Source organism: Desulfuromusa ferrireducens, from assembly GCF_055389805.1.
The window spans coordinates 4,374,314-4,431,060 of the sequence record NZ_AP042415.1 but is presented as its reverse complement, the minus strand read 5'-3'; the positions used below and the strand labels follow the sequence as shown (position 1 = coordinate 4,431,060).

Below are 56,747 nucleotides of genomic sequence, written 5' to 3'. Positions count from 1 at the left end.
TGCTGATTCTTTTTTCGCCTTCAATAATTTCCAATGGTTTGCGGATGGCGATGAACTTGCGGCTGACGCTAAGGGACTTGACACCGGCCTGCTGGATTTCGCGTATAAATGGCGCTGAGCTGCCATCTAATACCGGGACCTCGGGGCCATCGATGTCGATATGCAGATTGTCTATACCGAAAGCTGCCAGAGCAGCCATGAAATGTTCAATTGTGGAGACGGTCGATCCATGGCAGCCAATAACTGTCGCCATGCGAGTATCAACAACATTTTCCGGGCAGGCTTTAATGTCAATAGTTTGGTCGCCGTCGGTGCGATGAAAAATAATACCGCTATTTGCTGCCGCTGGGCGGAGTTTAAGGCTTATTCGTGCACCAGAGTGTAGACCGATTCCCGAAATTGTGGTGCTGTTTTCGAGGGTTCGTTGAAGAATCATCTATCTATCCAATCAGTTTATAAAAGATACTTCTTGTTTTGATGCAATAATCCTGCCAGTGCGAGTCATTTTTTAACTGACTGTATTTCAAACGTTTTATATTTGAGGTCAATGAGAAAGGCGGGGGTTGTTGCAATGATGCACAGATATGGATGTTGCGGTTGTGCCGCTGCTGCAACAGGTCTGTTAGCTACATCCGACCCGAACGAAGGATGGCAATGGCTAAGCCGAAGCCCAGAAACCCGGCAACGGTATATCCGAGTAAGCCAAGGATTGGGAAGCCGAACAGTATCGGTCCCTTGTCGGTCTGCATGATCAGAGAAGAGCCGATAATCAGTGCTGCGATGACCATGCTGAAGGAGATTCGATTGGTTGATTTATCGATATCGGTAATCAATCTTTCAAGGCCACGGTGTTCCAGGTCAATTTTGAATTTGTTTCGATTGACCCGGTTGATAAATTCTTTGATATCCCTTGGCAGGCTTTTCCCGAGGGCATGGTATGAATGCAGTGTTTTGGTCAATTCTTTGGACACATTGGTCGGGGAGTAACGCTCTTTGACGATTTTCTCGGTGAAGGGTTTTAGTTGCTCGACCATGTTGAAATCGGGGTCCAATTGTCTGCCGATCCCTTCCATGGCAATCAGCGCCCGAGAAAGGAGCATCATGTTCGACGGGAACTTGATTCGGTATTCGGTGAGTATTTCGATAAAATCGAGGAGCAGTCTGCCGACCTTTAAGTCTTGAAGCAGGATGTCATAGTAGTCGTCTATGAATTCATTGAGGTCCCGCTTGAGGTTTTTTAGGTTGGATTCGTCGTGCAATTCACCGGAATACAAAAGTTGCGAAATAATGTGGTCTACATCTCGCTGTAGCACCGAAAGCAGCAACTCGGTCAACTGTAGTTTAAGCTCATCATCCAGACGGCCAACCATACCAAAGTCAAAGATGCAAATGACATTATTCGGCAGGATATGCAGGTTGCCGGGATGCGGATCGGCATGGAAATAGCCATGCTCGAAAACCTGCGTGAGAAAAATCTCGGCACCGCTATGTGCAATCTTCTTAAGATCGTACCCCGCTGCTTGCAGTTCTTCTACTTGGGAAATCTTGATTCCGGAGAGGTATTCTAGAGTCAGTACGCTGCGGCCGGAAAATTGCCAGAAAACGTTAGGGATGCGAACCGTCTCGTCGTCAGCAAAATTGGCAGAGAAGCGTTCAATCGTGCGACCTTCACGGGAAAAGTCGAGTTCACGGTTGATTGTTCGGCGAAATTCTTTCACCAGGCCGATCGGGTCGTACATGTCTCCGCCCGGCAGGTGTTTGTCAACGAGGTAGGCAAGGCCCATCAGGATATCGATATCCGTTTCAATGACACCTTCGATCGCCGGTCGGCGGATTTTAAAAACAACCTGCTCGCCGGTTTTAAGTGTGCCGCAGTGGACTTGGGCAATACTGGCTGTGGCTAGCGGTGTTGGCTCGAAATGACTGAAAAGCTCCTCGACCGGTCGACCTAACTCGAGGTGCATCTGCATCAGAATCTCTTCTGTTGCAACGGGAGGAACACGGTCCTGAAGTTTTTTCAGTTCCTCCAGGTATTCACTGGGGATGATGTCAGGACGAGTAGAGAGCAGTTGCCCCAGTTTGATGAAGGTCGGGCCAAGTTCTTCCAGTGCCAACCGTAAGCGTTCCGCCTGCGAGAGACGTTCCAGCGCTCGAGAGGCGGTACCGAGCGAGACAATCCGCTTGCCCAACTCGAGATAGTAATCGATGTTGAGCTGCTCTACAATGTGCCCGAATCCGTACTTGATAAGAATACCAAGGACTTGACGGTATCTCTTGAGAGATCTGATGTTCCGGTTGATCCGGGTAAAAGGTAGCATAGGTATGTTGTCGGCTGATTTATTTGTTGTGTGCTTTTAGCTGTTTTTCCAGGTCTGTAACTTTTTTCTTCAGGCCGATAAAGTCCTCTTCGGTGACGACGCCAATCCGTTCGCAGGCCTTTTTGACCTCTTCTCGGGCCAGGTCTTCGAGACGCTGTTGGTTTTCTTTGGCGGCATCCTGTAGTTTCTCCAGCAACTTTTTGCCTTCATCCTCAGTTAGATTGAGCTTCTCTTTTAGATCATCTATGAGTTCTTCGGCTTTTTTTTGCGTTAAAGATACGACCCCGATTCCCGCAAGTAGAGTTTTCTCGATAATTTCAAGCATGCTCGGCTCCCCTGAATGCTGCAAGTGAAATTGAAAAACCTGTAAAAATTATAGCAGCTTCTGCAACTTGTTCAATTGATATAAAGTGCGTCAAAAAAAGTTTCTTAAAAATCAATTGGCTGTTTTTTTAGGAGCGTAGCGATCTTTTTCAGAGTAGATGCAACCGCAGTACTGCTGGCGATAGAGTCCCATCTCCTTGGAGATCCGAATGCCTTCATTCCAGCCGCTACGGAAATCCTCATAGTGAAAGTACAGGTCGTACTCCTCGCCAAGCTGACGGCCAAAATCAACGATATCCTGATGTTTTTGATAGCGCGAGTAGAGCAGGGTCGTGGTAAAGCCCTCGAAGCCTAACCGATGTGCCTCTTTGGCCGTCGCCTGGAGTCGTGAACGGTAGCAAAATTCACAGCGATTTTTCGGGTCGAGAGCAACTGCAGCAAGGAACTCTTCAAGACGATACTCTTCGTTATAGATGACAGGCAGTTCAACATTGTCAGCATATTCACGGGTGGTTGCCAGGCGTCGGCTGAATTCCTGATAAGGGTGGATATTGTGATTGTAGAAAAAACCGGTCAGCTCATGATTTTGCTCGCGCAAAACTTTCACTGGATAGATGGCACAGTTGCCACAGCAGATATGCAAGAGAATCCGCATAAGAAAAGGCTCCAGGGTGAGTGTGAGCGATATTGGGAATTGGCAGCATGGCGCAAAGAGCAGCGGCTGTCAATTGCCCTCTGGTGTATACATGGAGATAATCTTATGGAAGTTTCGGCAGGTTCAGCTTTTTCCATACTTTTTTGGTTAGTTTGTTGGCTGCCTTGGAGCTTTTCAGGCGATTATGGCAACGGTTGTTAAGTTGCTTGTGTAACGACAGCATGTCTTTCCAGTAGTGTTGTTGCAGCATGAGCAGTTGCTGGCGGTCAGTCGGTAGTTCAACCTCGGGCTTTCCAAGCTCTGAACAGAGCAGCAGGGCGTTGGCCAACTCTTCGCCATAAATCAGCATCCTTTGCCCGGCGGCATCCTCAAGTTCGATTTCACCGAGGAGTTCGCTTGTTTTGATTAATGGCGGTGTGAAGTGGTAATTTGCCATCTCGGGCTGCTCCAGAAAATAGAGGTACTTATCGGGAAACGTTGGGACCCCTTCTCTTTGTAGTTGCTGGGCAAGCTCGTCCAGAAGGTCCTTGTCCGAGTTTCTGGGGTTTGCCGCGCTTCTGGTGCGCGTTTGTTCTGCCATCTCAAGCGTTGCAAGCGTCGGCACTTGCAGCAGTTCGGCCAGCAATTGATCGGGATCGATCGCCTGCTTCTTGGTTACGGTTGTTTGTTCTCTGGCCAGCTCATTCAGATGCAGGATGTCAGGGCGAGGCCATGCTGCATCTTGCCGGTCGTCTTCCTGGGGCGTCGCAGGGTTGCTGTTTAGAATTTGCTCAAATCGTTTCCACAGGCGGCTTTGCGTGAAAAACTGCAGCCCTGACAGTGCCGTTTCGTCTAGCACTTCATCGTTTGGCCAGACCAGTTTGCTGCCCAGCAACTGGAAGATTTCAGTGGGTAGTTGTAGGGCCAGCAGCAGTTGGTTGCGTAAAAAGGATGTCTCTGTCGTGACGACCAGGGTTCTCGTTTCGTTAGCCAGGACCACGCTGGGCGGAGTTTCCAGTCCGGCCTCAGGGATCAGCTCGAGAATGATGAGCTGGTCTCCCAGGTCAGTCACTTTTTGTAGCGAATAACTTTCTAACAGTAGCGACCAGAAAGCCTCATCAACTGCGCTTGTTATGACTGTGCGGGGCAGGGTCAGGTGCAGTGTTTTCTGATCTTTGCTTAAGCCGAGCAGGTGGATGAGTTCCCAGAACCAGAGAGGTTTGTCCCCGGCAATGCGAAACCTCCGGTTGGGCCATGAGGTGCGAAATAAAGTTGTAAACTGGTGACGTTCTTCGCGCGACAAAAGTCGCGGGTTGTTCAGCAGTCCACAGATCGATCGGCGGACGAGAAGACCGAAGTCTAGCTTAAACAGGTTGCCGTGGACCAACTCTTTTTGTGGCTGCTGTGACAGGTCTTGCAAGAGACTTGCTGCCGCTAAAAGTGATGGGGAGTCGGAAAGAATCAGTTGTGTTGTTGGGCTGAGGACGGGGCTTTGTGGATAAAGATGCACATCTGCAGTTGCTTGCGGAGTCTGCTGCTCTGGGGCCCAGCCATTAATGAGTAACTGAATGCTGGTCATGGCACGCTGCTCCGATTGGCGCCATGACAGCTGCCGGAGGCGCAAAAGAAGATGGTGGAAGCAAACAGCTGTCTCGTATGGCAGCGCTGGTGGCGTGCTTGTTATGCTGAGGGTCAGCGTCTGTTTTAGCGTCTCTGGAAGTTGCGGTAACGAAAGTTGAATCGCGCGTTCAAGTTTTTCCGGCAGGATTGCTGACGGTAATTGCTGGTGCCAGGCAAGGCTAAGCAGCTGCAGTAACAGCAGGCGGTTGGCTTCGTTCGCCAGTTGGTCGGCGTCTTCGGCTGTGCTCAGCTCTTCATCTGCACGTTGGCTGCGATAGCTATTCACCTGTGCCGGCAACGCGAGGTCGAGAGCGGTTTGAAACAGGTTGTGGAGATAGTGGGGGGAAAGCTCGGTCGAGGGTACCAGCCCGATGACGGCCAGCAGTTTGAGTGCTTCCAGAACATCCCCCAGCAGGTGGCGAAAACTATCCGGGTGCTCGGCATGTTTAAAGCTGAACTGCTGATGCTGGTGAATGCCGTCACTGTCCTGTTGCCAGATCCGGACCTGATCGCTTTCCCAGGTGACAAAATGCTTTAAACCGAGGGCTTCACAGCAGCTGCGGCCATGCTCCAACTCAAGTTCGATATCTTGTTCTGGAAGCAACATGATAGCGCCGGCCATCATGCTTTGACGATTAATCCAGAAAACTAACGGAGGCTGCAGGACGCCCTGGTCTGTGTGGATTTTTGGGTAAAGGTCCACCCGACGAAACGGCGTGCGGCCATTTTCGATAATCAGTTCGGTCCAGACCGATAGTTGCTGGGCAAATTTTTGCAGCTCGGGATGCGTCATCAGTGTCATTCGGTCAGCCGAAAAGGCTGCCATTCGAACCTTTACTAGCGGGAGTTCTTTGGAAATGCCGGTAACAGAGTTCTGTGGCGACCCGTCCGCGTGGAGTCCGGTTGAGGAACCCCTGTTGGATCAGGTAGGGCTCGATGACGTCTTCGATGGTGTCACGCTCTTCGCCGATTGCCGCTGCCAGGGTGTCGAGTCCGACCGGGCCGCCGGAAAACTTGTCGATGATCGACAGCAACAGCAGGCGATCCATAAAATCGAGACCTTGATTGTCAACTTCAAGCCGTTTTAAGGAGTGGTCTGCCAGCTCATGGGTAATGACGCCATTGCCTTCGATCTCGGCAAAATCACGCACCCGCCGGAGAAGGCGGTTGACGATTCGTGGCGTTCCTCGGCTGCGGCGGGCGATCTCGCTGGCACCTTTGGCATCAATCGGGATGTTGAGGATGCCGGCACTGCGCTTGACGATCGTTGTCAGCTCCGCATTAGAGTAGAACTCGAGACGGCTGATGACGCCGAACCGGTCGCGGAACGGAGACGAAAGCAATCCTGCTCGGGTGGTCGCACCGACCAGGGTGAAATGTGGGATGTCGAGCTTGATGGTGCGGGCAGAGGGGCCCTGGCCGATCATAATGTCGAGCTGATAGTCCTCCATGGCCGGGTAGAGGATTTCTTCGATCACCGGGGAAAGGCGATGAATTTCATCGATGAACAACACATCCCCCTCTTCGAGGTTGGTCAATACCGCGGCCAGATCGCCGGCTTTTTCGATCACCGGGCCGGAGGTGCTTTTTATGCTGACACCCATCTCCTGGGCGATGATATTGGCCAAGGTGGTCTTCCCCAACCCCGGGGGGCCGAAAAACAGGACGTGGTCGAGGGCTTCCTGCCGCTTGCGGGCGGCATCAATAAAGACCTGCAGGTTCAGTTTGGCCTTACTCTGGCCGACATACTCCTGCAGGGTGCGCGGGCGCAGACCTGTTTCGTAATGATCTTCTTCGGGTAAGGGGTCGGCAGCGATCAGTCGCTCGCTCATCAGTCTCTTCCTCTATTTGATAAGGATCTTCAGGGCTGCCTTGAGGGTCTCTTCCAGGGAAGCGCCTGCGGCAATGTTCAGATGACCTAAAGTTTTGCGTGCCAGTGATTCTTTGTAGCCCAGATTGACCAGGGCTGACAAGACATCTTGATGGCTGTCCTCGTTGCCGGCCAGTGGACTGTCAGTTGCTGGCAGTGTGCCTTCGAGGGCAAACTTTGTCGCCTTGTCTTTTAATTCGAGCACCAGTCGTTCGGCGCTTTTTTTGCCGATTCCTGGAATTGCCGTTAAACGCAATGCATCTCCCTGGCACAGGGCCATGGCGAGTTCGCCGGTAGGGATATGCGAGAGGATGGTAATGGCCAGTTTTGGTCCGACCCCGGAAACGGAAATAAGCAAGCCGAATAAAGCTTTTTCTGCATCACTTAAGAAGCCAAACAGGTTGATGGCGTCCTCTTTGACATGGGTATGGACACGTAACTGAACTTGGCCGCTTTCCGGCAGGGCATAAAAGGTCGAGAGTGGGATCTGAAGCCGATAGCCAACCCCGCCGACAACAAGAATAATCTGTTCCGGACTGCGTTGCGCCAGTTCCCCTGTGAGTAGTGCGATCATCGACGGATCCTTTGTTGTTGTGAACTGGACTGGTTAATCTGTTTGGCCAGGTGATGACTGTGGGCGTGGCAGATGGCGACGGCTAAAGCGTCGGCAGCATCCTCTTGAGCGATTTCCGGAAGATTCAGCAGCGTGCGGGTCATTTGTTGCACCTGACTTTTCCCGGCCCGACCATAACCGACCACGGCACTTTTGACTTGCAGCGCCGAGTATTCGGCCACCGGGAGATCGGCGTTGATACCGGCCAGTAAGGCGACCCCACGAGCATGCCCCAGCTTTAGGGCCGAGGCCGGATTGCGGGCCATGAAAATCTGTTCAACGGCGACGGCATCCGGACGATGTTGTTCGATCAGTTGGCACAGTTGCCTGTAGATCTGCTGCAGGCGCAAAGGGAGGGCATCATTGCTGCGGGTAAAAATAGCACCATTATCCAGATGAATCAGACGGTTGCCCTGCTGTTCGATGAAACCGTAGCCGGTCGCTTTGCTGCCTGGATCGATGCCGAGTATTCGCATAATGTGAGAGTGAGGAAAAAAGATAAAAGCTTGCCGTGGGTCTTTATCTTTTTCCTTCCGCTTCGTGGGCGTTAGCCCATGAGCTTTTCCATCTCCTCGTCGGAGATATCGAAGTTGGCGTGGACATTCTGGACATCATCGTTGTCCTCCAGAACCTCAATCATCTTCATCAGCGTTTCTGCTGATTTGCCCTCAACCATGGTCATGGTCTGCGGAATCATGGTCACTTCTGCCGATTGAGATTTCAAACCTTGATCTTCCAGGGTATTTTTGACGCTTTCAAAATCAGCCGGGTCGGTCACAACTTCAATGATGCCGTCTTCTTCTTTTACGTCTTCGGCACCGGCTTCGAGAGCCGCTTCAAAAATGACCTCAAAATCATTTTCAGCATCGAAGATGATTTGCCCCTTGCGGTCGAACATGAAGGCCACCGAGCCACTGACTCCGAGGCTGCCGCCGTACTTATTGAAGGCGTGGCGAACCTCGGCGACGGTACGGGTGCGATTGTCGGTCATGAATTCGACAATGACGGCAACGCCCGCTGTCCCGTAGCCTTCGAAGGATCCTTCTTCGTAGGTGACACCATCCAGATCGCCCGTTCCCTTTTTAATCGCCCGGTCGATATTGTCTTTTGGCATGTTGCCTTGTTTGGCTTTGTCGATGGCTAAGCGTAGTCGCGCATTTGTTTCCAGATCTCCACCGCCGATTCTCGCTGCCACGGTGATTTCCTTGATCATTTTGGTGAAGATTTTTCCGCGCTTGGCGTCCTGGGCCCCTTTGCGATGCTTGATGTTGGCCCATTTGCTGTGTCCTGCCATTATCCCGTTCTCCTTACTTATATTTGCTATGCAAAACGCCGGCAGTGGCCGGCGTTTTATTTACGCTTGTTTTTACCCGGACTTAATGATCCTGCGGGTTGTTGCGATAGCCAACAATTTTGAGGTTGTCTGTTATCCCGACAATTCCCTCAACCTGCTGTGCATCGTCTATTGCCGCTTGACGCTCAGCCTCACTGTAAACATGACCAGAAAGGGTGACGTGGCCGTCTTTTACGTCAATATTGAACCAGATGTCCTGGATCCGTTCATCTGCAAGGCGGGCAATCTGGATCTTTTTCTGGATGATCAGGTCTTTCAGCTTGAATTTTGCTGCACTCTTTTTTTCCACCAGATTCTGGTCCTGGACACCTTCGGCGATCAGTTTGACCGCAGTCTCGTTTGACAAGCGCGCAGTATTGATCACCATATCGTATTCGATCGGATTGCTCCAGTTACGGTCAAAGTAATATTTGATGAATCCGGCTCGCTGCTGGTCACTTTTACGCACCAGAGAGCGCGCCAGGTCGGGATCGATCCACTCGCGTTCAGCCCAGCGTTCCACCCGATCTTCAAACGGAGCGATGACCCGAACCCGGAAAACACTGCCAATGCCGGGAAGCAGGTCTTGGCCTCCGCGGCCATAGATAACGACATTCCCCTTGAGGGCTTTTTCAAGTACGATCAACTGGATGCGGCTCATATCTAATTCGATTTGCCGATCAAGTTGCTCAACGAAGGCGGGTGGTTTTTCGTCGACCTGCTGCAGGCTTTCAGCTGTCAGGCCGTATTTGGAGGCCACATCCTTGATAGCGTCACCATCAACGAGGGTGTAACCGAGTTCTTCTGCTATTTGATTTACTATTGGAATGCCGCCGCAACCCATTTCTCGGGAGATGGTAATGATCGCCATATTTTAATTCTCTCCAATTCGTACAGTGTTGTCGATCAGTTATGGACGTTATTTGCCAGCATTGAAGCCTGGTTTGTGATCGAAATAATGGATAGTTTCAAGAAACCGGACCGTACGGCTTTTGGAACGCATCACCACCGTGTGAGTTTTTGCGCCGCCGGAAAAATAGCGAACGCCGCGAACCAATTCACCGTTGGTAATTCCGGTTGCCGCAAAAAAAACCTCACCTTTGGCCATCTCTTCCGCCGTGTAGATCTTGTCGAAATCGGTAACGCCCATGCTCCGGGCTCGAATTCGTTCCTCTTCGGTCATGAAAACCAGTCGGCCCTGCATGAAACCGCCAAGGCATTTGATCGCTGCCGCCGTCAGAACTCCTTCAGGGGCTCCTCCGACGCCAAGCATCATGTCGACGCCACTGCCTTCGATGGCTGAGGCAACCGCTGGCGCAACATCACCGTCAGAGATCAGTTGGATGCGGGCACCGACCTTGCGAATCTCGGCAATTGCCTTGTCGTGGCGTGGCCTGTCGAGTAAGACCACCATCAGGTCCTGAGGCGAGCAGTTTTTAGCCTTAGCTAAGGCGATAACGTTTTCGCCCGCTGATTTTTGCATGTCGACCGCGCCGATGCCATCTGGGCCGGTGACTATTTTATCCATGTACATATCAGGGGCATGCAGAAAGCCGCCACGTGGTGCCAGGGCGATGGTGGCGATGGCACCGTTGGTGCCCTTGGAACAGATCGTGGTTCCTTCCAGGGGGTCGACGGCAATGTCCATCTCGCACTCGCCTTCAGCGCCACAACCGAGCTCCTCACCGATATAGAGCATCGGTGCTTCGTCCATTTCCCCTTCGCCGATGACGACAACCCCGTTGATTTTCATCGCCCCAAGGGTGCGCCGCATCGCTTCGGTTGCAGCAGCGTCAGCAGAAATTTTATCCCCTTTGCCGACCCAACGTCCAGAGTCCAGGGCTGCCGATTCTGTGACCCGAGCAAGCTCAAGGGCCAGATTTCGATCCATTACCATGTAAAGTAAGCCAATCTAAAGCGGTGAATAATTCCTCATCGTTTACAGCAGGTCATAATGGCATGATTTTCTGTCAAGTTCAAGAGTCGTGAGTTTGCCGTCGTATAAAGCCGATAATTTCCTGTACTTCCGGCGTTTTTGCCTCTCTGGTAAATGTGTTTGTTCTGTTTGCTGGTGGTTTGTCTTTGTTTGCCTTTGGGGCGGGATATCCTGCCACTAAAGGGCTCTTGTTTTTACTGGGGCAGCTGGCTATAATCGCGCCCTTAAACTTTAGACGAGCGAGTATGGAGATGATGACTGTGGTTGAGGAAAAATCAGAATTGGTCGAACTGCTGCGCAAGAAGATTGAAGCCGAAGGCGGGGTCAACTTTGCCACCTTTATGGAGCACTGTCTTTATCACCCTGACTATGGCTATTACACTACCTCTCGCACCCGGATCGGTAAAGACGGTGATTTCTTTACCTCGTCCAGCGTCCACTCGTTGTTCGGCCGACTCGTTGCGCGCCAACTCGAACAGATGTGGCAGTTGCTTGGACAGGGGGAATTCACGATTGCTGAACAGGGCGCGGGAGAAGGGCATCTGTGTCTTGATGTTCTTGACGCGCTGGCTGCCGACGCGCCAGAGTTTTATCAACAGCTGAATTACCGGATTGTCGAAATCAGTCCCGACCATCAACGTGGTCAGGCCGGAAATCTGCAGCGGCACGTTGATGCCGGTCGGGTGGGTTGGTGTTCTCTCGCTGACCTGCAGGGGATGCAGGGCTGTTTTCTCAGCAATGAATTGATCGATGCCTTTCCTGTTCATTTGCTCGATAAGCGCGATGGTGAATTTAAGGAGATCTTTATTGTTAACGGCGAAGAGGGTTTCGTCGAAGAGGTCCGGCCGTTGTCCAATCCTGCTATCGAAGATTATTTTTCGTTGGTTGGTAGCAGTTTGCTGGAGGGGAATCGTGGCGAAGTTAACCTGCAGGCTCTCGAGTGGATGCGTGGGGTCGCCGAGGTCATTGAGCGTGGATTCGTTTTGACTATCGACTACGGTTACCCGGCAGAGGAACTGTTTGCTCCGTTTCGCCGGAACGGGACACTGCTCTGCTACCATAAACACCAGTCGAACGAAAACCCATATCAACGCCTTGGCTGTCAGGATATTACTGCACATATCGATTTCACCGCTCTGCAAAAAATTGGTGAGCAGCACGGTTTGGAAACCCTATATTTCGGCGAACAATATCGGTTTCTGATGGGGCTCGGTTTTATTGAGGCGCTGATGGAACTGCAGGTGCAGGAAACCGATCCGCAAAAAGCGCAGGCCCTGCGGATGACATTGAAAAACCTGATCATGCCGGACGGTGGAATGGGAGAGAGCTTCAAGGTTTTGGTGCAGGGTAAGGGGGTTGAAGCTGCGGATCTGCTCTGCGCGCGTCGAATTCGAGATATCAGCATGCCGCCTGGGATGTTTTAATTCCCGCTGGCTTGCTTGCTCCAGTCTAGGGGCGCTATACTGCAAACACATAACCACATATTAAATGGAGGAACATCCGATGAAAGAACGTGTTCAAGAAGTCCTGAACCAGGTCCGTCCCGCATTGCAGGCCGATGGCGGCGATGTCGAGCTGGTTGATGTTAGCGAAGAAGGAATTGTCAGTGTTAAGCTGACAGGGGCATGTGGCTCCTGTCCGATGTCGACCATGACCCTGAAAATGGGAATTGAAAAAACTCTGATGGAAAACATTCCTGAAGTCAAAGAAGTGGTCCAGGTTCGCTAGGACTGCTTGATCAGGCAATAAATAATATTTATCGTTGTTGGAAGAGCCGACCTGTAAAGGTGTCGGCTCTTTTTTTTGTCCTTGTTGTTTCGATAACAAAAATACTGGCATTTATGTTTGTTTGGTGATACTTTCTCCCCGATCATCATGGCCGCGTTCCCCTTCTTGCTTTCTGCTGCGGCTTGAACTTCTTTTTTTGTTTTGTTAACAAGGCTGACTATGAAATCGACGGAACGACGTAAAGAGTTACTTATCTGGCTGGAAGAAGAGGGTACCTTGAGCCTGTCCGAAATGGTGACCCGTTTTGGTGTTTCAAAGATGACGATTCACCGTGACCTGGATCTGCTCGAACAGCGACAGGTGTTGAAGCGGATCCACGGCGGTGCGGCACGAATCGAGAAGCTGGTGCGTGATCGGGACGGTCGCTACGAAACGCGACTGGAGCAAGGGAGTTGCCTGATTTGTTATCGTCCGCCCAGCCAGCAACTGCTCTATACGTTGACGTTGAAAAACGGTGAGCAGAAGGTTGCCTGTTGTCCGCACTGTGGGATCTCCGCGCACTTGATGTTGGGCGACCGGGTGGCGATGGCTCTGACCGCCGACTATCTTACCGGCAAGCTGCATTCGGCGCAGCATTCCTTTTTTGTCATGGGGAGCGTTGCCAGCCCTTGTTGCCGCCCGTCGATGTTAACGTTTGAGGATGAAGAGATGGCGCAACGTTTTCAAACCGGTTTTGGCGGCAAGGTCGGAAGTTTGAATGATGCGTTAAGATATCTTGAAGAGGATATGACGTTGCACAGCGTTGATGGTTGCCCCCATTGTGCAGCAATGGGAGAGAAGGCCGATTGACGCAATTTACAGGAGGGGCGTTTTTTGTCGGGACGCCCGTTGTCGTTTTTTTTAGCGCACAGGTTACGACCTGTGCGCGTAACCCACCCATTCTTCAACTTAGTCTGGTAGCCCAGAAAGTTTCGAATCTTTTTCGCTAAGGCTCCCCGCGAAATAAACTGTGTAGCCGCAGCAGTAGTCCTTGTTTGGTCGATAGCGCCCCGTGCGGGCAAAGTTCCTGACAGCAGAAACAGCGGATGCAGCGTTCATAGTCGATCCGCAATTGACCGGCTTCGATCTTCATTGCTTCCGGTGGACAGTAGGTGACACAGTCGTTGCAGAGTTTGCAGCGGGTCGCATCGACAGCTGGCCGTGCAGTAATCGAGTGTTTCAGGTGTTTTTTCAGTGGGCCTGTGAGGCCAAAGGTGACGTCAGTCATCTTTGCCGGGTGGAAGTTGCTGATTTGCAGCTCTCGAAGTGGCGTGCCCAGCAGTTCCAGTTGTTCGAGACGGGTGTAGGGGCGGCCGGTGTCGAGCGCTTTTTGCTGTGTCCAAACCTGATGTGGCTGCATGCCGACCAGTTCAGTGGCGACCGTATCGATGGCCTGGGCGTTGCTGCCAGCCAGGAGCGCACCGATCAGTACCGGATCGCCGTTGCCGGGACCTTCCCCTTCCATACCAACCACCGCGTCAACGATATGCAGCGCCGGGGACAATTGCTCGCACAACTCCAGTAACATCAGGGCAAAAAAGCCCTTATCGGTTCCCGCCTGCAAGTGCAGACGGGGTTTGCGCAAGCCGACAACCGCACCGAACATATTTTTTACCGCGCAGGTCAGGCCCATCATCTGGTGGGTTTTTAGTTTCGGCAGGTTGATGATAACATCAGCGTTGAGGATTTCTTGTGCTACCTCCAGTTCGTGGAATGTTCCGCCTCCCGGACGGATCTTGACCGATTCTTCGAAGGTAGTAAAACGTGCTCCGGTCGCTTCGACAATCTCAAGAATGCCGCATTTGCGCGCTACATTTTCTGCCGTGCCGATGCCTGGAGAGTCACCGACACTGACAATCCCGCCCGCCTCCTGTGCCAGTTCAATCACCGCACGGACGATTTCCGGGTGGGTGGTGACAGCTTTTTCCGGGACTTTTCCTGAGAGCAAGTTGGGTTTGATCAGGACCCGTTGCCCCGGTTTGACAAACTGCCGCATGCCGCCGAGGGGTTCGAGCAGTAGCTCAATGCTGGTTTTGATGGCCGCTGGATCGTAATTGCTGCGTGCTTGCAGCGATACGCGGTGGGCAGCTGAGCTGGAATTTGTCGTCACAGGTTGTTAGCCTTCGATCAATTTGAGCTGTAGTTTTCGGCATCGGGGGCCATCAAATTCACAGAAATAGATTCCCTGCCAGGTGCCGAGTAAGAGTTTGCCGTTGCGGATGATGAGCTGTTCGCTGGCGCCGATCAGGCTGCTTTTGATGTGCGCGGCACTGTTCCCTTCCCGGTGTCGATATTGGTTGTGCATCGGAATCCATTGGCTGAGGCCATTGAGCATGTCTATCGCGACGTCGGGATCGGCGTTTTCATTGATGGTTACAGCTGCCGTTGTGTGCGGGACAAACAGCAGCGCCAGCCCCTCTTTGATGCCCGAAGCGGAGATCACTCGTTGTACTTCGGTGGTTACATCGCAGAGTTGAACCTGCATTTCTGTTGTCACTTGCAGTTCGTGAATCATTGTGTCGGCTGCTTTTGCAGGGCACCGCAGACTGCAGCCAGGGCCGCTTGGCGGTAGATCAGTGCCGTGTGCCCCATGTTGTCCAGTTCAACGGCATCACCCCAGGACAGTTGTGCATTGGCATTTGGCACGACCATATTGTCTTTGCGGGTGAAGATGTTGGTCATTTTGATGTTGTCCGGCACCGGGGCCTCATTGAGGCGGCGTAGAAAGTCGGAGCCTGGAACCAGGACCCTGCCGAGGGGGGATATTGCAAAGGGGATTAGTTTGGATCCCGAATGGGGCGAGCCAAGACAGACACATCTGTCGACTTTGTCCGCACCGCCACGCAGTTGAATGTAGTTGCGGGCAATAATGCCACCCATTGAGTGTCCGACCAGGTGGACTTTATCGACCCCGAGTCGGTGGCGTAACTCATCGACCTTTTTTGCCACCAGTTCGGTGAGGGCCTCCTCGTTGTGCCATGACGAGAGATTGATGGTGGCAATGTTTTTGAAGCCTTGTTTGCGCAGCGACCATTTAAACCAGAACCAACTGGCGCGATTATTAAACAGTCCGTGTAGAAGTAAGATCGGGGTTTCGCCTCGGGACTGGGCGTGCTTGCGTGGATTGAAAAGTCCGAAAGGGACGATCAGCAGGGTGAGAACATTGAAAAATGTTTCCTGGGCAACGAGTGAAAGGACCATGCGCGCCGTGCGGCAGCGAAATCTATTGTCGAGCAATTGCGGGTCAGCGTTGGCATACTCGTACCAGCACATGCTATAAGTCAAAATGACAACCAGCAGGTTGAGAAGGACGAAGGCGACAAATAAGCTCAGAATTAGGGTTGATAGGAAACACCACATAACTATGACTCTCTCCTGATGAATTTAAAAGCGGCCTTTTTTGGGGGGGGCTGGAGGGGGAATTTTTATAGCTCCCGGAAAGGCCTCAATATAGATGCCCGATTATGCCATGCTCCCTGATAAGCGTCAATCGATCCGCCATTGATCAGGTTGCTTTTGCCAGCAATTCCGCGAGGGGTGATGGAACAACTGCTGAAACGATTTAAAGAGCACCTGTCGGTCGAGCGGAACCTATCATCGCGGACCATAGAGGCCTACCTGCGTGATCTGCAACAGTTTCAACTTTTTTTGCAGCAGCAGCCCGAATTTTATGGGCCTGCCAGCGAGTGGTTGGGACGGATTGATTTGCTACTGCTTAGGCGTTATCTGGCTGACTTGCATCAAGGTTGTGGTCGCACCAGTATTGCCCGCAAATTTTCGTCGATCCGCGTTTTTTTTCGTTTTCTGGTCCGCGAAGGTTTGTTGTCGACGTCCCCTGCGGATGCCTTGTCAACGCCAAAACGTGAGCAGTATTTACCGAAAGTCTTGAGCGCCGAGCAAGCCGGACAGTTGCTGGATCGACCTTTGCCGGGGAAACGGTTATTGGTCTTGCGCGACCTGGCGATTTTCGAATTGACCTACTCGTGCGGATTGCGCGTTAGTGAGCTGACGGGGCTCGATATCGGTTCTGTTGATTTAGTCGAGTCTTCGGTCCTGGTGCTGGGTAAGGGTGGTAAGGAGCGGCTCCTGCCGGTTGGGCGCCAGGCATGCTCTGCGCTGCAGGCTTATCTTGACGAGTTGGGGCCAACTGCCGTCGCAGATCCCCTGTTTGTTAACCTGCGGGGCGGACGTTTAACGGCGCGCAGCATCCAGCGCAATCTGAAAAAACGTTTGTTGCTGTTCGGCTTGCCGACTGACGTCACCCCCCATGCCCTGCGGCATTCATTTGCCACCCACCTGCTTGATGCCGGCGCCGATTTGCGAGTCATTCAGGAATTGCTCGGTCACGCCTCCCTTTCAACCACGCAAAAGTATACCAAGGTTAGTTTTGCCCATCTGGCTGAAGTCTATGATCGGGCCCATCCGCGCAGTCGCAAAAAATGACCAAAACGGTCACCTTTTCCTTGACAGGCGTTGCTGAATAGATAGACTAGCGTCAATCAACGCAGCAAATATATTCCCCTGTCGATATGTAAAGGAGTTTGGCCAATGAGCGTTCTCGTCGGAAAAAAAGCCCCGGAATTTACCGCAGCTGCCGTTATGGCTGATGGATCGATTAACGAGAGTTTCAGTCTTGCCGAATTTCAGGGGAAATATATTGTTCTGTTTTTCTATCCCCTCGATTTTACCTTTGTCTGCCCCACGGAGTTGATTGCTTTCAGTCGTCGGATCACCGATTTTGAAGAGAAGGGCGTACAGGTTATAGGTTGTTCCATCGATTCCCAATATACGCACATCGCCTGGAGAAATACGCCGATTAATGAAGGTGGTATCGGTGAGGTGAAGTACCCGTTGGTTGCAGATGTTAAGCATGAAATCTGCCGGTCTTACGATGTCGAGTTTGATGCCGCCGGGGTAGCTTTTCGCGGTTCATTTCTGATCGATCAGAAGGGGGTTGTTCGTCATCAGGTGGTTAACGATTTGCCCTTGGGGCGCAATATCGATGAGATGTTGCGGATGGTCGATGCGTTGCAGTTTCATGAAAAACATGGCGAAGTTTGTCCTGCCGGGTGGAATAAAGGTGATCAGGCGATGGTTGCCGATGGTCAGGGAGTTGCTTCTTATCTGGCGGAGCAAGCGGAGAAACTTTGAAAAAATTCGACATCTTTCATATGGTTAGAAACTTTAGCTAAGAAAAGGGTGGCCCCGTGCCACCCTTTTTTTTATTGCTTATTAAGCTATAATAGATGTAACTTTTGTGTAATATTAGTATGCTCAAAAAAAGCAAAGGTTAGTGGAGGAAAAACTGGTTTTTTGGGCTAAAAAAAACAAGGGGAGTGGAGTGCTTGTCGGGGCCTGTCAGGAGCGCTCTGGGAGCAGTGTTGCCTGCGTTCTGCGCGCTAAGGGTGAGCAGCCGGTTTTGCAGTCGGTTAGTTGGGAGTCTTCTGAAGAGACAGAGTCCTCTCTTGAAGCACTCAAGCGTCTGGTTCGTCTGCGACAGCTGCAGGATTACAGCGTCGTTTCCGTTTTGGCTCCCGGATTTTACCAACTCATGCAAGTTGAGTTGCCCCAGCTCCCAGCCGGAGAGCGCCGTGAAGCTGCACGCTGGCCGATTCGTGAATTGCTTGAATTCCCGGTAGAAGAGGCCGTTGTTGATGTCTTTGATGTCGCACCTTTCGGTAGCGACAATAACCCGCTGACTTATGTTGTCGCCGCCAGGCAGAGCCTGTTGCGTGAACGGATCGATCTCCTGCAGGAAGCAGAGTTGCAGCCGCTGGCCATCGATACACCGGAGTTCGCGTTACGCAATCTTGCCGAACTGTTTGTCGCTGATGCCCGTGGTACGGCGATTTTGTATCTTCAGGCTGACGGTGGCATGCTGACCATCGTCCGCGAAGGCGTACACTATCTGACCCGCTATCTGACATCCGGGATGAACGACCTGATTCCTTATGCCGATGGCGACTATGAAGCGTTGACGGAACAACTAGACACTATTGTTCTGGAAGTTCAGCGCACCTTCGATTATTGCGAGAGTACTTTCCGTTTGCCGATGGTCTCGCGGTTGTTGATTGCTCAGACCGAACGTGAGATCACAGCGGTCAACAGCTACCTGAATGATTATCTCACAACTCAAGTTGAGCCGTTTAGCTTTGCGTCCGTGCTGACGGTGCCTGAGGACAGCGTGCAGTTGGACCTGAATCGTCATTTGTTGGCTATCGGTGGCGCGTTGCGCTGGGAGGGGAGTTGATGCGCCAGCAGGTCAATCTGTATCAAGCTGTTCTGATTGATAAACGGGAGCCGTTGCGCGCGCGGCAGGTTGGGCTGATTTTACTGTTGTTTATCGCTTTGTTGACTGTGCTGAGCCTGCTCGGTTATCGACAGACGGGTGGAGCCAGTCAGCGTCTGGCTGCCTTACAGAAACAGCAGACAGCGAAGATTGCGACTATTACTGCCCTAGAAGAACAATACCCGCAACGGCAGAAAAACGCTTTGCTTGAGGAAGAAATTCAGCGAAGCAGAGATCTGCTGGAAGAGCAAAAACAACTGCTCGGCTATTTCTCCGTTCGTGAAGAGGCGGGCAATGACGGCATTCTGCAGTTGCTTGACGGTCTGGCGCGCAATCAGCGGCAAGGGGTTTGGCTACGCAGGATTCAGCTTGCTGACGGTGGCCGTAATATCGCCCTAGATGGCAGTGCCGTACGCCCGGAATTGGTCCCACAGTATCTTGAATCGCTTGGCGAAAAAGGGGTTTTGGCGGGACAGGTTTTTTCCCGTTTGAAACTGGCCCGTTTGCAGGAGCAGCCGGGGCAGGTTGACTTTAGCCTCGAATCGTTGCCGGTGGGGCAGCCATGAAGCGGCTTGGGACATTGCAAGATCTGTTGCAGTGGTATGAGCAACGCCCTCTGCGTGAGCGGGTATTGTTGTTGGTTTGTCTGTTGGTTGTCCTGTTTTTCATCTGGGATACAGCGGTGATGAGCTCTCTTGGTCTGCGCAAGAAAAACGCCCGCAAGCAAGCCGCAGAAATCGACATCGCAATGATCGAACTTTCGACCCAGGAGATGTTGATTCAGGCGCGTAAGGATTTTGATCCCGATCGTGAGAATCGCCAGATCCTAGAGAAGCTGCAGACTGATATTGCGGATGTCCGTCGGCAGTTGGAAGGAAATGTCGTCAATCTGGTCTCGCCTAAGGATATGCCGCAGCTGCTAAAGGACCTTTTATTGCGACAGCAGAAGTTGCAGCTGCTCAGCTTGGAAAATCTACCGGCAGAAACCTTGCAAGTTAAGGAACCGGTAGGCGATGACTCTTTGTCCCCAGTTTTATACCGCCACCGGCTGCGGCTTGAATTTGTCGGCGATTATCTGGCCACACTGGCTTACTTGAAGACCCTTGAGGAGATGCCCCAGAGCATGGTTTGGGAAGAGTTGGAAATTGAAACCCAACAGTATCCGCAGGCCAAGGTTCGTCTGCAGGTCTATACTTTGAGTTTGGCCAGGGGGTGGATCGGTGGGTAAAAGATTTCTCTGCTGTTTGTTGGTGTTACTGACGTGCGGTCCGATGTTGGTTGCAGCGGCGGATGTTTTGAAAGATCCACTACGCCCGATACGCTACCAGGCACCGGTTGCCGAGCAGGCAGTTGATAGCGGCGCCGAGCAGCAGCGTCTGGATTGGCGGTTGAGTGGCGTATTGATTTCCGCTGAACGCTCCGTCGCCATTATCAATGGCCAGTCGATGCAGGTTGGGGATCTGTTTGAGGGCTATAAGCTGATCAAGATCGAAGCGGGCGAGGTGTTGTTGCAGAGCAAACAGAAACAGATTGTATTGCGCCGGGCAGGAACCGGTTTGAAGAAGGCATCCTCGTTTCTGGATGTCACGAAAGGGAGTCATCCGTGAAATTGTCGGTGCTGAAAATCTCCGGGCTATTCGCTGTACTTGCGATTGGTCTTTCGTCTTTTGTCGGGTGCGCCCCGGCACCGCGCGGTGGAGAGGCTCTGGCATCGATTAATCAATCATTGGTTTCTTCGACGACGCAACCGCCGGCTCGGGTAACGCCTCCACCACCTCCCCGGGAAATCCGTTCGGCGCTGATTCCGGCTGCTCAGCGGCTCAGTGCTACTGCCAAGGCTGTAGAACCAGCGACGTTTGATATCGCCGCCAGCGAGGTTCCGGCGCGCGAGTTTTTTATTAGCCTGGTTGAAGGTAGTCGGGTCAACATGGTTGTGCACCCTGACGTTAGCGGGGAAATCAACATCGATCTGAAAAACACCACAGTTGAAGAAGTCCTCGAGGTGATTCATAACGTTTATGGCTATCCCTATTTTAAAACTGGCAGCATCTATCAAGTGATGCCGATCGGTCTGCGGGCCGAGACTTTTCAGGTGAACTATATCAACATGATCCGCCGGGGCACATCGCAGACCCGGGTCAGTTCCGGGCAAGTCTCTGAGGTTGATAGCAGCGACAATGGTTCTGAAGAGACCTCAACCAGTACCTCTAAAACGGTCACCGGCAGCAGCATTGAAACTGAATCGACGGCGGATTTCTGGAGCGAGTTGCAACGCGCCATACAGAGCCTGGTTGGCAGTGAAGGCGGGCGCAAGGTTGTTGTTCAACCGCAGGCCAGTGTCGTGGTGGTGGTGGCAATGCCGGACGAACTGCAGATGGTCGGGAACTACCTGCAGACCATTCAGAACAATTTGCAGCGACAGGTCGTGATCGAGGCGAAGGTGATCGAAGTCAGTCTTTCCGATGGGTTCCAATCCGGAATAAACTGGGTCGCTATGGCTTCGGATGCGGATGGCAAGGGCGCTGTCGGCGGTCAGGTTGGTGGCGGGCGAATCTTTGACGAAGGGAATATTTCGTTTACTGAGGACAACGTTCTTGGTGCGCTTCCAGCCGCCATACAGTCGTCGGTGTTTGGCGGCGTTTTCGGGCTTGCTTTAAATTTTAATGATTTCACGGCCTTTATTGAACTGCTCGAAACCCAGGGGGATGTGCAGGTCCTGTCTAGTCCGCGGATCTCCACGGTTAATAATCAAAAAGCCGTTATTAAGGTCGGCTCTGATGAATTCTTTGTTACTGATATCTCCAGCGATACCACCACCGGAACCACCACCAATAGCACGACAGATATTACCTTAACGCCATTTTTCTCTGGAATCGCTCTTGACGTGACCCCGCAGATCGATAACGAAGGGGGCATTACCTTGCATATCCATCCGACCGTCAGCGAGGTTGTCGACCAGAACAAGCAGTTCAGTATTCGTGGGGAAGTGCAGAGCCTGCCGCTAGCATTCAGTACGGTCCGTGAGTCAGATAGTGTCGTCTATGCTGAAAGCGGTCAGCTGGTGGTTATTGGTGGTCTGATGAAGGAAAATACGATCAGCGAAAATGCTGGGGTGCCAATATTAAGCTCTCTGCCTGGAATCGGTTCGTTGTTCCGTCACACCAGGGAGCGATCCCGGAAAAGCGAGTTGGTGATCCTGCTGAGGCCGCAAGTCATCCACAGTCCAGGTGATTGGACCTCCACTCTTGAAGCTTCACGCCAGCGGATCGACAAGATTGCTCCCCAGTTCCAACGCAATTGGCGAGGACAGTGACAAGTCATTTCAAGACAGGTTTAAATAATGTATGAGTCGTTTTTCGGTCTCAAGGAGAAACCCTTCTCCCTGACCCCGGACACTGAATATTACTATCGTTACAGCGGTCATCAGGAAGCTCTGAATGTGCTGTTGGTTGCACTGCGCAATGGCGAAGGCTTTGTTCGTGTTGTTGGCGAAGTCGGCACTGGCAAAACCCTGCTTTGTCGACAGCTGCTGAAAGTTCTGCAAAACGATTGTGCAACCGTTTACCTGCCCAACCCCCTGCTTACTCCACGGGAACTGTATCAGGCTATTGTCAGCGAGCTGGAACTCGAAGTGCCTGCAGAGGCGACGGTTCAGCATTTGAATCAGCGCATTCTCGAAGAACTGATTCGGCTGCGTGAGCTGGATCGTCCGCTGGTGGTTCTGATTGATGAAGCTCAGGCCATGCCGTTGCAAAGTTTGGAGGCGCTGCGGCTGTTGAGTAATTTGGAAACGGAAAAGGAGAAGCTGTTGCATATCTTCTTTTTCGCCCAGCCCGAATTCGAACAGCGCTTGGGGCAGACCGATTTACGTCAACTCAGGCAGCGGATAACCTATTCCTATTGTTTGCCAACCTTACGTCAGCCGGAAGTTGTCGGATATATTGAGCATCGTCTGCGGGTCGCTGGCTACGCTGGGTCTGGCATGTTTCATCCGTCCGCCGTGCGTTTGTTGCACAAGGCCAGCCAGGGGGTGCCACGGGTGATTAATCTGCTGGCCCACAAGTCGATGCTCGCGGCTTATGGTAAGGGCAAGCAACAGATTGATAAACGCCTGGTGCTGGCGGCCATTAAAGATTCAACGACGGAGGAATCCTTTCCCCGGAAGTCAAAACAGAGCTCTTTCGTCTTGGAATTTGGCGCCTTGATGGTCGTTGCAGTGCTGACTTTACTGCTGCTGAAGGCGTTGCTATGAGTCTTATTAACCAGATGCTGCGCGATTTGGAAAAGCGCCGTAAAACCGAAAGCCGTCAATTGCCGAGCGGTGAAGGCCCCACGGTTGTCGAGGGGCACAAGCCCTTGCGGAGAATTATGGTTATTACCGTGGTTGGGGTCTTTGCGATCGGGTTGGTCTGGCTTGGGTTAGAGTTCTTTCCCGCAAATAAATTGGCAATCAAGCCCAAAATCACACTGGTGCCTGCAGATGACAAATCGCAGCGGATAGCCATCGTTCGAGGGGAAGAATTATTCGCCGCCTTGGAAGAGAAAAGCGCCCAACAACAAACTTCCGCGGTCACCAGTTATTCAGATTCGAATCAACCGGTTGCGACTGAGTTGAAAAATAAGCAATCTGAGGTCGTACCCTTGGATGTTGCGCCTGTTAAAGCTGTAAAAAAACAGAGCGTCGATGCGCGTCCGGTTGCGGTGACGCCGAGTCAAAGGCCTCAGTCCTCAGCAGTTTATCAGCCGAAATCCAGGCCGCCAGGTGCGGTGACTGCACCGGTCGATAAGGTGCTCGCTGTTCAGCCGGGCCTGCTGGTGCCGGCTGAAAAAACCGCTTCGGTTTCCGGCCCGCCGATAGAGGAAACTGAAGCGGTTGCTGAGAAATCGCCCGCGGCAGCAAAAGTGCTGGTGCCAAGAATTAAAACTCGCGTCGCGACCGGTAATTTTGCTTCGACCTTATTAAACTTAGGGGTTCTGGAAACGGTGGGTTCCGCCCGTTTAATGTTTGAATTTGAGCAACTCCCAGAATATGACTGGTCGTTCCAGGAGGGGGCTGGTCAGAAGATCAGTATTCGCTTTCAAAAATCAGGAGTACGGGCGGCCTTGACCATTCCGCGTTTGAAGGGCCCGTTACTTAAGCGGCTCAGTCTGCAGCCAGGGAAAGAGAGTTTGCAATTGCTGGTTGAGTCGAGCAAAAAACTCAAGGTTCAGACTCTTGAGTTGTCGGCAGATCCCTTTCACGGTCATCGTTTGCTGGTAGAACTCTATGTCCAGCAGCCCACCACCGGCAATGACTCTGCGTCGCAGGTCAGTACCGCTGTTGAGGTTGCGGTGGCGGAGATGCCGGCAGAAAATATTGTTGCTGCGACCAAGAAGGTGAGTAAAAAAGAGCAGTCACAGAGTCGCGAAGAACAGGCTCAGCAGGCCTATCAATCCGCCCTTGAACAGTTACGGCGTGAGAACTACCACGCCGCCGAGGCGACCTTGACGCACGTGCTGAGTTTACAGCCAAGTTTGTTTGACGCGCGTTTGCAACTCGTTGCCTTGTTACAGCAGTTGCAACGAGGTGGCGAGGCTGAAAAGCTGCTGATTCTCGGCCTGCAATTGCATCCCGATAATGCCGCGCTGCGGAAGAATTATGCCCGACAGTTGTTGGCGGATGGCCTGTTGGAGGGTGCGATTAACATTTTGCTCTCGGAGCCACAGCCGGAAGTTGCCAGTGATCTTGAATATCATGCCCTGCTAGCGGCGTTGCATCAGGAAAGTGGTCACTATAAAGCGGCAGTGAAGAGTTATACTCAGTTGCTTAAATACCGTCCCCGGGAAGCCCTTTGGTGGATGGGGTTGGCGATTTCCTATGAGCAGTCATCAGACTATGCCAGAGCGACGAAAGCCTATCAGCAAGCACTCTCCCTGCCGGGTTTGCGCCCCGATCTGCAGGATTATATTCGAAAGCGGCTACAGGTTCTGTAGCTCTGGATCTTTATTGAGGTTAGATTATGGCTTCTGCACAGGAACCACCACAAGTACCAGCGAAAGCAACTCCTCAGGCTGCCCCCCGAAAAAAAATCCGCATTGGCGATCTGATGGTCCGCCGTGGGGTCATCACTGAAGAGCAGTTGATGCAAGCCCTGGCCGCGCAAAAGAAAACCGGCGGTAAGCTGGGCAATACCCTTATTGAGTTGAACCTGGTCACCTCGCAACAGTTCCACGAGTTCCTCGCCAGTCAACTGAATTTACCCTATATCGACCTTAAGCATTACAATTACAAACCCGATACGGTTCGCCTCATGCCAGAAACTGCGGCGCGCAGATTCCGTGGTATTGCTCTGGCGATGGAGGGTGAGCGGATGTTGGTTGGACTGGCAGATCCGACCGACCTGCACGCGTATGATGAACTGGCTAAAATTCTCAAACGGTCGATCAATCTTGCCGTTGTTAACGAAGCGGAGCTACTTAAGGTTCTGGATATCGTTTATCGGCGGACCAAGGAAATTGTCAGTATTGCCGAAGAGTTGGGTGAAGAGCTGTCGCTGGGTGACAGCAATCTCGACTTGTTGCTGGCCGAAGCGGATGTTGAAGATGCTCCGGTTGTGCGGCTGTTACGCTCTTTGTTTGAGGATGCGATCCAAGTCGGTGCTTCCGATATTCATATTGAGCCGGATGAAAAGGTGTTGCGGATCCGGCAACGGATTGATGGCATTCTGCACGAACAGGTGATGAAGGAAAAACGCATTGCCGCGGCCCTCGTTTCGCGGCTGAAACTGGTCTGTGGTCTCGATATCTCGGAGCGCCGCCTGCCGCAGGATGGTCGTTTCAATATCCGCGTCAAAGGTAAAAGTGTTGATATCCGTCTTTCGACCATGCCGCTGCAATACGGCGAGTCGGTGGTTATGCGTCTGCTTGATCAGTCGGGTGGAATACTCCAGCTGGACAGTGTCGGCATGCCACCGGAAATTCTGGAGAAATTCCGTAAGCAGCTGCATCGCCCGAACGGGTTGGTGCTGGTAACCGGACCGACCGGTAGTGGTAAAACCACCACCCTTTACGGCGCCCTGAACGAGCTAAACCATGAAGAGAAGAAAATCATCACGGTAGAGGATCCGGTTGAATATCGTTTGCCTCGGATCAATCAGGTGCAGGTTCATGCGAAAATAGGTTTGGATTTCGCTCGGGTTCTGCGGGCCGGGTTGCGGCAGGATCCCGATATCGTCATGGTCGGTGAGATGCGGGATAAGGAAACCAGTGACATTGCTCTGCGTGCTGCTATGACTGGTCACTTGGTGCTTTCCACATTGCACACCAACGATGCGGTCAGTACCGCTCTGCGCCTGGTTGATATGGGAACCGAGGGGTATGTGGTTGCCAGTTCGTTGCGGGCGGTTCTGGCTCAGCGGTTGGTCCGGAGGATTTGTACCAGTTGCCAGAAGGTTGATAAGCTTGATGCTGCCAGTCGTAATTGGTTGCAGAGTTATGCCGGCCGGATGAAGCTGCCTTTGCTGGCGGCTGAATACATGACTGGAGCGGGGTGTCCCTCTTGCAATAACACCGGTTATTCTGGGCGGATCGGTATCTTCGAATTATTGGAAATCGACTTCGATCTGGCCAATGCTCTACGCCGTAACGATAGTGCCTCGTTTGCCGAATTGGCGAAACAGCAGCCTGGCTTCCGCAGTCTGGCGGAAAATACCCTGATTCTTGCTTTGAACGGGGTCACCAGTATGGAAGAAGTCCTGAGGATTGGCGGGCAGATCGATGAGAGCGCCAAGCTGGAGCCAAAGGCCGATGCGGCACCTGCTGAAGAACCGCCAGCGACTCCTGCGTAAGAGAGTAATCGATGCCTTATTACCGTTATAAAGCCAGGGATTCTGATGGCAAGCTGCTTGAGGGACAGACCGAAGCAAATTCGGCAGATGCGCTGGCCAATCAGTTTCAGGCCAGTGATGTTACTCCGATCAGTATCGTTGAGACGGCCGGGGAGCAGGACCTGCCGCTCGGTCAAAGGTTTAAATTGCATCGGCGGGCTAAAGTCGGACTTGATGATCTGATCCTCTTTTGTCGCCAGATGTACACACTGACCGCTGCCGGTGTGCCGCTGACCCGGGCACTGCGTGGTTTGGTCGATACCGCCCGTAACCAATCACTGGGCGACGCGCTCGCGGACGTGGTTGATGATCTTGAGGGTGGACAGGAACTGTCCGGAGCCTTTGCCAGTCATCCCAAGGTGTTTCCGCCATTGCTGTGCCGCTTGGTACAGGTCGGTGAGGCAACGGGTAAGCTGGATGACGTTTTTCAGCAATTGGCAATCTACTTTGAGCGGGAAAAAGATACCATTAATCGGGTTAAGGCGGCGCTGCGTTATCCGACCTTTGTTATTATTGCGATTTTCTTTGCTATCATCTTTGTCAGTCTCTTTGTCATTCCCGCCTTCGAGAAGGTGTTTGCCGGTATGGGAGCGGAACTGCCGTTGGCCACAAGAATCCTGCTCGGTATGTCAGGTTTCATGTTGAGCTACTGGCCGCTTGTTGTTGGAGTGGTGTTTTTGTTTGTTTTTGCCGTAAAGCGGGCGTTGAAAACCGAGCAGGGGCGCTATCTGTGGGATCGCTATAAGCTGAAACTACCGTTAGTGGGTGATATAATTCTACGTTCGACATTGGTCCGTTTTTCGCGGGCCTTTAACATGAGTTTTGGCGCTGGAGTGCCTTTAACCCAGGCGCTTGCGTTTACCTCTCGGTCTGTCGGTAATTCATATGTTGGTGGGAAAATTGAATCGATCAGAAATGGCGTTGAGCGTGGCGATACCCTGACCCGTAGTGCAACGCAGACCGGCATGTTTACCCCACTGGTCCTGCAGATGTTGGCCGTTGGCGAAGAGACTGGTGCCGTCGATACCATGCTCGAGGACGTTGCGCTGTTTTATGAGCGTGAAGTTGATTACGATCTGAAAAACCTCTCTAGCGCCATAGAACCGATTATGATCGTCATTATTGGTGGCATGGTTCTGGTTCTGGCGTTGGGGATATTTCTGCCGATGTGGAATTTATCCAGCATTTCAAAGTAAACGTAAATTTAGAGTTGATTGATTAGTAATGATGGGGGATACTTCGTAAGTGGGCGCTAATCTTGGTGAGCTCAAACAGGTTTCGAGTGAGCGAGGTTATACCTTTCTTGAGCTGTTGATCGTTATTGTCATTATTAGTATTTTACTGGTGGTTGCTCTTCACCACTATCGTAAACTATTGGTCGATGTCGAGCGAACTTCGCTACAGCATGATTTGGGTGTGATGCAAAGTGCCGTCGGGATGCAGGTTGCGGAGCACTTTTTGGCCGGAGACATGGCCGGTTTGCAGCAGTTGGTTAATAGTAACCCGATGGATTTGTTAGCGGAAAAGCCGAAAAACTATATCGGTATTGTCAGTCATAAAGAACCCGCAGAGATAGAGCAGGGTAGCTGGTATTTCGACACCGATAGCAACGCGTTGATCTATCTGGTGATCAATCAGCGCTATTTTGAAAGTGAATTAAAGCCGGCGCGGACCAGATTTAAGATTTACCCGGTCTATTCCGATAAGAAGGTTGGTGAAGAAAAGAAAACTTATCTGTCAGGTTTGTCGTTGCGCTCGATAGAGCCATACCGTTGGCGGAAAAGTTCAGATTAAAAAAAACGAAAAGACATCATTGTTTACGGGTGTTTTTCACTGCTGGATCGAAACAAAGGAGCTTGAACATGCGCAATGAAAAAGGTTTTACCCTGATTGAACTGGTTGTAGTTATCGTTATACTGGGAATTTTAGCAGCCGTTGCGGTGCCGAAATTCATAGATATGCAGGTTGATGCTCGGGAATCTGCTGTTGGCGGCATGCTTGGTGCCGTTCGCAGTGCGACAGCTTTGGCTCATGCACAAGCTCTTGTGAAGGGGCAAACTAGCGCGACTGGATCAATCACGATGGAGGGAGTTACTGTTGATCTTGTTTATGGCTACCCTGCTAAGTCGGCCACCGGTATTGTACTTGCTGTGACTGCCGATGGTTATGATGTCTCAACAGCTGTTGGTGCTTTCTACTTGGAAGGTGCTCCGATTCCAGCAACTTGTTCGGTGATCTATACTGCGGCAACTATTTCAGGAACAGTCGTAACGGGGGCTAGTTCTTCATCGCTAACCGCAGGTTGTCAGTGATATAATAACCACACCTCGTATTTAGAGGATTGATTTACCGCTAAGCGGGGCCTGCAGTGCGGCCCCGCTTTTGTTTGTTTGGGTAACAATATGTTCCAGCGTCAGTCATTAAATGCCGGTTTTACTCTGATCGAACTCGTGGTGGTGATCCTGCTGCTGGGTATTCTGGCCGCCGTTGCCTTGCCGCGCTTTTTTGATCTGGACAGCTTCCGCACCCGTGCCGCTTATGACGAAGTCGCTGGCGCTGTGCGTTATGCGCAGAAGTTCGCCGTCGCCAGCGGTTGCAATGTGCAAGTGACGACGACAGCCAACAGTTACACCTTGCAGCGACCTTTCCCCGATTGTACCAGCAGCACTTTTATTGCCCTGACAGACCATCCGATAAGCGGTAACAGTGTGGCGGTCAGTCTTAGTTCCTCTCCGAGTAGTTTTATTTTTGATGCCATGGGCCGCTGTTCCAGTGGCGTGACTATTACCCTTGGCGGCAGTGAGACCTTTACCGTTGTCTCCGAAACCGGCTACGTGGATGCGCCATGATAAGATGGTTACTGAAGAGTCAGGCGGGGGTGACCCTGATTGAGTTAATTGTGGCGATGATTGTCATCTCCATCGCCCTGGGCGGTGTGCTGATGGTGATGAATTACACAACCAGCCATTCTGCCGATCCGATGTTGCGCCACCAGGCGATAGCCATTGCCGAAGCCTACATGGAAGAAATCACCCTGAAGGCTTATCTTGATCCCGACGATAGCGCGCTATGCCCTGCGAACGAGGGGAGTCGTGCTTTGTTTGATAACGTTTGTGATTACGCCGGTCATTCCGATGCCGATGCCGTTGGTCAGGTTGGTGCTACAATTTCGAATTACGCGGTCGATGTTGCTGTCACTGCAACCCCGGCGCTCTTTGGCTCCCCTGGCATTGATGGCTTGAAAATCGATGTCACCGTTACCGACCCGGCCGGCGAGACGCTCACGCTGACCGGTTACCGGGCGGATTACTGAGATGCCGATGCTACAGAAAAACAGGTTGGCAAATAACCGTGCGTTCACCCTGATTGAACTGGTCGTGGTAATTGTGATTTCAGGGATCATCGCCGCTATCGGTGGCTCGCTGATTGTTAAACCGGTGACCGGCTATATCGACCTGTCGCGCCGCACCCGGCTGGTCGATCAGGCCGAAATGGCGCTGCGCAGGATGCAGCGTGATGTTCGTCAGGCGCTGCCGAACAGTGTCCGTGTCGATGGGAGCAAGCAATATCTTGAGCTGTTGCATACCAATGATGGCGGTCGTTACCGGGCTCACGCAGCGGTGGGGGCAGACGATGTCCTTGATTTCAGTAGTGCCGATAGTAGCTTCGATGTGTTGGGGGATTTACGGGCGGTGCCGACTGCGGGAGATGAGCTGGTAATCTATAATATCTCCGCCAGCGCAGCAACGGGCAATGCCTACCGATCTCCGGCGGATAATGTTGCCACTGTTGCTGCTGCCAGTACGGTCAGTCACATGGTTCTTTCGGCCGCTTTCAATTTTGCCAACAGTTCGCCCTATCAGCGGTTTTTTCTGGTCGACGGTCCGGTAACCTATGCCTGCGAGGGGAATGATCTCTATCGCTACAGTGGTTATACCAAGTCTGTATCGCAAGCAACACCTCCCAGCGGTGGCAATAAGGCTTTGGTGACTCGTGGGGTGGACAGTTGTAACTTTAGCTATGACGCGGGAGCCAGCCATCGGGCTGGGTTGATTACTTTGCGGCTGAGTTTAACCGAGGCTGATGAAACGATTAACCTGTTGCAGCAGGTTCATGTGGTGAATGCGCCATGAAAATATTTCGACCACTGACAAATCAGGCCGGCTTTACCCTGGTGCAGGCGATCTTTATCCTCGTCGTTATGGCGCTGCTAGGGGTGGCGATGATGCGCTTAAGCGGCGTACAAAGTTCAACCAGCATTTTTGCTCTGCAGGGGGCACGCGCTTACCAAGCTGCGTGCAGCGGGTTGGAGTGGGGTGCCGCGCGCGCGAACACTTCTTGTGCAGATACTAACATCACGATTGAGGGGTTTTCGGTCGCGATTGAATGCGCGAGTGCCGATTTTACTGAAGGGACCAGCTATAAAGTCTACCGGATAGGTTCGACGGCCAGTTACGGAACATATGGCCAGCCGGATTATGTTCAAAGGCGCGTAGAGGCAAAGGTCAAATTGCCATGATGAGATTTTCACGCTTGATCCTGCTCGGTTTGCTGACTTTCCTCTTGGTGGGCTTTATTGCTCCAGTGGCCTGGGCGGGGTGCTCTGGATATATCGGTCGAGCAACACTCAATGAAGCGAGCAAAAAGAATAACGTGGGCTTTGTTGAGGTTAAGCTGCTCGATTCCAACATCAGCAGCATTATCTACAATACCTGGACCATCGGCGTTTGTAGTACGCAGCAAATACAGGGGAAAGATACTTTAAACTGCACTACCTATAATGTTTCCTCGGCGTCGGTGACCCTGCCGTATCTGCTGGTTAGCGACATTGCGCAGAAGCAACTCGATTTTAATAAAGGGGCGGATATCATCCTTAAGGATGGCAGTGGCAATGCCATCGATTATCTGTCGGTTGGCCGCTATTACGCACAAGAGAGCCAGGCGTCGGGATGTCCCTTTGATTTTGGCACCACTGTTGAGGCATCCAATACCCATACCTTGAGCCGTCTGCCAGATGGTACAGGAGAATGGTCTGTCTCTGGCCCTGGAGGATCTGTTTATAACACTGGTGAGGCCACCAATGATGTCACCACTGGACCGGATGACGGCCCGATTGCGCGGGTCGACATAGAAAATGTCAGTGTCAATCGTGGCGATACCGCGACCTTTACGCTGTCGGTTTACGATGAATTTGGCAATCCAACCACCAAGCCCTACAGCATTCAGATCGAATACCGCAGCATCGATGATTCGGCAATCGCCGGGACCGATTACACGGCAGTATCTGGAACCGTGACCATTCCCGCCAATGCCGCTTCGGCGACCTTTGATGTGCCGACCCTTGGCAGCGGAGGCGGTTGCGGTGGGGGAGGCTCGGCACTCGATTTCTGGGTGCGGATCCTGAATCCAACCGGGGTGGCTTATCCGGTGGTCATTCGCAACCATTTTGCCATCGGTACGATTAACGATGGCGGTACCCTCGATCACATTCGGATTGAGCACACCGGGGCAGGATTGACCTGTCAGCGTTCCGATATTGTTATCCGCGCCTGTGACGATGCGACCTGCAGCAGTGAATACCTCTGTCCGGTGACGGTGACCATGTCTCCCGTATCCGCTGCATCTCGCAGTTGGCTCAGTGGCGATACCTATACCTTCAGCACCGGGCATACGACCGTGCAGTTGCGGCAGGCGATTCCGGAAACACTGGCGCTAGGAATTACCAGTCCCAGCCCGACACCAACCAATGGCATCAAATGCTTTAAATCGGGTGTTGAGGGGGATTGTAATCTTGCCTTTCATGAGTCGGGTTTTATTTTTGATGTGCCGGATCTGACGTCTTGCCAGGCTTCCGCAGCAGTTTCTATTCAGGCTGTCAGGGCCGATGTGACTGCACAAACTTGTGTTGCTGACGGCGGGTTTGCCAACAGTAACAAGGCCGTTAACTTCTGGAGTAGTTATAGCAATCCTGCCAGTGGCTCCGAGCAGGTTTCCCTAAGCGGAACGAATATTTCGACTGCAAGTCCCGGTAGCGGAATTTTACTCAATTTTGATGCGACCGCCACCGCCAATTTTACCGCCAGTTATTCGGATGCCGGTCAACTGCGACTCGATGCCCGCTACGATGGTGTAGGGGCTGAAGAAGCAGGCCTGGTGATGCTCGGTAACGATAGCTTTATTGTCCGCCCGGTTGGCTTCTGCGTTTATTCTGATGATGCAGATTCCGCGTGTGTCTCGGGTGATGCCAGTTGCACAGAATTTACCAAAGTTGATCAGGACTTTAATCTTAAGGTGAAGGCTGTCTGTTGGGAGTCAAGCGGCGATACGGACCTTTGCAGCGGCAATTCGACAACGCAGAATTTTATTTTGAACAACATTCCCGTTACCCATAATTTAGTCGCTCCTGCGGCAGGCATCGCTGGCTCCATCGGTGTTTCAACCATCGATATGGTCGCCGCTGATAATGGCGAACACGTTATTGCTAATCAGACCGTTTCCGAGGTTGGAGTCTTTACTTTCAGTGCCACGCCGCCGACCTATTTCGGTTCGGCCCTGCCGGTAGCCACTTCTGCCAATATCGGACGTTTTACCCCGGATCATTTTGTCACGTCGATTGTTTCCGACGGAACCTTGGGGAATGCCTGCACCGGCTTTACTTACAGTGGACAGAGTTTTGGCTATGACTCCTCCGATTATCCTGAAATGCTGATCAGCGCAAAGCGCCTGCTTGTCCCTACGCAGACAACGGTTAATTACCGTGATGACTTCGCCAAACTGGATGACCCTACGATGGTCAATATGCCAGCGGTGGCCGCCGACAGCAGCAACAAGCAGGTTGATGGAACAACTCCGTTGGCATTGACCTGGGTGCCCGATCCCGATCTGACGGCCAATGACGATGGAACCGTGACCTTTAAACTTAAAACCGATCAGTTCACTTACACACGCGATCTCTATGCGCAGGTCGCCGGTTTTGTCAGCGATGTTCAGCTTTTGGTGAATGCGGTCGCTGATTCAGATGGTGTCGCTGCTACCGACCTGCCGCAGTCTTTTGCTCCGTCAGGGGTAGGGATTCGTTATGGGCAGTTGGCTTTGCAAAATGCTTATGGACCAGAGACCTTGCCGTTGACATTGACGTTCAACACCGAGTACTTCAATGGCACCAGCTTTGTGATTAACAATCAGGACAGTTGCACAAGTTACACTCTCGGTAGCCTGTCAATCAATGATGGTGAAGTGGATGACTTGTCTGCTGTTGAAACTTCCGCAGCGGATATTGATCCGCTGAACAACACCTTTTTGAGTGGTGTGGGAGAAGATTTCCAATTGGCCGTGCCAACTACGGGTGATTCTGGCAGCGTTGGATTACTCTACGATCTGGACATGGCTGGAATTGACTGGTTGAAGCCGCTGGACAGTTTAGGGGCAGCGCAGAACCTGACCGGCAAGGCAACATTCGGTATTTATAAGGGTAATGAGCGGTTGATCTATATGCGCGAATCGGTCCAGTAAGTGGAAACGAGCCCCATTTGCACCACATCTCCAGAGTTCCAGCTTGATTTTGCTCCTCGATGTAGCTTTCGCTACACCTGCGGGGCAAATCTGCACTGCGCCTTGGATCTACGGCACTGCTGACGCTCGATCGTAGGGTATCGTTAGGTTGGATCTGTAGGGGCGACCCATGGGTCGCCCGCGTTTGCCGAATGTGGTCGGGCGACCTGTAGGTCGCCCCTACGGGTTATCTCTGTGGTTGGTAGTGTATTCAAAAAAGAAGGCCCCACCGGAAATCCGGTGGGGCCATTTTATTGCAACTTTGAACTTTTAAATCTCTAGTCTTCGCAGAGATCGATCTTGATGTCCCAGTTCTTGACCTTCATGGTGCCGTTTGTAGCCAGGTTCTGCTGCATCTTGAAGCAACGGTCGAAGAGCTGAGGCTCGTGACCGATACCTTTGGCCAGACAAACTTCTTTTGCCATGTTGAAGTAGTCTTGCAAGATTGGCTTGTAATCTGGGTGAGCACACTTGTCGATGATCAATTGTGCACGGTCCTTAGGTGCCAGACCACGCAAGTCGGCAAGACCCTGCTCGGTAACGAGTACGTCGAGGTCGTGCTCGGTGTGGTCGATATGCGGTGCTTTTGGAACCACGCAGGTGATACCGGTCGGATCGGTTTTGCTTGGGCGAGCCGATGGGCTGTGCATGATCTTCAGGAAGCCGTTACGCAAGAAGTCACCGGAACCACCGAGACCGTTGATCATGCGGGTACCGCCGACCAGCGTCGAGTTGGCATGTGCGTACATGTCAAATTCAACCGGGGTGTTCATGGCGATACAACCGAGACGACGGATCGGCTCAGGAGCATTGGAGATGGCCAGCGGGCGCAGGGTGATCTTGTCTGCATACTTGTCCCAGTTGTCGAAGAAACGCGGGAAGCCCGGAGTCTCGGAGAGCGACAGGGAGCAGGAAGATGCATGGTCAAGCTTGCCGGAATCGAACAGGTCGAGCATGGTGTCCTGCAGAACCTCGGTGTAGACAGTCAGGTTCTCGAAAGGACCTTTAGCCAGACCACCTACAACGGCGTTAGCGATGGAACCGACGCCCGACTGCAGTGGCAGCAGGTTTTTCGGCAGACGGCCCTGCTTAACTTCGTTAGCGAAGAAATCCATGATGTGGCTGGCGATTGCTTCGGAAGTTGCATCGCTGTCGGTGAAGGCGCGACCTTTATCGCGGGCTTTCGACTCAACGATGGCGATGATCTTGTCATTGTCACAAGGAATCGAGGTGCTACCGATGCGCTCACCAGCGTGAGTGATCGGCAGAATTTGACGATTCGGTGGGGTCAGACAGGTGACCATGTCGTGCATGCCTTCGAAGGACGGCTGTCCGGTGTTGACTTCGATGATGATCTTGTCGGCAACCATCAGCAGCTCGGGGATAACACCACAAGATGAGGTCGGGACGAGTTCGCCATTTTCAGTAATAGCCGAAACTTCGATGATGGCCACGTCGATACGGCCATTTTCGGTGTAGAAACCGTAGCCGAGATCCTGAGCAAACAGCGAAAGGTGCTTGTCGCCCATGCGGATGCGACCTTCGTTGATGCCCTTGGCAATGTTCTTGCCGGTCTGGTAAGGCCAGCGACGATCGATCATGTCGAGAGTTGCCCAGCGGTCTTCAGTCTCCGCACCAACGGAGGCACCGATAAACAGGTTGAATTTCAGCTCGCCTTGCAGATTATTCTTCTCAACGTGGTCGGCCAAAGCGATAGGAACAGCCTTTGGGTAACCGGCGGGGGTGAATCCGGACCAGCCGAGGTTCATACCAGTTTTGAAAAACTGGACACACTCTTCTGCAGACTTGACCTTGTCAAGCAGTGCTGGGCGACGGACGCGATCTTGAAGTGTTCCGTATTCGGACATTCTCTCTCCTCCTATGACAGGAATAATGTTGGTGCCATCGGCACCTGTTTAAAAGTGCTGTTAGTACAGCGCTTGTATCCTTTGTCAGAATGTTAACTTGCTGATATTTCTTCTAAAGTAGTCTTGTGTGAGAGCGTAGTGTGAGGTTGCTTGAACTCTCATATCAAGTCGAGCAATCTTATTAAAAGAACAGCGTTTTTATATAATGTGTATACAAATCAAGTCAAGGGAAAAGATGATATCCAAGGTAGGGTTGGTTTGTGGATTGTATACAATATTTACCTTAATATGTGCCCCCCATAAACAACCCAACATGCCGATAATTAAAAGTAATATTAGCTGTGCTGAAGTGGTGAAATGGATGGTAATTGAGTCACATAAAATCCTCTATATGATACATAATATATCATCAATACCAGTTATGGTGTTTTATTCTGTATTTGGTTTAGGTGTGTTGTTTGCTTCATTTGTTTGATTGCCGCATTCATTCTGGGTTCCTGTTTATTGTGATGTTTAACTGTTTTGCAGGCGTTTTTGCCGTGATTATCTGCGAGTTGTCTAACATTGATATTTTAAAGGTTGATCATGTGGAGGCTGGTAGTTCATTGCTGCCAATGATTGATGGAGGGAGGGAGGGAGGGAGGGAGGGAGGGAGGGGCTGGTTGGATTGGTGAACTTTGTGAGAAGTTGTCACCGGTGGAGTTTTTAGCGCTGTAATCACAAAGGCCCTGCTGTTGACGAACCAACAGCAGGGCCTTGATTGATTTAGGATGAGGCGAATCAGTCTTCGCAGAGATCGATTTTGATATCCCAGTTCTTGATTTTCATCGTGCCATTTTGAGCGAGGTTCTGTTGCATCTTAAAGCAGCGATCAAACAGCTGTGGTTCGTGTCCGACTTTATTCGCCAGGCAGACTTCTTTTGCCATGTCGAAATATTCCTGCATGATCGGTTTATAGTCAGGATGGACGCATTTGTCGATGATTTTCTGCGCCCGGTCTTTTGGTGCCATGCCGCGCAGATCTGCCAACCCTTGCTCGGTAACGAGAACGTCGAGGTCGTGCTCAGTGTGGTCAACGTGTGGCGCTTTTGGAACGACACAGGTGATGCCGGTCGGGTCGGTTTTGCTTGGTCGCACCGATGGTGAGTGCATAATCTTCAGGTAGCCGTTACGCAGGAAGTCACCAGAACCACCAAGGCCGTTGATCATGCGAGTACCGCCAACCAGGGTTGAGTTCGCATGAGCGTACATGTCAAACTCAACCGGGGTATTCATGGCGATACAGCCCAGCCGGCGAATTGGCTCGGGAGCATTGGCAATGGACAACGGGCGCAGGGTGATTTTGTCTGCGTACTTGTCCCAGTTATCAAAGAAACGTGGGAAGCCTGGAGATTCGGAAAGTGAAAGTGAGCAGGACGAGGCATGGTCGAGCTTGCCGGAATCAAACAGGTCAAGCATGGTGTCCTGCAGAACTTCGGTGTAAACGGTCAGGTTCTCGAAGGGACCTTTAGCCAGACCACCGACTACGGCGTTAGCGATGGAACCAACACCCGACTGCAGTGGCAGCAGGTTTTTGGGGAGGCGACCCTGCTTCACTTCATTGGCGAAGAACTCCATGAGGTGACCAGCGATTGCGTCGGAAGTGTCATCACTGCCTGCAAATGCACGACCTTTATCGCGAAGCTTTGATTCGACTACGGCGATGATCTTATCTGGATCGCAGGCAAAGGATTCCGTGCCAATACGATCGGAAGCTTTGCTGATCAAAAACGGTTGGCGATTCGGCGGCTTCAGGGGGACGATACAATCGTGCATGCCACGGAAGGAAGGCTGTCCAGTGTTGACTTCGACAATAACTTTATCCGCGATCATCAGGATTTCGCCGATGACACCACAAGATGAACTTGGAACCAGCGAACCGTCTTCGAGTATTTCGGAAACTTCGATAATTGCGATATCAATCTTGGGGGTGTAGAAACCGTAGCCGAGGTCCTGGGCAAACAGGGACAGGTGCTTGTCGCCCATGCGAATGCGACCTTCGTTGATACCTTTAGCAATGTTTTTGCCGGTTTGGTACGGCCAGCGACGGTCGATCATGTCGAGGCTGGCCCAGCGATCTTCTGTCTCAGCGCCGACCGAGGCACCAATAAACAGGTTGAATTTCAGTTCCCCCTGCAGATTGTTCTTCTCAACGTGGTCGGCCAGGGCGATAGGGACGGCTTTTGGATATCCGGCTGGGGTAAATCCGGACCATCCCAGGTCCATACCGCTTTTAAAGAACTGGACACATTGTTCGGCGCCCATTTTTTTACTGAGTAAGGATTTGCGATGGACACGATCCTCTAGCGTTCCGAATTCAGACATTCTCTCTCCTCCTGTGGGTAAGGTTTAGGCGTGCCAAGGGCACTTTATAAAAACGCTGTTGCAGCAGCGATCAGGAATTAAGGTGATATGCTAAGGCGTGAGTCTGTGTAGAAAGGGTAGAGAAATCAGCAAGATAAGCTTTTGCGGTTCTCTGCGGCAGATCTTAGCAATAGCATCTAAAAAGTGATTTCATCATAGTGTCGTATACGGTTAAGTCAAGAACAAAAGAACACTTATGGTGAAAAATAACATGTTTGGGAATTGGTCGGGAAATGAAAAGGCCGAAGCTCTTGACAGAGAACTTCGGCCTTATTTGAGTTGATTGTGTACCCTGCAGATTATCAGTATTCTTCGGCCAACACCTTTTGCGCTTCAATCAGGTACTCGCTGCCTGGAAACTGTTCGAACAGTTGGTTGAAGATCGTTTTTGCTTTGTCCTTTTGTCCCGCCTGCAAATAAGCCTTGCCGAGATAAAGGTAGGCTTCATCTCGGTAATAGTAATTAGGGTAATCAGCCAGAGCTTTTTCCAGGCGCTTGATGGCTGCCTGATGATGATTCTTCTTCTGATAATAGTGCCCGACGTAAACTTCGTGCTCGGCGAGACGATTACGGCAGCGCTGAATCAGATAGCCGACCTCTTCGGTTTGCGGATATTCAGGAAAGCGGAGCTGCAACTCCTCAAAAACGCCTAATGCGCTTCTGGTGCTGGTCTGGTCCCGGTCTGCAGAAAGAATCTGCTGATAGTGACTCAGGCCGAGGCGGTAGATCACATCATCAATCCGCGTGTCACTTGGGTGCTGTTTTAGAAAGTCAGTGTAGGCGGTAGCCGCTTCTTCGTAGCGCGCGGAGCGGTAATAAGCTTCGGCGATTTTCATTTCCGCCAGCATATTTAACTCAGGAGAATAGTAGGTATCGCGTACCTTCTCCCATGAGGCGATCGCATCATCATAGAGTTTGCTCTCGTAGAACTTTTCGCCCTCTTGGAAAAACTTTTCTGCAGAGTGGCGCGGAACAACCTTTGGGCTACTGCAGGCGGACATAAATAAAGTGAGCAAGATGATAAACAGGAATCTGTTGGTCATTAGTATCTTTCCTTTTTGACGTGAGATGTCAAGAAGCTACGGAATCTGCTAAGTTTTGTCAATCCTCTTGGAAATTAAAGTCTCAAAGCGGTATGTCTGTGCTGGTAAATGCAGGAAGATTTGTTGAAAATTACCTTGTTGATTGACTCTTTTCTTCTGCTTCATGATAATGGCGCTGGTTTTTGTTGCTGGTTTTTGTTGCTGGATAGTGTTGCCGAGCGGTTTTTAGTTATGCAGTTACTCTATATCGGAATCTTCGGCGGACTCGGTTGTGTGGCCCGTTTTTTAGCCTCTGGATGGACTTACCAGCTAGTCGGACGCAGTCTTCCTTACGGGACCTTGCTGGTCAATATCGTCGGCTCTTTCCTGCTCGGTTTATTGATGACCTTCGGTTTGCGCACGACACTTGTTTCTCCGGAACTACGTATCGGTTTGACGGTTGGTTTTATGGGGGGATTTACGACCTTCTCGACCTTTTCCTACGAAACGCTTAAGCTTCTGGAAGAAGGCAGTATCTGGCAGGCCGGAGCGAATATCGTCCTGAATGTTTTGCTCTGTCTGGTCTTTGCCCTTCTCGGAGTATTTGTGGCAAGGCAACTTTAGTGGCAAGGAGGCAATAGTGATGAGACACCTGGAAGGTGAACAGGTCCTGATGCGGATCTTTGTTGGAGAGTCGGACCGCTGGGAAAACCGCCCATTGCATGTTGCTTTAGTGGAACTGTTGCGTCGCGAAGGTTTTGCCGGGGCAACCGTTCTTAGAGGGGTCGCCGGGTTCGGTGCCAACTCCGTATTGCACACCGACAGCCTGCTCAGTTTGTCCCAGGACTTGCCTTTAGTCATCGAAGTCGTTGACACTGAGGAAAAGATCGAAATGATTTTGCCCCGCCTTGATGAAATGCTTTCAGGTGGGATGGTCACCCTGGAAAAAGCGCGGGTTATCCGTTATGCCAAATAAGAATGGAATTTGAACGATGCTGAAACGATTATTGCAGGTTTTCGCTGCCCCGACCAATCAAGACCAGACAGCGCAGGTTGATCGCATTCCGCTGGCCGCCGCGGTTTTGTTACTCGAAGTCGCGCATACCGATGGCGAATACCACGCTGACGAAGAACAACTGATCGGCTCTTTACTAAAAGAGCATTTTTCTGTTGCTGACGATATGTTGGCGGAACTGCTCGAATTGGCTGAGCACGCCCGGGTGAACAGTAGTGACCTGCACCAGTTTACCCGAGATATCAATAAGGCTTTTACGCAGCCGGAAAAAGAACAGATTATCGAGGCCATCTGGGAACTGGTTTATGCTGATGGGCGACTTGACCATTTTGAAGACGCCTTAATGCGGCAACTGGGGACTTTGATCGGTCTCTCTCATCGGCAATTGATTGCCGCCAAGTTGCGTGTCACCAAAAAGTGAGCCGAGTTTTAACCCGCGTTGTTGACTGGGCCCATGACCTGCTCGCGGAAAAAATTAACAATGATAAGGGGCAATTAGCTGTCGACCTGACCGCCGGGAATGGCTATGATGCGCTAATGTTGACTCGGTTGGTCGGGAAATCCGGTCAGGTCGTCGCTTTTGATGTCCAGCAGGCTGCGCTGCAAAGTACTCGGCAGCGACTATTGGATCATGGTGCCACGGTACGGATGTGGCAAGCGGGCGATGCGGTTGTTCCTCTTGCCGCCGGGGTTGATTTGGTCGAGGCCGGACACGAGCAGCTGCGCCGTTTTTTGCCCGCTGCTCCGCAGGTGATTATTGCTAATCTCGGTTATTATCCGGGTGGTGATCGGCAAATTGTCACTCTGCCGCAGACGACCTTGATGGCTCTGCAGCAATCGTGCGAACTGCTGCTCGCAGGTGGACGTTTGGCGGTTGTTACTTATCCAGGTCACCCTGGGGGGGCGGAAGAGGGGCAGGCGGTCGATGGTTTTTTTTCCACGCTCGATGACAGTAAGTTTAATGTGCTGCAGATGAAGGTCTGCAATCGGCTTGATGCTCCGTATCTTTCGGTAGCGGAGAAACGCTCATAGTCAATAGCTTTGATTACAACTTTTATTTTTTTATCAAATATCAAAAGGCAGTCTAGAGGGGCTACGCATGTTAAGAAAATTATTACTTTTGCTGGTGGCATTTTCATTTGTTACCAGTCCGTTGCAGGCTGCCGGTTCGGCCGCAACAAGTCTGCCAACGGTGGTTCTTCCCGCCGAGCAGACCGATGATCAGTTCGACGAAGATTTTGCCGATGACTTCGATACCGATTTTTCTGGCGGGGGCAACGTTGATGAAATCCTGATTGCCGATCCGGTCGAAGGTTTCAATCGCAGCGTTTTCTGGGTTAACGATAAACTCTATTTTTACCTGATGAAGCCGGTTTCCAGAGGTTATCGTTTGATTTTGCCGCGTCCGGCAAGAGTCTCTGTTGGCAATGCCTTTGCCAATGGTTCCACTCCGATCAGGGCGGCAAACGCCCTATTGCAGTTTAAATTCCGGGACGTTGCGACCGAGCTTTATCGTTTAATCGTTAATTCTACGGTGGGCCTTGCTGGCTTGTTTGATCCCGCCGGTTCGATTGTTGGGCTTGAGAAAGTCAAAGAGGATTTCGGTCAGACCCTCGGTTATTTCGGTGCGGGGCATGGTTTTTACTTGGTACTGCCGATCGTTGGCCCGTCAAGTTTCCGCGATGCCGTTGGTGGGCTGGTTGATACCCTGGCGGATCCCCTTAGTTACGTCGGCTTGGCCAGCCTGGAGTATCTGGGGGTTAAGTCGTTTCGGGTGGTCAATAGCTTGTCGCTCGATCGGGATACCTACGAAGGGATTGTCCGCGATTCCCTCGATCCGTACCTGTTTGTCCGCGCCGCATATGCCCAGCGGCGCGCCGCACAGGTTGGCAAGGTCGATTATGATATACTGTCGATCGAAGGTACTTTTTTAGATGATGAAAAGTTGAATCCATTTCACTGGTTGGGGTTATAGAGATGAAAAAGATATTTTTAAGCGGTTTGCTGTTGTTGACAATGTTCGGTTCCGCTTGGGCGATCCCGCAGCCGCAAGAGCAGGTTGAGACGATGATTACTTCGGTGCTGAGCGTTTTGCAGCAGACCGATTTGACAACAGATGACAAAAGAGCGCAGGTCAGCGGTCGGGTTCAGGAATTTCTCAACGTCGCCTCAATGGCGCAACGGACCCTCGGTTCTTATTGGCTCGGGGCAACAGAAGAGCAGCGGCAGCGTTTTTCCGATCTATTTGTTCGGGTCCTGGAAGGAACCTATCTGAACCGCATCGGCGATTATTCGGGCGGCGAAGTGCAATACCTCAAGCAGCGGGTCAAGGGTGACAAGGCGATTATCGATACCAAGATCGTTGCTGAAGATCTGACTATCCCGGTTCAGTACAAGATGATCCTCGAAAATGAGACCTGGCAGGTTTTTGATGTGATTATCGAAGGGGTCAGCCTGATACGTAACTACCGTTCCAGTTATGGCGAGATCATCCGTAGGGATGGCTACGACGGTCTGTTCGCCCTGATGGAGCAGAAGGTCATCTCCATGGAGGCACCTGTTTCGCAGTAAGCTTTCAGGGCGAAACACCGATTTTGAAAAAAGAGCCATCTTCCATCGGGAGGTGGCTCTTTTGCGTCTGCAATCTTCAGCTAATATTCCTGAACCTGTCCAAAGACCATGCTGATAATTTCTCTGGCCGTTTCTTCCACCGATTTGTTGGTGGTATCCACAATGCGCCATTTTCTGTTTTTCTTTTTCAGATCATGGACCATTTCCATTTCATCAAAGATCCGCCTCAGGTCGGTATAGTTGCTCTGGGTTTTATAGTGTTTCACCCGGGCGCTGCGAATTTTTTGCAACACCTCCGAATCCATGACCAGGCAAACGACGCGACTCTGATCCACTTGGTAGACTTCCTTGGGGATGGGGACTTCCGGGATCAGCGGAATGTTCACCACTTTGTATCCCTGCTGCGCCAAGAAGTAAGAGGTCGGCGTTTTAGATGTTCTGGATAACCCCAGAATGAGAATGTCCGCCTCAAAAACCTTATTGACGTCCTTGCCATCATCATTTTTCATCGAAAATTCAATAGCATCGATCCGCTTGAAATAGTTGTTGTCGACTCTTCTGAGCAGGTTGGCGTCTTCTTTCGGCTCAATGCCCAGGTATGCTGACATTTCTTCTATCGGCGGCCCCAGAATGTCAATGTGCTTCAAACCCTCATCCAGGCAAATCTCATGCACGAATTTACGGGTCTCTTTCTTGGCAATGGTAAAGGCGACAAATGCACCTTTCTCCTTCGCTTCCATCAAGATTCTTTTTATTTTCGCCGGATTTTCCATCTTTGAAAATATGCGTAGCGCTGACGATGGCAAGTCAAATTGGATCATGCTTGCTTTTAATACATTCATTGCGCTCTGGCCAATACCGTCTGAGATGATATACACCAGTTTTTCGTCTTGATTGCTCTGCTCCGTCATCACCTTCACCAATCAGTTTGTTTTGCGGTTGTATCCACGGGAATTTTCTCACTGACAATATTTACCCCTAAAGCCACTTCTTTCGCAAGTTATCAGCAAAGGAGCGGTTCCATTTCCGCGGTCATCGCGTAACTTCCCCGGAAGAACAATAAAAAAAAGGCACAGCCAACTTAATGACTGAGCCTCTTCAAGTTATGGTCACAGCGAGAGGATTCGAACATCCGACACCTCGCCCCGGTTTTCGTTCCACAGGGTTATTCCTGCGAGTTATTGATTTCTGAATTGTTTTTTGTGTGACGTGGTTTTTTGCGAAAGCATAACTTAATCAGCGGAACTTCAATGTAATATCTGAACAAGGTGCATATTATAAAACTCGCGGCGATAGCGATGATAATAGCCAAGAAAGGACCAAGCCATTCCCACAGGTAGCTGCCAATCGTTATGCATAGAGACACCAAGAGAGCACCTGGCGCTATTTTTTCGTGAATGTTTTTTGTTCTCCCCCGACTCACGCAGCAAACTAAACTGCTGGCAATATACAGCCCCCCGAAATAAAAAATTAACTGACTGAGTGTATCCATAATATTCTCCTTCCCCCGAAAGGGCATCTCCCCGAGACATTCAAGTTTCCCCCTAGGACCAGATCCGCCCCGGAGAACAAAAAAAAGGCTCAGCCAACTAAATGACTGAGCCCTTTTAAATTATGGTCGGAGCGAGAGGATTCGAACCTCCGACATCTTGGTCCCAAACCAAGCGCGCTACCAGGCTGCGCTACGCTCCGACGGAGAAGATAGGTACCATGGTGAATTCTGAAAATCAATCTTTTTTGTCAGTTTTTTTGATTTAAATTTCCCATTCGATCAACCGATCATTTTCGAACAGGTCGCTGACGATTTGTACTGCGATCTGTTCCGTTGTGCTGATGCCACCATCAAAGCGGTACTCAGGTTTTTCTGGCGTTTCGTAGCTCGCGTCGATCCCGGCAATATGGCTCAGCTCTCCAGAACGAACCTTTTGGTAGGCTCCGGTTTTGTCGCGCTGCTCGCAGATCTCCAGTGGTGTGTCGAGATAGATTTCGACAAATTCTTCTGAGGTGAAAATCTCCCGCGCCATCCGCCGTTCGTTGCGAAATGGTGCAACCAGCGGGGCGATGACGATGATTCCCGCTTCCACCAAGATGTGGGCGACTTCAGCGATCCGGCGAATATGCTCGACCTGATCGGCATCGTCGTAGCCGAGATCGCGGTTGAGGTTGTGGCGCAGGTTGTCGCCATCGAGAATATAGGTGTGCTTGCCCATCGAGTGCAGTTTTTTTTCGATCAGGTTGGCGACCGTCGATTTGCCCGCGCCCGGAAGACCGGTCAGCCAGAGCACCTTCGGCGTTTGTCGCTTGAGCGCAGCATGCGCTTGCTTGTCGACATCGAGTGCTTGCCAGTGGCTGTCGGTGGCACGTTGCAGCGGCGCAGCGATCATCCCGGCACCGACGGTGGCATTGCTGAGTCGATCGATGAGGATAAAGCTGCCGGTGCCGCGATTGTCACGGTAGGCATCAAAGGGGATCTCACTGTTGACGCTGATATGACAGTGACCAACCTCGTTCAGTGTCAGGGTCTTGCCCGGCTCCTGCTGCAGGTTATTGACGTTGATCTTGTATTTAACTGCGTCGATCTGTGCCGGGACCGTACTTGAACCGGCTTTGAGCAGATAGCTGCGGCCGGGCAGCAGGGCGTCTTCGTGCAGCCAGACCAATTTGCTCTCAAAGCGATCGACATAATGGGGGCGCGACTGTGCAGTAGAGAGCAGATCGCCGCGGCTGATATCGATCTCATCTTCCAGCGTCAGGGTGACCGCCTGTCCGGCGATTGCAGCGGTGAGATCACCGTCCATGGTGACGATCCGCGCGATCTTGCTGGTCTGCCCTGAAGAGGAAACGACGATTTCATCGCCTTGGCGGATGGTCCCGGCGGCGATGCTGCCGCAGAAGCCACGGAAATCGAGATTCGGCCGGTTGACCCACTGCACGCGCATGCGGAACTGTTGCTGCGCTGCGGTATCGCTGACATCGACGCTTTCGAGTTGATTCATCAGCGACGGACCCGGGTACCACTCGGTGTTCAGGCTCGGGGCGAGAATGTTATCGCCTTCCAGCGCCGAGATCGGAATCGCGGTGATCGACGCAAAACCCAGGTCGGCGGCAAACTCGGTATATTCAGCACGGATCGCATCAAACTGTTGCTGACTGTAATCGACCAGATCCATCTTGTTTATCGCCAGAATAATGTGGCGGATGCCGACCAGCGAAGTCAGATAGCTGTGACGCCGGGTCTGGGTGAGGATGCCTTTGCGCGCATCGATCAGAATCACCGCCACCTGTGCCGTCGAAGCGCCGGTGACCATGTTGCGGGTGTACTGTTCGTGACCGGGGGTGTCGGCGACGATGAACTTGCGCTTGTCGGTGGAAAAAAAACGGTAGGCGACATCGATGGTGATGCCCTGTTCCCGCTCCGCCTGCAAACCATCGAGCAGCAGGGCATAGTCGATCTTTTCGCCCTGCGTGCCGCAGCGCTTACTGTCACTTTCCAGCGCCGCCAGTTGATCTTCGAAGATCATCTTCGAGTCCCACAGCAGCCGGCCGATCAGGGTGCTTTTGCCATCATCGACGCTGCCGCAGGTGATAAAGCGCAGCAGTGACTTCTCCTCCTGTTGCTTCAGGTAGGCGTGGATGTCCGCGGCAATCAAATCAGATTGGTGTGCCATTAGAAATAACCCTCCTGTTTTTTCTTCTCCATCGATCCGGATGAATCATGATCGATCAGTCGTCCCTGACGCTCCGAGGTGCGCGTCAGCAGCATCTCCTGGATAATCTCTGGTAACGTTGCAGCGGTCGATTCCACCGCACCGGTCAGCGGATAACAGCCGAGGGTGCGAAAGCGCACCGACTTCATTTCGATCTTCTCGCCCGGTTGCAGCTCCAGTCGCTCGTCATCGGCCATAATCAGCATGCCGTCGCGCTCGACCACCGGCCGTTCTTTAGCGAAGTAAAGCGGCACAATCGGGATCTCTTCCAGGTAGATGTACTGCCAGATGTCCAGTTCGGTCCAGTTGGACAGCGGAAAGGTGCGGATGCTTTCGCCCTGAGCCACGCGGGTATTGTAGATATCCCACAATTCCGGACGTTGACTCTTTGGATCCCAGCGATGGCTGGCGCTGCGGAAGGAGAATATCCGCTCCTTGGCACGCGATTTTTCCTCGTCGCGTCGTGCGCCCCCGAAGGCGGCGTCAAACTTGTATTTGTCGAGGGCCTGTTTGAGCCCCTCGGTTTTCATCACGTCGGTGTGTACTGCGCTGCCGTGAGAAAAGGGACCGATGCCCTGCTTAACGCCATCAATGTTGACGTGGGTCAGCAGCTCAAAATCATATTGGTCGGCGATCTGGTCGCGGAACTCGATCATCTCACGAAACTTCCAGGTGGTGTCGACGTGCAGCAGTGGAAAAGGCAGCTTGGCCGGATAGAAGGCCTTGCGCGCCAGGTGCAGCATCACCGCCGAATCCTTGCCGACCGAATAGAGCATCACCGGGTTTTCAAACTCGGCCGCCACTTCGCGCATGATGTGAATACTCTCCGCCTCCAGTTGCCGCAGATGGGTCATTTGAGTGCTCATGTTTTATCCTTTGGGTTTTGATTTTTAGCTGTAGGGGCGACCCGGTGGGTCGCCCGTGACTTTGTGTCAAGGTTGGAATACGGGCGACTCAGCGAGTCGCCCCTACAACGATGTCTACCTTTTGTGCAGGCCGCATTCCTTATGCTCCGGATTTTCCCACCACCAGCGTCCGGCGCGGCTGTCTTCTCCGGCCTGAACGGCGCGGGAACAGGGCGCGCAACCGATGGAGGGGAAGCCTCGGTGATGCAGTTGATTGATCGGCAGACGCTGTTGCTTGACGTAGTCTTTGGTCTGCTCCTCGCTCCAGTAAACCAGCGGGTTGAGCTTGACGATGGCGCCGTTGGCTTGATCAATCTCAATCGGTTGCAGTTCGCTGCGTGTCGTTCCCTGCTCGCGGCGTTGCCCGGTGATCCATCCGGACAGTCCTTTTAGGGCCCGCTGCAGCGGTTCCACTTTGCGGATATGGCAGCATTGGTGACGGTTTTCCCGTGACTGGTGGAAAGAAAACAGGCCCTTCTCCCGCTCGAGCTTTTCCACCGCCGCTTGACTGGGAAAATACCAATCAATGTTGATGTCGTAACGCAGGCGGATAGTTTCGGCGATCTCCAGGGTTTCTTCATTGAGCCGCCCGGTATCGATGGCAAATACGCTTACCTTGCGCTCTAATTTGCTTAGCATGTCGATCAGCACAATATCTTCGATACTAAAGGAACTGGCTAATGCCACCGGACCGTCGATGCAGGTCAACCCTTTTTGCAGTAAGAGTTGTGGTTCGTTCACCCCGTTGAGGCGCTTCGACGTGTTTGTCTCGAGTAAGTGATTTTCGACCAGTTTCATCCCCAGTGCCTTTCTTGCTGCTAAATATAATATTCCGGTTCTTGTTTTTCGCGTCCGTAGGGGAGGCGATTCCACAGTCGTTCGTGTCCGAAATAGATGAAGAATTTGCTGACCGTGTCGGCAACGCCGATGGTTGCGGCAAATTCCCCCTTGCCGGTCAGCGCGAAAACGATGCCGGTAGTAATTATGGTCGCCAAAAAGCGCCAGGAGAGGGCTTTGGCAAGGCTGCGTCTAGTTGTGTCCATATCCGGCTCACATATTTATCGGCTTAAGGGTGTTGAAAGAATTTTCGAGAAAATATTATTTACTATGAAAATAGTCAAGATAAAAATGTGGACAAAGTTTATGGATGCGCTGTGCGGGACTTGGAAGGTCGCGTTAAAACAGTATCCTAACGCGTGTCTGCTGCCTAGAAAGATGTTGACTCTTGAGCTGGGAAAGTGTTTTTATTATAACCGCTAAAAGCAGTGTGGGATTGGGCGGACAGCAAACAGGAGTCTACGGAATTATGCCGATCGATTATCAGGGTTTACGAATTGAGGGAATATATAAACAAAATGATGCCGGGCAACTGATGATGCGGGTCAAGCTGGCCAGTGGCCTGATATCCGTTTCGCAAGCTGCGGCGTTGGCCCGCTTGGGGACGCAGTACGGGAGTGGTGTCTTTCATCTGACGACGCGCGGCAGTATTGAGTTTCATGATCTTGAATACGTGCAGATCCCAGCTGTGCAGCGCGGCATGGCTGCGGTTGGACTTTTCTCCCGCGGAGCTTGCGGTGGTGCGGTGCGGGGCATCTCCTGCAGTACCGGTTTCGGCCGTGGTTTCAATTACACCCAGGTGCTGGGGCGCAAACTGTTGCAGCATTTTAGTGGCAATCCACATTTCGAAGGTTTGCCGAAAAAATTCAAAATTGCCGTTGAGGCCGATTATACAGACAGTCGTCACCTGATTCAGGATCTGGCTTTTGTCTATGTCGATCAGGAAGATGGGCAGGCTTTTTACGATGTCTGGGTGGCTGGCGGCTTAGGCCGGGCCCCGCAAGCGGCGCTCCTTTATCGGCAGCGAGTGGCCGAAGGCGAACTGCTGGTGCTGGCCGAGTCGATCGTCCGGGTTTATGCCGCCAATGTTGAACCACCCAAACGGCTGAAGACATTGTTCAGCAGTAAGGGCGAGGACGAGTTCCGGCGTCTGCTGGAGGTGGAATTGGCACAGGCCGAACCGGTACAATTTAAGGATGCCTTTGATAAATCCTTACTGCCGGTTAGCGGAGAACAGGCGGAGCTGCAATTGATCGTACCGGTTGCCGCCGGAGAGCTGCAGGCCAAAGAGTTGGCCCAGCTTGCTGCTGCGACCGAGCAAGCCGGGGTTGAGTATCTGCAGGTGACGGCGGATCAGAACCTGGCGCTGCTGCCGGTTGATGCTGCGCAGCGGCAACTGCTGCTCGATCTTTTGACGCAGGCCGGGTTTGCCGGACTCGGGCAACCGTTTGCGGTGCTGCGCGTCTGCCCAGGGAATCAGGAGTGTCGCATGGGCTTGGCTGATACGCGTGCCCTGGCGGCGCTGTTTTCGCAGCGCTTTGGTGCGCGTTTGGACGGCCGCACTGTGGCGATCTCCGGTTGCGCCAACTCCTGCGCGCAACCGCAATTGGCCGAAATCGGCATCATCGCCAGCAAGAGTGTTAAAGGCGACGACGGGCAACGCACCCCGCGTTTCGATCTCTATCAGCGCCACGCGGAAGACTTAGGTATCCGGGTTGCCGAACAACTGACGGAAGACAAACTACTGAGCGCCCTCGCTCCGCTGCTGTAACCCCCCGCCTAAAGACAAGTCAACAAGTATCGGGGGAGTGGTTTCACTCTCCCGATTTTTCTCCCTGCTGCAGGGCGGCAAAAATCCCTCAACCTGATAGGCTTTTATCGATAGCAATCAACTTCGATTGCGCGCTACTTGATTCCCTGTGCGGGAAAAAGGAGGGCCAATGTCGGTTGTTGAGCAGAATCCGGTTCATCAGTTACAAGTCGACGAACTGCTGGTTGAACTGTCGAGCAGCGCCGCAGGCTTGACGCAAGCGCAGGCTGCCGAGCGGTTGGCGCACTGGGGCCGTAACGAACTGCGTGCTGCGCAACGCCGTTCCCCCTGGCGGATGCTGTTCGATCAGTTTTGCGATCCGATGATTATCCTGCTGCTGGTCGCGGCATTGATTTCTGGGATGATTGGTGAGTTGCAGGATGCCATCGTTATCCTGGTCATCGTTGTGCTGAACAGCGTGATCGGCTTTATTCAGGAATATCGCGCCGAGAAAGCCCTGGCCGCGCTGAAGAAGCTGGCTGCGCCTTTTGCCACCGTCAGTCGTGACGGGCAACGGCTGCGCATTCCGGCTGGTGAGCTGGTGCCGGGGGATCTGCTGCATCTCGATGCCGGGACCATCATCCCTGCTGATTTGCGCCTGCTCGAAGTGAGCAGTTTGCAGGTCGACGAAGCGGCTCTGACCGGTGAATCGCAGGCGGTCGAAAAAAGCCTTGCCGTCTCCAGCCGTGTAGATCTGTCATTGGGCGATCGCCGCAACATGGCCTATCGCGGCACCCAGGTGACTTACGGGCGCGGCTGCGGATTGGTGACGGCGACCGGCATGCAGACCGAAATGGGCAAAATCGCCCATCTGCTCGACAGCACCGAAACCACCAAAACACCACTGCAACACCGGCTGGCCCGGGTCGGGCGCAATCTGGCCCTGGTGACAGTGCTGATCTGCGCCGTGGTCTTTGTTGCCGGATTGTTTCGCGGTGAAGAGCTGTTATTGATGTTTTTGACCGCTGTCAGTCTGGCGGTGGCAGCGGTGCCGGAAGCGTTGCCGGCCGTGGTGACGATCTGTCTGGCGTTGGGGGCGCGGCAGCTGGTACGACAGAACAGTCTGATCCGTCGCTTGCCCGCGGTCGAAACCCTCGGTTCGACCACCTGTATCTGCAGTGATAAAACCGGCACATTGACCCTCAACCAGATGACCGTCGAGCAATGTCTCGATGCCCGCTTGCATCCGCTCGGGCAGGGGCGTCCGGCCACCGATGACCTGTTGCTGCTGGCGATGGCGTTGAGTAACGATGTCAACCGTTCGGCCGACGGCAGTTGGCTCGGAGATCCGACCGAGGTGGCATTGGCGGCTAAAGCGCAGCAACTCGGCTTTGATAAGCGACAATTGTCTGTCGACTATCCACGCGTTGCCGAACTGCCGTTCAGTTCCGAACGCCAGGCAATGAGTACCCTGCATCGTTTGCCTCAGGGTGGTTTTCAGCTGTTCTGTAAAGGCAGCTTTGAAGCGGTGGCAGCGCGCTGCCGTCCTTTTTCGTCGTCAGAGGCCGAGGCCAAGGTTGCCGAAATGGCCAGTTCTGGGCTGCGGGTGTTGGCTTTTGCCGGGCGACGTTTCGAGCAGCATCCCGGCGAACTTCGCGCCGACGAACATGAATCCGAACTGGAATTCCTCGGTCTCTGCGGCTCTTTTGACCCGCCGCGCGAAGAAACCGCCGCGGCGATCGAAGAATGTCGTCGAGCGGGGATCGTGCCAATCATGATTACCGGTGATCATCCGCTCACTGCTGTGCAGATTGCTGCCCGCATCGGTTTGGTTGCTTCGACAGATGTCCGAGTCGTCACCGGCAGCGAGCTGGCGCAGCTGAGCGAAGCGGTACTGGTTGAATTGGCCGGGGAGGTACGGGTTTACGCGCGCGTGGCACCGGAGCAGAAGTTGAAGATCGTTGCTGCACTGCAACAACGCGGCGAAGCTGTGGCGATGACCGGTGATGGGGTCAATGATGCTCCGGCGCTGAAAAAAGCCGAGATCGGCATCGCCATGGGCATTACCGGCACCGATGTCGCCAAGGAAGCGGCCGGCATGGTGTTGCTCGACGATAACTTTGCCACTATCGTCAAGTCGGTGCGCGAAGGGCGCAAGATTTATGACAATATCCGCAAGTTTGTCAAATATACCCTGACCAGCAATGCCGGTGAGATCTGGACCATATTTCTTGCCCCTTTCCTGGGGCTGCCGATCCCGCTGCTGCCGATCCATCTCCTCTGGATTAATCTGTTGACCGATGGCGCACCGGGCCTGGCGCTGACCACTGAACCGGCGGAAAAGAACATCATGCAACGACCGCCGGTGCCGCCGGATGAAGGGCTGTTTGCGCGCGGCATGTGGCAGCAGATCATCTGGATTGGTTTGTTGATGGGCGGGGTCTGCCTGTTGACCCAGGCGGTTGCCATGGCGCGTGGCTGGCATTGGCAGACCATGGTTTTTACTGTCCTGTGCGTGTCGCAACTGTTCCACTCGCTGGCGATCCGCTCTGATCGGGAGTCGCTCTTTAGTCAGGGACTGACCAGCAACCTGCCGTTACTGATTACTGTGTTACTCAGTATTGCGGTTCAGTTGGGAATCGTATATCTTCCCGCATTGCAGTCTATTTTTCATACTCAGGCACTGACTCCAGTTGAGCTGCTGTTCTGCTTTGTTATGTCGACGCTGGTCTTTATCAGTGTTGAGTTTGAAAAACTGCTACAGCGGCGCGGGTGGTTGCGTTACAAGTAGTTATGCTTTAATGCGTGGTTGCTGGTAAAGTGCTCCTTTGTCGGCTAAGCTATGAAATAATTGAAAAATTACTTTATCGGTTAACTTTCTGTGGGGATAATATATGACCAAGCATGAATTCAAGCCAGGGCAGGAATTGTCCGGGTTTCTCGTTGAGCGGATCGATCCGTTGCCGGTACTGAATGCTACGATGATCCGTCTGCAGCACCAGGCAACTGGTGCACGTTTCATGCACTTGGAGCGGGAGGATGACAACCACCTGTTCGCGGTCGGTTTCCGCACCCCGCCGGACGATTCGACCGGGGTGGCCCACATCCTTGAGCATACGGCACTCTGTGGTTCCAAACGCTTCCCGGTGCGCGATCCCTTCTTTTCGATGCTCAAGCGCAGCCTTAACAGCTTCATGAACGCCATGACCGCCAGCGACTGGACCCTCTATCCCTTCTCCAGCATGAATCGCAAGGATTACCAGAACCTGCTCGAAATCTATCTCGATGCCGCTTTTTTCCCACAGCTGAGCGAGCGTGATTTCAGTCAGGAAGGGCACCGGCTGGAGTTTGCCGAGGCCGCTGATCCGCAGTCACCGCTGGAGTACAAGGGGGTGGTTTACAACGAGATGAAGGGCGCCATGTCCGATCCCTCGTCGCTGCTATCGCGGCGCATGGGTCGTCATCTCTACCCGACCACCACCTATCGGCATAATTCCGGTGGTGAGCCGGCCGATATCCCGGCTCTGTCCTGGCAGCAGCTGCGCGATTTTCACGCTCGTTACTATCACCCGAGTAACGCCTGGTTTTTCAGCTCCGGCAACCTTGACCTGCCCGCACTGCTGGCCACGGTCGAAGAGCGGGTGCTGAAGAATTTCGAGCGGTTGGAGCTCGACAGCGAAGTGCCCGCCGAACAGCGCCTCGACACGCCGCAGCAGGTCACCGAAACCTATCCGCTCGATGCCGGGGAGCCGTTGGAAAAGCGTTCGATGGTGCAGGTCGCCTGGCTGACCAACGATATCAACGACAGCTTCGAGCGGCTGGCGATGTCGCTACTGTCGAGCTTGTTACTCGGCAACCCGGCCGCGCCGCTCTACAAGGCGCTGCTCGATTCCGGTCTGGGTGCCAATCTGGCTCCTGGCGTGGGTTACCACGATGATAACCGCACCACCTATTTTGCCGCCGGCCTGCAGGGCACCGATCCGGAGCAGCTTGAGGCGATTGAAAAACTGGTGCTTGAAACCCTGGAGCAGGTGGCCACCGAGGGCTTTTCCCGCGAGCGGATCGATGGCACCATCCACCGGCTCGAATTTGCCAACCGTGAAGTGTCCGGCGACAGCTATCCCTATTCGCTGCTGTTGTTGATGCGGTTGCTCGGTTCCTGGATTCACGGCGGCGACCCGCTGGAGTCGCTCAACTTTGACCAGAATCTGCAGCGCTTGGCGGCGGAGCTGGACAAGGGGCCTTTCTTTGAAAACTTGATTCGTGAGCAGTTGCTCGCGAATCGGCATCGCGTGACCTTGCTGCTCAAGCCGGATACTGAGCTTGGGCCACAGCAGGACGCGGCCACGCGTGGCGAACTGGATAAAATCCAGCAACGGCTCAGTGCCGAAGAGCAGCAGCAAATAGTTGCGCAGGCACTGGCGTTGAAAAATGCCCAGGAAGAAGCGGAAGATCTTGCCTGTCTGCCGACCCTGGAGTTGAGCGACATCCCGCCGGTTGAAGTGGCGGTCAAGGTCGAAACTCAGCAACGCAACAGCGTTAAAAGCAACTGGTTTGCGCAACCGACCAACGGTATCGGCACGGTGGCGCTGAATTTTGCTCTTGACGGTTTGAGCGAAGAGCAGCGTCTCTATCTGCCGATTTTTAGCAGTCTGTTGACCCAGGTCGGTGCCGGTAAGCGTGATTACCTGCAGATGGCGCAGGCGATGGAAGCGGTCACCGGTGGCATTTCAGCACGGACTTCGCTGCTCGATAATCCGCAGGATCTGGATAAATACAGCGCCAGTTTCGAACTGAAGGGCAAGGCGCTGGTTCGCAATTGCGCTGCGCTGTTTGAGTTGTTGCAGGATATCACCCTGGCACCCGATTTTTCTGATTTGCAACGGATTCACACGGTTCTCAACCAGCTGAAGGTTTCGCTGGAGAACTCAGTCCCCCAGTCAGGACACACCTACGCGGCGCGTACGGCAGCTGCTTGTCAGACTCCGGCGGCCCGCTTGCGGGAACAGTGGTCGGGTTTGACGCAGGTGGCGGTGATTCGGCAATGGGCGGCAAAAACGCAAGAAGAAATGCAGCCGTTGGCCGATATGCTGACACAAATAGGTCGACAACTGTTCTGCCGGGTTCAGTTGCAGACCGCTGTGACGGTGGAGAAGGATAATTTTGCTCCCTTCGACAGCGCGCTGGATGGACTGCTTAAGGCGCTGCCGGAAACGGTCGTGGCAGCGGAGTTTGTCGCGCCACTGTTTAGTCCCCAGCCGCAGCGACAGGGATTTGTCTGGTCGGTGCCGGTTAATTATGTCACCCGAGCGTTCCGTACCATCTCTTTCAGCCATCCTGACAGCGCTGCCTTGACGGTTCTGTCGAAGCTGCTGCGGGCCGAATTTTTGCATCGCGAAATCCGTGAAAAGGGCGGCGCCTATGGCGGTTTGGCCAGTTATAATTCCGAGTCGGGGATTTTCTCTATGCTCTCCTATCGCGATCCACACATCCTGCGGACGCTGGATGTCTATGATCAGGCCATCGCCTGGGCCGCCGCCGGGGAGTTTCCCGCCGATGCGGTCAAGGAATCGATCCTGGCGGTTTTCAGTGATCTCGACAAGCCACTCTCGCCCGCTGGGGTCGGAGCGCAGGAGTTTGCCAACCTGCGCCAGGGCATGACCCTGGAGATGCGCAACCAGATGCGTCAACATTTGCTGGCCGTTGATGCCGCGGCGCTAAAACGTGTGGCAACAACCTATTTGCAAAATGGCGCCAGCGCCGTTTCGGTGCTGGCTGGGGAAGCGGCCTTGCTGCAAGCTAATGAACAGCTTGGCGAGGCTAAATTGGAACTGCGGAAGATTTAGAATTTGCTGTTTCGTAGGGGCGACCTGTAGGTCGCCCGTTTGTGGCAACGGAATAATCCGGGCGACCTGTAGGTCGCCCCTACCCATTGTTTTTTAGAAAGTTACAGATGTCAAAGCAACAAACGTTTTTTGCTACAGCCGCTCTCGGTCTCGAATCCCTACTGGCCGCTGAACTTATTGCCCTGGGCGCCGAAGAAGTCAAAGAGGAGCGGGCCGGAGCCAGCTTCGTCGGTGACTTGGCAACCGCTTATCGCGTCTGCCTTTGGTCGCGACTGGCCAGTCGGGTGCTGTTGCCGATCGCCAACTTTCCTGCCAGTGATCCCGATGAACTCTATGCCGAAGTGCAGAAGATTGATTGGACCGCGCATCTGCTGGTGAGCAGCACCTTTGTCGTCGATTGCACGACCATCCGTTCGCAGATCAACCACACCCGTTATGGGGCACTGCGGGTCAAGGATGCCATTGTTGACCAGTTTCGCGCTCGCGATGGCGAGCGTCCGTCGATTTCGCTTGAGCGGCCTGATTTGCGCATCAATCTGCATCTGTTCAAAGATCAGGCAACACTGAGTATCGATCTTGCCGGCGACAGTTTGCATCGCCGTGGTTATCGGATCGACGGTGTGCACGCGCCGCTCAAGGAAAATTTGGCGGCCGCGATCCTGATTCGTGGCGGCTGGCCGCAGATCGCCGAACAGGGCGGTGT

54 protein-coding genes and 1 tRNA gene (2 of these 55 running past the window's edge) are annotated in these 56,747 nt (G+C 52.7%); 31 read left to right on the top strand and 24 right to left on the bottom strand.

The features are described from left to right. The 11 genes from lpxC to glpX all read right to left on the bottom strand — a co-directional run. Window positions 1-436, bottom strand: the start of a protein-coding gene (gene lpxC, locus ACZ5PT_RS19895; RefSeq protein ID WP_464264756.1) for a UDP-3-O-acyl-N-acetylglucosamine deacetylase. It extends 494 nt beyond the left edge of the window; only the first 436 of its 930 coding nucleotides appear in the window; its start codon is at window positions 434-436; its stop codon lies beyond the left edge, outside the window. Window positions 437-626: 190 nt separating this feature from the next. After that, window positions 627-2,318, bottom strand: a complete 1,692-nt coding sequence (locus ACZ5PT_RS19890; protein WP_464264755.1) for an ABC1 kinase family protein — start codon at window positions 2,316-2,318, stop codon at window positions 627-629. Window positions 2,319-2,337: 19 nt separating this feature from the next. After that, entirely contained in the window at window positions 2,338-2,643 is a 306-nt protein-coding gene (locus ACZ5PT_RS19885) for a phasin family protein (protein ID WP_464264754.1), read from the bottom strand. Between the two features lie 111 nt (window positions 2,644-2,754). Next, entirely contained in the window at window positions 2,755-3,297 is a 543-nt protein-coding gene (locus ACZ5PT_RS19880) for an epoxyqueuosine reductase QueH (RefSeq protein ID WP_464264753.1), read from the bottom strand. Window positions 3,298-3,400: 103 nt separating this feature from the next. After that, window positions 3,401-5,698: a hypothetical protein gene (locus tag ACZ5PT_RS19875; protein ID WP_464264752.1), complete on the bottom strand. Its 2,298-nt coding sequence runs from the start codon at window positions 5,696-5,698 to the stop codon at window positions 3,401-3,403. Between the two features lie 4 nt (window positions 5,699-5,702). Beyond that, window positions 5,703-6,728 (bottom strand): Holliday junction branch migration DNA helicase RuvB, encoded by a 1,026-nt coding sequence (gene ruvB, locus ACZ5PT_RS19870; protein WP_464264751.1) that lies wholly within the window; start codon window positions 6,726-6,728, stop codon window positions 5,703-5,705. 12 nt (window positions 6,729-6,740) lie between these two features. Further along, a complete protein-coding gene (gene ruvA, locus ACZ5PT_RS19865) occupies window positions 6,741-7,340 on the bottom strand; it encodes a Holliday junction branch migration protein RuvA (protein WP_464264750.1) in 600 nt (199 codons plus the stop codon). Continuing rightward, the gene (ruvC, locus tag ACZ5PT_RS19860) at window positions 7,337-7,855 is read right to left on the bottom strand and encodes a crossover junction endodeoxyribonuclease RuvC (protein WP_464264749.1); all 519 of its coding nucleotides are present in this window, start codon (window positions 7,853-7,855) and stop codon (window positions 7,337-7,339) included. Before ruvC ends, ruvA begins: the two co-directional genes overlap by 4 nt. 71 nt (window positions 7,856-7,926) lie before the next feature. After that, window positions 7,927-8,673 carry a YebC/PmpR family DNA-binding transcriptional regulator gene (locus tag ACZ5PT_RS19855; RefSeq protein ID WP_464264748.1) on the bottom strand — a complete coding sequence of 249 codons (747 nt, stop codon included), beginning with the start codon at window positions 8,671-8,673 and terminating at the stop codon, window positions 7,927-7,929. Between the two features lie 82 nt (window positions 8,674-8,755). Then, window positions 8,756-9,583 carry a cytidylate kinase family protein gene (locus ACZ5PT_RS19850; RefSeq protein WP_464264747.1) on the bottom strand — a complete coding sequence of 276 codons (828 nt, stop codon included), beginning with the start codon at window positions 9,581-9,583 and terminating at the stop codon, window positions 8,756-8,758. Window positions 9,584-9,631: 48 nt separating this feature from the next. After that, the gene (gene glpX, locus ACZ5PT_RS19845; RefSeq protein WP_464266775.1) at window positions 9,632-10,603 is read right to left on the bottom strand and encodes a class II fructose-bisphosphatase; all 972 of its coding nucleotides are present in this window, start codon (window positions 10,601-10,603) and stop codon (window positions 9,632-9,634) included. A 290-nt stretch (window positions 10,604-10,893) separates the two neighbouring features. Here glpX and ACZ5PT_RS19840 point away from each other — a divergent pair, with 290 nt between their 5' ends. The 3 genes from ACZ5PT_RS19840 to ACZ5PT_RS19830 all read left to right on the top strand — a co-directional run bounded on the left by ACZ5PT_RS19840 (window position 10,894) and on the right by ACZ5PT_RS19830 (window position 13,225). Continuing rightward, window positions 10,894-12,072 carry a class I SAM-dependent methyltransferase gene (locus tag ACZ5PT_RS19840; protein WP_464264746.1) on the top strand — a complete coding sequence of 393 codons (1,179 nt, stop codon included), beginning with the start codon at window positions 10,894-10,896 and terminating at the stop codon, window positions 12,070-12,072. Between the two features lie 79 nt (window positions 12,073-12,151). Next, window positions 12,152-12,376 carry a NifU family protein gene (locus ACZ5PT_RS19835; protein WP_464264745.1) on the top strand — a complete coding sequence of 75 codons (225 nt, stop codon included), beginning with the start codon at window positions 12,152-12,154 and terminating at the stop codon, window positions 12,374-12,376. A 219-nt stretch (window positions 12,377-12,595) separates the two neighbouring features. Then, a complete protein-coding gene (locus tag ACZ5PT_RS19830) occupies window positions 12,596-13,225 on the top strand; it encodes a DeoR family transcriptional regulator (protein ID WP_464264744.1) in 630 nt (209 codons plus the stop codon). Window positions 13,226-13,361: 136 nt separating this feature from the next. Here ACZ5PT_RS19830 and ACZ5PT_RS19825 read toward each other — a convergent pair whose 3' ends face one another. The 3 genes from ACZ5PT_RS19825 to ACZ5PT_RS19815 are packed head-to-tail and all read right to left on the bottom strand — an operon-like array spanning window position 13,362 to window position 15,775. Continuing rightward, window positions 13,362-14,525, bottom strand: coding sequence for a DUF362 domain-containing protein (locus tag ACZ5PT_RS19825; RefSeq protein WP_464264743.1), 1,164 nt, complete (start codon window positions 14,523-14,525; stop codon window positions 13,362-13,364). Between the two features lie 6 nt (window positions 14,526-14,531). After that, window positions 14,532-14,930 (bottom strand): secondary thiamine-phosphate synthase enzyme YjbQ, encoded by a 399-nt coding sequence (locus ACZ5PT_RS19820; RefSeq protein ID WP_464264742.1) that lies wholly within the window; start codon window positions 14,928-14,930, stop codon window positions 14,532-14,534. After that, the gene (locus ACZ5PT_RS19815; protein WP_464264741.1) at window positions 14,927-15,775 is read right to left on the bottom strand and encodes an alpha/beta fold hydrolase; all 849 of its coding nucleotides are present in this window, start codon (window positions 15,773-15,775) and stop codon (window positions 14,927-14,929) included. Before ACZ5PT_RS19815 ends, ACZ5PT_RS19820 begins: the two co-directional genes overlap by 4 nt. A 180-nt stretch (window positions 15,776-15,955) precedes the next feature. On the opposite strand from ACZ5PT_RS19815, the gene ACZ5PT_RS19810 reads away from it, so the two are divergent. From ACZ5PT_RS19810 to ACZ5PT_RS19725, 18 genes are all read left to right on the top strand, one after another. Beyond that, window positions 15,956-16,858: a tyrosine recombinase XerC gene (locus tag ACZ5PT_RS19810; RefSeq protein WP_464264740.1), complete on the top strand. Its 903-nt coding sequence runs from the start codon at window positions 15,956-15,958 to the stop codon at window positions 16,856-16,858. 105 nt (window positions 16,859-16,963) lie between these two features. Then, window positions 16,964-17,566, top strand: a complete 603-nt coding sequence (locus ACZ5PT_RS19805) for a peroxiredoxin (RefSeq protein WP_464264739.1) — start codon at window positions 16,964-16,966, stop codon at window positions 17,564-17,566. A 190-nt stretch (window positions 17,567-17,756) separates the two neighbouring features. Then, window positions 17,757-18,665, top strand: coding sequence for a hypothetical protein (locus tag ACZ5PT_RS19800; RefSeq protein ID WP_464264738.1), 909 nt, complete (start codon window positions 17,757-17,759; stop codon window positions 18,663-18,665). Then, window positions 18,665-19,270 carry a PilN domain-containing protein gene (locus tag ACZ5PT_RS19795; protein WP_464264737.1) on the top strand — a complete coding sequence of 202 codons (606 nt, stop codon included), beginning with the start codon at window positions 18,665-18,667 and terminating at the stop codon, window positions 19,268-19,270. Before ACZ5PT_RS19800 ends, ACZ5PT_RS19795 begins: the two co-directional genes overlap by 1 nt. After that, window positions 19,267-19,932, top strand: coding sequence for a hypothetical protein (locus ACZ5PT_RS19790; protein ID WP_464264736.1), 666 nt, complete (start codon window positions 19,267-19,269; stop codon window positions 19,930-19,932). The genes ACZ5PT_RS19795 and ACZ5PT_RS19790 overlap by 4 nt, the downstream gene beginning before the upstream one ends. Further along, window positions 19,925-20,311: a hypothetical protein gene (locus tag ACZ5PT_RS19785; protein ID WP_464264735.1), complete on the top strand. Its 387-nt coding sequence runs from the start codon at window positions 19,925-19,927 to the stop codon at window positions 20,309-20,311. Before ACZ5PT_RS19790 ends, ACZ5PT_RS19785 begins: the two co-directional genes overlap by 8 nt. After that, window positions 20,308-22,017 carry a pilus (MSHA type) biogenesis protein MshL gene (gene mshL, locus ACZ5PT_RS19780; protein WP_464264734.1) on the top strand — a complete coding sequence of 570 codons (1,710 nt, stop codon included), beginning with the start codon at window positions 20,308-20,310 and terminating at the stop codon, window positions 22,015-22,017. Before ACZ5PT_RS19785 ends, mshL begins: the two co-directional genes overlap by 4 nt. A gap of 27 nt (window positions 22,018-22,044) precedes the next feature. Then, window positions 22,045-22,956, top strand: a complete 912-nt coding sequence (locus ACZ5PT_RS19775) for an ExeA family protein (protein WP_464264733.1) — start codon at window positions 22,045-22,047, stop codon at window positions 22,954-22,956. Next, window positions 22,953-24,677, top strand: a complete 1,725-nt coding sequence (locus ACZ5PT_RS19770) for a tetratricopeptide repeat protein (protein WP_464264732.1) — start codon at window positions 22,953-22,955, stop codon at window positions 24,675-24,677. Before ACZ5PT_RS19775 ends, ACZ5PT_RS19770 begins: the two co-directional genes overlap by 4 nt. A 26-nt stretch (window positions 24,678-24,703) precedes the next feature. Beyond that, the gene (locus ACZ5PT_RS19765; RefSeq protein WP_464264731.1) at window positions 24,704-26,530 is read left to right on the top strand and encodes a GspE/PulE family protein; all 1,827 of its coding nucleotides are present in this window, start codon (window positions 24,704-24,706) and stop codon (window positions 26,528-26,530) included. A gap of 11 nt (window positions 26,531-26,541) precedes the next feature. Then, the gene (locus ACZ5PT_RS19760) at window positions 26,542-27,765 is read left to right on the top strand and encodes a type II secretion system F family protein (RefSeq protein WP_464264730.1); all 1,224 of its coding nucleotides are present in this window, start codon (window positions 26,542-26,544) and stop codon (window positions 27,763-27,765) included. A gap of 49 nt (window positions 27,766-27,814) precedes the next feature. After that, entirely contained in the window at window positions 27,815-28,363 is a 549-nt protein-coding gene (locus ACZ5PT_RS19755) for a prepilin-type N-terminal cleavage/methylation domain-containing protein (protein WP_464264729.1), read from the top strand. Between the two features lie 68 nt (window positions 28,364-28,431). Next, on the top strand, window positions 28,432-28,881 hold the full coding sequence (locus ACZ5PT_RS19750; protein WP_464264728.1) for a prepilin-type N-terminal cleavage/methylation domain-containing protein: 450 nt from the start codon (window positions 28,432-28,434) through the stop codon (window positions 28,879-28,881). Window positions 28,882-28,971: 90 nt separating this feature from the next. Next, window positions 28,972-29,418 (top strand): GspH/FimT family pseudopilin, encoded by a 447-nt coding sequence (locus tag ACZ5PT_RS19745; protein WP_464264727.1) that lies wholly within the window; start codon window positions 28,972-28,974, stop codon window positions 29,416-29,418. Further along, complete coding sequence (locus ACZ5PT_RS19740) at window positions 29,415-29,882, top strand: prepilin-type N-terminal cleavage/methylation domain-containing protein (RefSeq protein ID WP_464264726.1); 468 nt, start codon at window positions 29,415-29,417, stop codon at window positions 29,880-29,882. The genes ACZ5PT_RS19745 and ACZ5PT_RS19740 overlap by 4 nt, the downstream gene beginning before the upstream one ends. 1 nt (window position 29,883) lies before the next feature. Beyond that, window positions 29,884-30,702, top strand: a complete 819-nt coding sequence (locus ACZ5PT_RS19735) for a prepilin-type N-terminal cleavage/methylation domain-containing protein (RefSeq protein WP_464264725.1) — start codon at window positions 29,884-29,886, stop codon at window positions 30,700-30,702. Continuing rightward, window positions 30,699-31,088 (top strand): pilus assembly PilX family protein, encoded by a 390-nt coding sequence (locus ACZ5PT_RS19730; protein WP_464264724.1) that lies wholly within the window; start codon window positions 30,699-30,701, stop codon window positions 31,086-31,088. Before ACZ5PT_RS19735 ends, ACZ5PT_RS19730 begins: the two co-directional genes overlap by 4 nt. Further along, window positions 31,085-34,081 carry a DUF6701 domain-containing protein gene (locus ACZ5PT_RS19725; protein ID WP_464264723.1) on the top strand — a complete coding sequence of 999 codons (2,997 nt, stop codon included), beginning with the start codon at window positions 31,085-31,087 and terminating at the stop codon, window positions 34,079-34,081. Before ACZ5PT_RS19730 ends, ACZ5PT_RS19725 begins: the two co-directional genes overlap by 4 nt. Window positions 34,082-34,398: 317 nt before the next feature. On the opposite strand, the gene ACZ5PT_RS19720 is transcribed toward ACZ5PT_RS19725, so the two are convergent. From ACZ5PT_RS19720 to ACZ5PT_RS19710, 3 genes are all read right to left on the bottom strand, one after another. Beyond that, window positions 34,399-35,988, bottom strand: a complete 1,590-nt coding sequence (locus tag ACZ5PT_RS19720) for an acetyl-CoA hydrolase/transferase C-terminal domain-containing protein (protein ID WP_464264722.1) — start codon at window positions 35,986-35,988, stop codon at window positions 34,399-34,401. A gap of 780 nt (window positions 35,989-36,768) precedes the next feature. Then, complete coding sequence (locus tag ACZ5PT_RS19715; RefSeq protein ID WP_464264721.1) at window positions 36,769-38,352, bottom strand: acetyl-CoA hydrolase/transferase C-terminal domain-containing protein; 1,584 nt, start codon at window positions 38,350-38,352, stop codon at window positions 36,769-36,771. Window positions 38,353-38,693: 341 nt separating this feature from the next. After that, window positions 38,694-39,434: an outer membrane protein assembly factor BamD gene (locus tag ACZ5PT_RS19710; RefSeq protein ID WP_464264720.1), complete on the bottom strand. Its 741-nt coding sequence runs from the start codon at window positions 39,432-39,434 to the stop codon at window positions 38,694-38,696. 231 nt (window positions 39,435-39,665) lie between these two features. On the opposite strand from ACZ5PT_RS19710, the gene crcB reads away from it, so the two are divergent. The 6 genes from crcB (at window position 39,666) to ACZ5PT_RS19680 (ending at window position 42,999) form a co-directional block, all read left to right on the top strand. Continuing rightward, a complete protein-coding gene (crcB, locus tag ACZ5PT_RS19705; protein WP_464266774.1) occupies window positions 39,666-40,037 on the top strand; it encodes a fluoride efflux transporter CrcB in 372 nt (123 codons plus the stop codon). A gap of 19 nt (window positions 40,038-40,056) precedes the next feature. Further along, window positions 40,057-40,389 (top strand): DUF190 domain-containing protein, encoded by a 333-nt coding sequence (locus tag ACZ5PT_RS19700; protein WP_464264719.1) that lies wholly within the window; start codon window positions 40,057-40,059, stop codon window positions 40,387-40,389. 16 nt (window positions 40,390-40,405) lie between these two features. Beyond that, complete coding sequence (locus tag ACZ5PT_RS19695) at window positions 40,406-40,849, top strand: tellurite resistance TerB family protein (protein ID WP_464264718.1); 444 nt, start codon at window positions 40,406-40,408, stop codon at window positions 40,847-40,849. Further along, on the top strand, window positions 40,846-41,460 hold the full coding sequence (gene mnmM / locus ACZ5PT_RS19690) for a tRNA 5-(aminomethyl)-2-thiouridylate-methyltransferase MnmM (protein ID WP_464264717.1): 615 nt from the start codon (window positions 40,846-40,848) through the stop codon (window positions 41,458-41,460). Before ACZ5PT_RS19695 ends, mnmM begins: the two co-directional genes overlap by 4 nt. Window positions 41,461-41,527: 67 nt before the next feature. Continuing rightward, window positions 41,528-42,403 (top strand): MlaA family lipoprotein, encoded by an 876-nt coding sequence (locus ACZ5PT_RS19685; RefSeq protein ID WP_464264716.1) that lies wholly within the window; start codon window positions 41,528-41,530, stop codon window positions 42,401-42,403. 2 nt (window positions 42,404-42,405) lie between these two features. After that, window positions 42,406-42,999, top strand: a complete 594-nt coding sequence (locus tag ACZ5PT_RS19680; protein WP_464264715.1) for an MlaC/ttg2D family ABC transporter substrate-binding protein — start codon at window positions 42,406-42,408, stop codon at window positions 42,997-42,999. Window positions 43,000-43,079: 80 nt separating this feature from the next. Here ACZ5PT_RS19680 and ACZ5PT_RS19675 read toward each other — a convergent pair whose 3' ends face one another. From ACZ5PT_RS19675 to ACZ5PT_RS19645, 7 genes are all read right to left on the bottom strand, one after another. Further along, on the bottom strand, window positions 43,080-43,910 hold the full coding sequence (locus ACZ5PT_RS19675) for a pyruvate, water dikinase regulatory protein (protein ID WP_464264714.1): 831 nt from the start codon (window positions 43,908-43,910) through the stop codon (window positions 43,080-43,082). A gap of 254 nt (window positions 43,911-44,164) precedes the next feature. After that, window positions 44,165-44,491 (bottom strand): hypothetical protein, encoded by a 327-nt coding sequence (locus ACZ5PT_RS19670; RefSeq protein WP_464264713.1) that lies wholly within the window; start codon window positions 44,489-44,491, stop codon window positions 44,165-44,167. Between the two features lie 123 nt (window positions 44,492-44,614). Beyond that, window positions 44,615-44,691 (bottom strand) — tRNA-Pro (locus tag ACZ5PT_RS19665). A 62-nt stretch (window positions 44,692-44,753) separates the two neighbouring features. Then, window positions 44,754-46,667, bottom strand: a complete 1,914-nt coding sequence (gene cysN, locus ACZ5PT_RS19660) for a sulfate adenylyltransferase subunit CysN (RefSeq protein ID WP_464264712.1) — start codon at window positions 46,665-46,667, stop codon at window positions 44,754-44,756. Beyond that, window positions 46,667-47,572 (bottom strand): sulfate adenylyltransferase subunit CysD, encoded by a 906-nt coding sequence (gene cysD / locus ACZ5PT_RS19655; RefSeq protein ID WP_464264711.1) that lies wholly within the window; start codon window positions 47,570-47,572, stop codon window positions 46,667-46,669. The genes cysN and cysD overlap by 1 nt, the downstream gene beginning before the upstream one ends. A 114-nt stretch (window positions 47,573-47,686) precedes the next feature. Continuing rightward, window positions 47,687-48,409, bottom strand: coding sequence for a phosphoadenylyl-sulfate reductase (locus ACZ5PT_RS19650; protein WP_464264710.1), 723 nt, complete (start codon window positions 48,407-48,409; stop codon window positions 47,687-47,689). Between the two features lie 20 nt (window positions 48,410-48,429). Continuing rightward, window positions 48,430-48,654, bottom strand: a complete 225-nt coding sequence (locus ACZ5PT_RS19645) for a DUF2061 domain-containing protein (RefSeq protein WP_464264709.1) — start codon at window positions 48,652-48,654, stop codon at window positions 48,430-48,432. 263 nt (window positions 48,655-48,917) lie between these two features. Here ACZ5PT_RS19645 and ACZ5PT_RS19640 point away from each other — a divergent pair, with 263 nt between their 5' ends. The 4 genes from ACZ5PT_RS19640 to rlmKL form a co-directional block, all read left to right on the top strand. Next, window positions 48,918-50,219, top strand: a complete 1,302-nt coding sequence (locus ACZ5PT_RS19640) for a nitrite/sulfite reductase (protein ID WP_464264708.1) — start codon at window positions 48,918-48,920, stop codon at window positions 50,217-50,219. A 169-nt stretch (window positions 50,220-50,388) separates the two neighbouring features. Next, window positions 50,389-52,989 carry a cation-translocating P-type ATPase gene (locus ACZ5PT_RS19635; protein ID WP_464264707.1) on the top strand — a complete coding sequence of 867 codons (2,601 nt, stop codon included), beginning with the start codon at window positions 50,389-50,391 and terminating at the stop codon, window positions 52,987-52,989. A 103-nt stretch (window positions 52,990-53,092) separates the two neighbouring features. Next, window positions 53,093-56,044 (top strand): insulinase family protein, encoded by a 2,952-nt coding sequence (locus tag ACZ5PT_RS19630; protein WP_464264706.1) that lies wholly within the window; start codon window positions 53,093-53,095, stop codon window positions 56,042-56,044. Between the two features lie 107 nt (window positions 56,045-56,151). Beyond that, a protein-coding gene (rlmKL, locus tag ACZ5PT_RS19625) for a bifunctional 23S rRNA (guanine(2069)-N(7))-methyltransferase RlmK/23S rRNA (guanine(2445)-N(2))-methyltransferase RlmL (protein ID WP_464264705.1) crosses the window boundary here: on the top strand, window positions 56,152-56,747 show its start. The gene runs 1,576 nt beyond the window's last position; 596 of the gene's 2,172 nt are visible here — the first part of the coding sequence; the start codon lies at window positions 56,152-56,154; its stop codon lies beyond the right edge, outside the window.

Excerpts from the sequence above, each read along its gene's own strand:
- ACZ5PT_RS19795 (WP_464264737.1), top strand. The coding sequence starts at position 18,665 with ATGCGCCAGCAGGTCAATCTGTATCAAGCTGTTCTGATTGATAAACGG.
- ACZ5PT_RS19685 (WP_464264716.1), top strand. The coding sequence starts at position 41,528 with ATGTTAAGAAAATTATTACTTTTGCTGGTGGCATTTTCATTTGTTACC.
- ACZ5PT_RS19740 (WP_464264726.1), top strand. The coding sequence starts at position 29,415 with ATGATAAGATGGTTACTGAAGAGTCAGGCGGGGGTGACCCTGATTGAG.
- cysN (WP_464264712.1), bottom strand. The coding sequence starts at position 46,667 with ATGGCACACCAATCTGATTTGATTGCCGCGGACATCCACGCCTACCTG.
- ACZ5PT_RS19710 (WP_464264720.1), bottom strand. The coding sequence starts at position 39,434 with ATGACCAACAGATTCCTGTTTATCATCTTGCTCACTTTATTTATGTCC.
- ACZ5PT_RS19875 (WP_464264752.1), bottom strand. The coding sequence starts at position 5,698 with ATGACACTGATGACGCATCCCGAGCTGCAAAAATTTGCCCAGCAACTA.
- ruvB (WP_464264751.1), bottom strand. The coding sequence starts at position 6,728 with ATGAGCGAGCGACTGATCGCTGCCGACCCCTTACCCGAAGAAGATCAT.
- ACZ5PT_RS19855 (WP_464264748.1), bottom strand. The coding sequence starts at position 8,673 with ATGGCAGGACACAGCAAATGGGCCAACATCAAGCATCGCAAAGGGGCC.
- ACZ5PT_RS19810 (WP_464264740.1), top strand. The coding sequence starts at position 15,956 with ATGGAACAACTGCTGAAACGATTTAAAGAGCACCTGTCGGTCGAGCGG.
- ACZ5PT_RS19790 (WP_464264736.1), top strand. The coding sequence starts at position 19,267 with ATGAAGCGGCTTGGGACATTGCAAGATCTGTTGCAGTGGTATGAGCAA.
- ACZ5PT_RS19635 (WP_464264707.1), top strand. The coding sequence starts at position 50,389 with ATGTCGGTTGTTGAGCAGAATCCGGTTCATCAGTTACAAGTCGACGAA.
- ACZ5PT_RS19835 (WP_464264745.1), top strand. The coding sequence starts at position 12,152 with ATGAAAGAACGTGTTCAAGAAGTCCTGAACCAGGTCCGTCCCGCATTG.
- ACZ5PT_RS19830 (WP_464264744.1), top strand. The coding sequence starts at position 12,596 with ATGAAATCGACGGAACGACGTAAAGAGTTACTTATCTGGCTGGAAGAA.
- glpX (WP_464266775.1), bottom strand. The coding sequence starts at position 10,603 with ATGGATCGAAATCTGGCCCTTGAGCTTGCTCGGGTCACAGAATCGGCA.
- ACZ5PT_RS19745 (WP_464264727.1), top strand. The coding sequence starts at position 28,972 with ATGTTCCAGCGTCAGTCATTAAATGCCGGTTTTACTCTGATCGAACTC.
- crcB (WP_464266774.1), top strand. The coding sequence starts at position 39,666 with ATGCAGTTACTCTATATCGGAATCTTCGGCGGACTCGGTTGTGTGGCC.
- ruvA (WP_464264750.1), bottom strand. The coding sequence starts at position 7,340 with ATGATCGCACTACTCACAGGGGAACTGGCGCAACGCAGTCCGGAACAG.
- ACZ5PT_RS19750 (WP_464264728.1), top strand. The coding sequence starts at position 28,432 with ATGCGCAATGAAAAAGGTTTTACCCTGATTGAACTGGTTGTAGTTATC.
- ACZ5PT_RS19885 (WP_464264754.1), bottom strand. The coding sequence starts at position 2,643 with ATGCTTGAAATTATCGAGAAAACTCTACTTGCGGGAATCGGGGTCGTA.
- ACZ5PT_RS19775 (WP_464264733.1), top strand. The coding sequence starts at position 22,045 with ATGTATGAGTCGTTTTTCGGTCTCAAGGAGAAACCCTTCTCCCTGACC.
- ACZ5PT_RS19725 (WP_464264723.1), top strand. The coding sequence starts at position 31,085 with ATGATGAGATTTTCACGCTTGATCCTGCTCGGTTTGCTGACTTTCCTC.
- ACZ5PT_RS19815 (WP_464264741.1), bottom strand. The coding sequence starts at position 15,775 with ATGTGGTGTTTCCTATCAACCCTAATTCTGAGCTTATTTGTCGCCTTC.
- ACZ5PT_RS19715 (WP_464264721.1), bottom strand. The coding sequence starts at position 38,352 with ATGTCTGAATTCGGAACGCTAGAGGATCGTGTCCATCGCAAATCCTTA.
- ACZ5PT_RS19760 (WP_464264730.1), top strand. The coding sequence starts at position 26,542 with ATGCCTTATTACCGTTATAAAGCCAGGGATTCTGATGGCAAGCTGCTT.
- ACZ5PT_RS19805 (WP_464264739.1), top strand. The coding sequence starts at position 16,964 with ATGAGCGTTCTCGTCGGAAAAAAAGCCCCGGAATTTACCGCAGCTGCC.
- ACZ5PT_RS19700 (WP_464264719.1), top strand. The coding sequence starts at position 40,057 with ATGAGACACCTGGAAGGTGAACAGGTCCTGATGCGGATCTTTGTTGGA.
- ACZ5PT_RS19820 (WP_464264742.1), bottom strand. The coding sequence starts at position 14,930 with ATGATTCACGAACTGCAAGTGACAACAGAAATGCAGGTTCAACTCTGC.
- ACZ5PT_RS19650 (WP_464264710.1), bottom strand. The coding sequence starts at position 48,409 with ATGAAACTGGTCGAAAATCACTTACTCGAGACAAACACGTCGAAGCGC.
- ACZ5PT_RS19840 (WP_464264746.1), top strand. The coding sequence starts at position 10,894 with ATGGAGATGATGACTGTGGTTGAGGAAAAATCAGAATTGGTCGAACTG.
- ACZ5PT_RS19880 (WP_464264753.1), bottom strand. The coding sequence starts at position 3,297 with ATGCGGATTCTCTTGCATATCTGCTGTGGCAACTGTGCCATCTATCCA.
- ACZ5PT_RS19695 (WP_464264718.1), top strand. The coding sequence starts at position 40,406 with ATGCTGAAACGATTATTGCAGGTTTTCGCTGCCCCGACCAATCAAGAC.
- ACZ5PT_RS19735 (WP_464264725.1), top strand. The coding sequence starts at position 29,884 with ATGCCGATGCTACAGAAAAACAGGTTGGCAAATAACCGTGCGTTCACC.
- ACZ5PT_RS19630 (WP_464264706.1), top strand. The coding sequence starts at position 53,093 with ATGACCAAGCATGAATTCAAGCCAGGGCAGGAATTGTCCGGGTTTCTC.
- ACZ5PT_RS19645 (WP_464264709.1), bottom strand. The coding sequence starts at position 48,654 with ATGGACACAACTAGACGCAGCCTTGCCAAAGCCCTCTCCTGGCGCTTT.
- ACZ5PT_RS19730 (WP_464264724.1), top strand. The coding sequence starts at position 30,699 with ATGAAAATATTTCGACCACTGACAAATCAGGCCGGCTTTACCCTGGTG.
- ACZ5PT_RS19680 (WP_464264715.1), top strand. The coding sequence starts at position 42,406 with ATGAAAAAGATATTTTTAAGCGGTTTGCTGTTGTTGACAATGTTCGGT.
- ruvC (WP_464264749.1), bottom strand. The coding sequence starts at position 7,855 with ATGCGAATACTCGGCATCGATCCAGGCAGCAAAGCGACCGGCTACGGT.
- ACZ5PT_RS19765 (WP_464264731.1), top strand. The coding sequence starts at position 24,704 with ATGGCTTCTGCACAGGAACCACCACAAGTACCAGCGAAAGCAACTCCT.
- ACZ5PT_RS19640 (WP_464264708.1), top strand. The coding sequence starts at position 48,918 with ATGCCGATCGATTATCAGGGTTTACGAATTGAGGGAATATATAAACAA.
- ACZ5PT_RS19890 (WP_464264755.1), bottom strand. The coding sequence starts at position 2,318 with ATGCTACCTTTTACCCGGATCAACCGGAACATCAGATCTCTCAAGAGA.
- ACZ5PT_RS19720 (WP_464264722.1), bottom strand. The coding sequence starts at position 35,988 with ATGTCCGAATACGGAACACTTCAAGATCGCGTCCGTCGCCCAGCACTG.
- ACZ5PT_RS19675 (WP_464264714.1), bottom strand. The coding sequence starts at position 43,910 with ATGACGGAGCAGAGCAATCAAGACGAAAAACTGGTGTATATCATCTCA.
- ACZ5PT_RS19670 (WP_464264713.1), bottom strand. The coding sequence starts at position 44,491 with ATGGATACACTCAGTCAGTTAATTTTTTATTTCGGGGGGCTGTATATT.
- cysD (WP_464264711.1), bottom strand. The coding sequence starts at position 47,572 with ATGAGCACTCAAATGACCCATCTGCGGCAACTGGAGGCGGAGAGTATT.
- ACZ5PT_RS19850 (WP_464264747.1), bottom strand. The coding sequence starts at position 9,583 with ATGGCGATCATTACCATCTCCCGAGAAATGGGTTGCGGCGGCATTCCA.
- ACZ5PT_RS19770 (WP_464264732.1), top strand. The coding sequence starts at position 22,953 with ATGAGTCTTATTAACCAGATGCTGCGCGATTTGGAAAAGCGCCGTAAA.